The following is a 56,816-nucleotide window of genomic DNA, read 5'->3' as shown; positions in this document are numbered from 1 at the left end:
CGCAGCTGGCTGGACCGCTCCAGAACTTCGGCAACTCCTGGGCGGGCACGCTCATGGGCTGGGTGGCGAGCGGCCTCATGATCGGCCTGACGGCGATCGTCATCGTCCATGCCGTCAGGAAGATGAGCATCAAGTCGGCGATCGGCGGGGCCATCGGCCTGGTGATCGTCTGGAGTCTGTTCGCCAACCGGCTCTCCTTCTCCGACCTGTTCCGGACCGAGGTCAGCGAGAACAAGACGCCGGCCACCGCTCCCTACCAGGGTGCGGGCGAGCTCTCCCGTGAACTCCCCTCGGGGGCCTTCACCGGACAGCTGGGCAAGACGGCGTGAGCAGCGCCGCGCGTTCCCGGATCGGCCGCTCGTACACCAAGGCCAGAAGGCATCCCTGGGTTCTGGGCAAGATCGGCGACTGGCGCATTCCCATGGGGCCGTACACGCCGCCGCAGCTCGTGGTGGCCGCCCTCGGAGCGTACGTCCTGGTCAAGACGGCGACCTGGTGGGCGCCGCTGCTCGGCCCACTGCCGGTGCTGGCGTGGGCGGTGGCGATCTGGGCCGCGCGGCACTCACGGATCGCCGGCCGGTCCCCGTTCCTGGTGGTCGCCGACGCCCTGTCGCTGGCCGTCTCCCCGCGCGCGGGCCAGATCGGCGGCCAGGCGGTGCGCCCGGTGAGGCCTGTCCTCCTCACCGGCGCCACCTTCACCTTCGAGAACGCCGTCGAGGACCAGGCCCCGGCCGCCGAAGCTGCCGCCGTCCAAGCCGAAGTCCACGGGTACGTGGAGCCGGTTCGCACCCTCAGCTTCTTCGAGCCCCGCGAGCCCGCCCCTGCACCGCAGCCGATCGCTCCGGCCGCCACGGCGCCGGCGCTCACCCCGCTCCAGCAGATGCTCGCCGCCGCCGCGGCCATCAACTCCGCCCAGAAGGGAGACCCACGATGAGGGTCGCAGCTTTCCGTCACATCTCCGGCCACCTGCTGTGGTCGACCGCCGGGCCGGTCTGGGCGGTCTGGCGCGTGACCCCCGTCGGTTCCCGCTACGCCTCCGAGCTGGAACGCCAGGAGGTCCTGCGCCGGGTCACCAGCCTGGTGCGCTCCCTGTCCGGCAACGCCCGCCTGTACAGCCTGTGCGCCCGGGTCGAGCCCAGCGAGGTCTTCGACCAGGTCGCCGCCGACATCGACCTGGATGCCAACCCCGGCACGCGCGAGAGCGCAATCGCCGCCGCCGAGATGGTGCAGGACTACGCGATGCACCGGCGCACCCTGTGGCTGGCCCTGCCGCTCCAGGCGCCCGGCCGGGCCGCCCAGCTCACCCAGGCCGGCGGCTCCCTGTGGGCGACCCTCGGCGAGCAGGTCGGTCTGCCCGTCGCCCCCGTCCCGATCAGCGAGGTTCAGCTATATAGGGGAGTGGCCCGGCAGATCGAGGCCGGCTTCGGCGGTGGACTGCAGCTGCGCCAGGCCCGTCCGGCCGAGATCGTCTGGATCCACCAGCACGCCGTCCACCGCGGCCAGGCCGAGCCGCTGCTGACCGAGGCCGAGCACAGCCGCCGCTTCGCGGGGAAGGTCGTCGGCGCCCAGCTGCGCAGCCCCGGCTACGCGAGTCTGAGTCAGGCGCGGCTGCTGGAGGGCGGGCAGGGGCCGGGCACCCGCACGGAGTCTGAGGGGGGAATGCGCAACTGGTTCTCCTCGCGGTTCGACGGCGGGGCGCTCTCGAAGCTCTGGTTGCAGGTGGAGACCCCCGAGGGCGTCGGCTACCAGGCGCACCTGGCTCTGGAGGAGATTCCGGAGGCCGTCGCGGAGGGGTCCGCCGACATCCTGGCGCAGCTGGAGCTGCTGCCCTACCCGGTGGACGCGGTGGTCGACCTGACGCTGGTGGACTCGGCGCGGGCGAAGCGGGCGATCGCGAAGAAGAAGGCAGAACTCTCGGACCAGGCGGACCAGTGGGCTGCCCACCCGACCGGTACGCCGGACTCGCTGCACGGCGCCGCCGAGATTTTGGGCGAGCAGGAGGCCCGGCTCGGGCGCACGAGTGTGGAGCTGGAGGTCCAGTCCCGCACGGTGCTGACGGTGTGGGGGTCCAGCGCGCAGGAGTGCGACGACTGGGCGCGGGATCTGAAGGCCCGGCTCGGTGGCGCGGACTACCGGGCAATCCGGCCGCGCGGTGGCCAGGTTCGGATGTTCCAGTTCGGGCTGCCGGGTGCGGGGCCGGCGCTGCGGGCGCGGGAGTGCACGCAGTTCCAGTTGTCGGAGGACTGGGCGATGACCGGGCCGCTGACGGTCGGCGAGGTCGGCGATGACACCGGGCCGATGCTTGGCCGCTCGCTGGACTGCGGCACGTTTCGGCCGGTGTTCCTGGACCTGGCGTCCGCGCCGGCGAGCAACATCGCCGCGAGCCTGGCGGTCCTCGGCGACCTGGGCAGCGGAAAGTCGGTTCTATTGAAGATGATCATGGCTGCCCTGGTCGATCGGGGGCACCGGGCGATCGTCATCGACCGGACCAACAACCGTGAGTACGCCTCCTTCGCCCGCTCGGCCGCGCCGGGGCGTCACCAGGTCATCGACGCAGCCGACGCGACGATCAGCATCGACCCGCTGCGGGTGCTCCCAGCCGCGCAGGGCGAGGCCGCCGCGCTCAGCTACCTGCTGCTGCAGACCCAGATGGAGGCCATGTCGCCGGGCGGAGCGGTGCTGAGCCGGGCGGTCAAGGCGGCCGCCGCCGCGCGGAACCCGCACATGGGCCTGGTCCTTCAGGAGCTGCAGGCGATCGCCACCGAAGGCGGCAACCGCGGCGAGGCGGCGGCCGACGCCCTCGACCTGCTCGGCACGGTGGCCGACGCCCGCCTGGCCCGCATGGTGTTCGACCCCTCGCTGCCCGCCCTGAGCATGTCGGCCCTGACCGCCGACTTGGTCGTCTTCACCACCAACGGCCTCACCCTTCCTCCGAAGGAGGCGCTGGGCCGGCCGGAGGTGCTGCGCACCCAGCCGCTGGAGGCGCTGATCGGCCGGGCGGTGCTCTACCTGATCGCCGCGATCAGCCGCCACATCGCGTTCTCGGACCTGCACCGGTTCGCTGCCGTGATCTTCGACGAGGTGTACTGGCTGACTTCCAGCGCCGAGGGCAGCGCGTTGATCAGCGAGTTGGCGCACGACGGTAGGAAGCACAACGCGGGCTGGTGCGCCGGCGGTCACGACGCGCTCGACCTGGGCGACGAGACGATCCGGGGCCTGATCGTGCAGCGGGTGCTGGCCCGTACCGGCGACGAGGCGATGGCCCGGCGTGGCCTGGCGTTCCTGGGTCTGCCTGACGACGACGAGTCACTGATCCAGCTGGTCAAGGCCGAGCTGTCGCCGCGCGGCAACGCGAACCGGGCGGGCGAGATGCTCCTGCGCGACACCCGCGGCCGGATCGGTCTGGTCAAGGTCTTGGTCCCGGAGCACCTGCCCAAGTACAGCGCCATCTTCACCACTCCCGTCAGCAAGCGCCCGGCCGCCGGCCGCGGCGCGCAGCAGCCCATGAAGGTGGCCGTGCGATGACGATCCGTCCATTTCCCAAGGCTGTGGCCCGGGTGGCCGAGGTGGTCGTGCCGCGTGCCCGGCGGGCGGGCGCGGTCTGGCGGAGCCTTCGTGCGGTCGCGGCCCTGTACTGGCCGGGCCGGCGCACGGTGCTGATGACGCTGGGGATGACCTACCTGTTCATGGTCGCCGGCACCGAGTCAGCGTTCGCCGCGGACGGCGAGCGGGGCGGCGTGCTGGCACCCCTGAACGTCTTGTCGTCCGAGGGGGTCCCGCTGGACAACTATGACCTCAAGTCGGAGAACGGCGGCACCACCGACATCCGCAGCCACGTGTGCAACCTGCTGCTGGGGGCGGGGTTCGCACTCGTGCGGCTGCTGGTGGGCTTCATGTGCTGGGTCGTGCAGTGGATCTGGAACTTCCCGATCGTCAGCACGCTGATCGGCACCGCCAACCACCTCCACTACGAGTTCTTCCAGATCATGGCCAACGACCTGAGCCTCTACGGCCTGTTCCTCGCCGCCGGGGTCGCGTTCGGCGGGCTGCTGATGATGCGCGGCAAGGTGGGGCGCGGCGCCGGCGAGATGCTGATCACCCTGATGCTGTCGGCGCTGGTGCTGATGCCCGCGCTGACTCCCCGCTCGGTGCTCGGCGAGCAGGGCCCGGTCGTGCAGGCGCAGCAGGCGGCACACCAGGCCGGGCAGCTTGCGGCCGGTGTCAACGGTCCCGATCCGGGCTGCACCTCCGACAAGGACAAGAGCGACCCGTCGTGCCCGATGCGGATGATGCTGACGCGCACCCTCGTGGTGCAGCCGTATCAGCTTCTGCAGTACGGGATCATCCCGAGTCCCGACTCCACCAACCAGCGTGAGAAGGAGCTCGCGGACGTCCACTACCGGTGGATTCACGGCGAGATCAAGGGCAAGGACGATTCCGACTGCGGGATCAGCTGGATGCCGGGCAGCGATGTGGCCTGCCCGAAGACGTCGTCGTGGGACGAGCTGAAGAACGAGTTGAAGCGTCATGGCAACGAGGGGAAGGCGGCCTACAACTTCGCGGTGGACAGCAACTGGGACCGGGTGGGCGGCGTCGCGTTGGTGCTGCTGGCGGTCCTGCTGATCGCGATAGTGGTGGTCGGCATGGCGCTGGTGCACATCGGCTGCCAGTTCGCGGACGTGATCGCCGCTTCGCTGACGGCCCCGGCCGGGATCTGGGCGATGCTGCCCGGCGGCAACCGGGCTGCCTTGTGGAAGTGGCTGGGTATCTTCCTTACCTCGGTGGTCACCGAGCTCGCGGTGTCGGTGATGCTGCCGATGTTCGCCCTCGGGGCGAACGGCATCCTGACCAGTCCTCAGAACACCGTCATGATCCAGCGGTTGCTGATCCTGGACGGGTTCGCGGTGGTGCTCCTGGTCTTCCACCGCCGGGTGTTCGCCGCGGCCGGGCAGCTGGGCGACCGGTTCGCCAACCGCATGAGGTTCGCGCGTATCGGCGGCACGTTGTTCATGGGCGAGAACACCGGCCTGGGCCTGGCCATGTCGCAGGCGCTGGGGAACATGGGGCAGGGCGGGTCCGGCGGCGGCTACGGCGGGCTGCGCGGCGGGCTCGGTCTCGGAGGCGGGCTGGGCGGCGGCATCGGCGGGCACTCCGCGCTGCTGCGCAAGGCACGGATCGCCGAGGGCCTGTCCGCGCTCGCGGACCCGGGGCTCGGCAAGATGAACGCCGCCGGGATGGCGGCCGGGGCGTACGGGGAGTTCCGGCGCGGCATGGCCATGCTGTCCCTGCCGGTGCGGGCGGCCCACCAGCTCGCGGCCGGCAACCCGTTGCCGCCGCACAAGCTGGCCCGCCGGCTCAAGCCGGTCGGGACGGTCGGTCCCTTCGGCGGCCCCCTGCCCCCGCATGGCGGGCTTGGCGGCCCGCACGGTCCGGGCGGTCCGGGTGGTGTGGGTGGTCCCGGCCGTGGAGGCCGTCCCGGAGGGCCCGGTGGTCAGCCGAATCCGCCCGGTCCGACCACCACCACCGCCGGGCGCCGGGTGCTGATGCCGCGCAGCGGCGTGACGCCGCTCGGGCACACCGTGCACAACCGCTTGCTGAACACACGGGCCGGGCGCCTGGCACTGCTAGCGGGCAAGGCCGGCAAGCTCGGCTGGAACGTGACCGGCGGGGCTCCGGCCACGCTGACGCGGCTCAACCGGGCCGGGGGCGTCCTGCGGGACCACGCCGGGATGCAGTGGCAGCACTACTCGAACGTCCGAAAGTCGTGGTGGGCGGACGAGAAGGCCGGGGCCCGCAAGGTGGGCCAGACAGCGAAGGGCGCCGTCAACACTGTCGCGGGCGCTGCCCGGCACCAGTACCTGCAGGCCGCGGTCATGGCCAACACCCACGTGGCGCCACTGATCGACGGCATGCGCAACGCCTACGAGTCCGCCCGGGACGGGGCCGCCGTCGGCTACGACCTGACCGTCGGCGACCCGTTCCAGGAGCCCAGCGGCCGGGCTGGCCATCACGACCCGGCCGACCACGGCCAGGTCTGGGAGCACGCGCAGGGCCGCAGCGCCGAGTACCCGTTCTTCGAGACGGAGCCGAGCGGGGCCGTCCTGCAGGGCGAGCAGGCCGGACCGGACCAGGTCGTCGTGCGCGCCGGGCGGGCGGACAGCGGTCCGGCTGACATCTGGGCCGCGCTGGGTCCGGACGTCGTGCCCGCTCCGGAACCGATCGCCGTGGTCGAGGACGAGCCGGAGATGGTCGTCGACCGCACCACGGGGGAAATCTTCCCGGCCCACCAGGTGCCGTCCGGGCCCGCCCCGGCGCCGCCCGCGCCTGCCGTCGAGGCCGGGGCCGTGGCCTCGGTGGATCCGGCGATGGACCCCTCCGTGCTGCGGCGGGTCAGCCCACGGCTGCTCGGGCCGACGGACCCGGCGCGCAGCTCTCTGGAGGCGTGGCGGATGCGCGCTCACCTCGGCCACCGGGACGCGGCAGGCGAGGCAGCCGGTGGTGAGCCGGGCGAGGGCACGGTCGGCGGGCCGGACGGAGGGCTGGACCTGTGAAGGTGATGAAGCACGTCCGCCGGATGGGCTGCCTGGGTGTGCTGCTGGTGCTGGGGATCGTCTCCTTGCCCGTCATCAGCATGATCGACAGTGCAGACCCTGGCAGCACCGCGCCGGTGGGGATGATCGGCGACATCCCCGGCCGGATGGTGCAGGCCTACGTGCGGGCGGCATCGGCAATGCCGCAGATGGCCCCGGCCTGCAAGGGCATGACGTGGCAGCTGCTCGCAGGCATCGGGAAGGTCGAATCGAACCACGCCGCCGGCCACCAGATCGACCCTGCCGGACTCATCACCCCGCCGATCATCGGCCCGGTCCTCAACGGCTCCGGCGCCGGAGGGAACACGACCGCGATCCGGGACACCGACGGGGGGAAGTGGGACGGCAACAGCGAGTACGACGCCGCCGTCGGCCCGATGCAGTTCCTCCCGTCGACGTTCGCGGGCTACTCGGGCCGGGTCCGCCCGGACGGCACCGGGAATCCGAACAACGCCGACGACGAGACGCTGGCCGCGGCGCTGTACCTGTGCGGCAACGGCCGGGACCTGACCGACATCGGCCAGCTGCGCCGAGCAGTACTGAGTTACAACACCTCCAACGCCTACGTGGACGACGTGCTGCGCTGGAGGGACCAGTACGCCGCGCTCGGCTCGCAGGAGCCGATCGGTGAGGTCTCGGACCAGGTTCGGAAGGTGATCGAGGCGGCCCGCAGCCAGATCGGCGTGCCGTACTCGTGGGGCGGCGGGGATGCCTCGGGTCCGACCACCGGTATCTGCTGCTCGCAAGGCGGGCAGGACGGCCGGAAGGTTCTGGGCTTCGACTGCTCCGGCCTGATGGTCTTCGCGTTCGCCAAGGTCGGCGTGAGCCTGCCGCGGGTCGCGGCCGACCAGGCCGGTGTCGGCCAGCGCATCCCTGCATCGGCTGGCGTCAGCGCCTTGAAGCCCGGCGACATGGTCTTTTTCGGCAACAGCACCGGGATTTATCACGTCGGACTCTACATAGGCGGCGGCCAAATGCTAAATGCTCCGAAACCGGGCGATTCCGTCAAACAGGCCGCGGTCTGGAATTACGACTACGCGGGCGGCGCCCGCCCCTTGAAATAGAGGAAATCATCCCAAATGACTACAAAGCGTGCATTCCTTCTTCCTCTCGCCGGTGCTGCTCTTCTGCTGGCGGCTGGCCTGGCGATGGTCGCCCCCGGCAGCAGCCACCCCGGCGCCGCCGCCTCCCCGGCTCCGGCCCCCAGCGTCGCGGCGGCTCCTCCCGCAGCAACCGTCCAGCCGCCGGTCACCACCGCCGCCCCGTCCCCTTCCGCCACCGGAACCCCGTCACCGAGCGCCGGGACGACCTCCTTCCCCGCGGCCGCGATGCCCTCTGGCGTCGCAGCCGCCGGGGACGGACCCCAGGGTGACGCCGCCATCCAGGCCGCCCTGACCGCGCAGTACCCCAGCGACCTCCCGGCCGGGACCGCCGACCAGCTGGCCGCGCTCGCGCGCGCCGTCTGGTCGGCCGAAACCACCGGCACGGGCCGCGAGCGGTGGCCGGGGTACTTCCCGCCCGTCCAGGGTGCGGGCGGCCGGCCCTACCTCTACACCGGGGTCCGCGTGCAGGCGGCGATCGCCCACACCGTCAAGGGCAGCGCGGACCGGGCGGCGGTCGACCTGCTGTGGGTGGGGACCTCCCCCACCGGCGAGTACGGCGACCACCGGCCCGCCACCGTCGTCTTCACCCGCGTCAACAACACCTGGGAGCCCCAGCGATGAGCACCACCGCCGACTCGTCGATGCCGCAGACGCTGGTGGACATCGCCGTCACGGCCTGGTCCTGGTCGACCGCGGCCGGCGGCTGGCTGGCCGACAACGGCGACCTGGTGCTGATGGCCGTCGTGCCGCCGGCCATCGCCGCGTTCGTGGTCCGCTACCGGATCCTGATGAAGACCCTGGCCGACCGGCAGCGTTTCATCCTCACTCCGACCCGCCGGTTCGACCCGACCCCCGAGGACATCTGGCGCCAGACGGCGGTGGTGCTGCGGGCGGCCGGCAAGGGCCCGTGGTGGGCTCCCCGGGCGGCGAAGCGGGTACGGGTGCGGCTTCGGGCCGACGGCAGCACCCCGCTGGAGTACAGCCTGGAAGCGCACGTCGATGCCGCCACCCTGTTGCGCGACAGCCGCTACCGCGAGGTCAGCGTGGCGAAGGCAGCGGCTGCCGACGACGCCTACGCCGCGCAGGTCCTTCGCGAGCGTGCCGAGAAGAAGGCGGAGAAGAAGGAGAGCCGCAAGGCCGCGAAGAAGACGAAGCAGACCGAGGGCGCGACCGGGAAGGAGAAGAAGCCCGAGCGCCTGCACGTGGTGCGCGCCGAGTTCGTGCTCCGGGGCCGCCCCTCGGCGGGGCTGCGCGAGGTCCCGTTGGAGCCGGACCCGCTCCAGCCGTTCATCGACGCCGTGACCGACATCCGCACGGAGCTGGGCGAGGTGGCGGAGGTCGTCCTCGACCTCCAGTCGGTGCCCGGCTGGCAGGTGAAGCTCCGTCAGTGGCAACTCCTGCACGAGGACCGCGAGCGGGAACGTACCCGGGCCCGCAAGGCCGCCGGACACGCCGCCACCGACGCAGCGGACGTCCAGGAGTCCTGGCGGTTCCAGCTGGCAACCCTGTTCGAGCCGTCGTCGCCCCGCAGGGCCCCGATGGTGCCCACTCCGCGCACCCAGCCGCTCAGCCCGGACAAGGCGCTGGGGCGCCTCGCCAACTCCCGTGGCCTGGTGCGGATCCAGGTCCTGGTGCGCTGCACCTCCACGATGGAAGGCCGCGCCCGCCAGCTGCTCGGCCAGCTGACCGCCGCCATGGACGTGTTCGGCGAAGGCAGCCGCCTCTCCCCGGACGCCGGCCGGTTCCTGTGGATGACCTGGTCCGCCGACAGCCGCCACCGGCGCGAGGCCTTCGACCGGCGGTGGACGACCGGTCAGGTCGCCCCCCGCAAACAGAACTGGGTGAACGTCTCCGAGCTGCAGGGGCTGCTCAAGCCCCCGACCGCGCACAGCGTCCTGCCTGTGCTCGCCTCCGAGCTGGCGGACTACGTGCCCGGCGAGGCCCTGGTCCCGCAGGGGTACCTGACGTACTCCGACGGCCGGCGACGCCTGATCGCCACGCAGGCCTCCGAGTTCCTGTTCGCGGTCAAGGTCGGCAAGTCCTTCTACGGCAAGACCGAGTTCGCGCTCGTCCAGGCGATCGCCCTGGCGCTCGCGGGCGAAGGCGTGCTGTTCGTCGACCCGCACGGCGACACCTGGAAGTCGGTGGCGCCCTACCTGGCCCACCCGGCCCTGGCCTCCCTGGTGTGCCGGATCGACCTGGCCCGGGCGGAAGACCCGGGGGCGGTCATCCCGGGCTGGAACATGATCGGAATGGACCGCGGCCAGAACCCGGCCCGGACCGTGACGGCCGCCGTCGACGCCCTGGCCACCGCACTGGGCTGGAGCGACTCCACCCACCCCCGGGCGGCCACCATCCTCACCAAGGCCATCGAGGCCCTGGTCACCTACAACCTCATGGCCGTCAATGCCAGCCGCGCGGACGCGCAGGCCACCCTGCTCCAGGTGCGCGCCCTGCTGACCGACAAGGCCGTCCAGCGCCCGATCCTCGACCTGCTGTCGGCCGACCAGCGGCGCTGGTGGGAGACGACGTTCGCCACCTACCCGCCGGACGTCCTCGCGCCGGTCACCAACCCCCTCGACCGGCTGTCCGCGAACCCGGTGACCCGGGCCTTCCTGGGCAACCCGACCGGCGCGTACGACATCCGCAAGGCCATGGACGAGGGCAAGATCGTATGGCTGTGCCTGGAGGGCACCGGTCCCAGCGACCGCCTGCTGATCTCAATGATCATGCAGGACCTGCTGCGGGACGGCCTCTCGCGCCGCGACACCCCCGAGGACGCCCGCCGGCCCTTCCACGTCTTCGCCGACGAACTCATCTCCCTCGACCCGGCCGGCGGTCCGACCTTCGCGAGCATCACCGAGCAGCTCCGGAAGTTCAAGGTCAGGCTCCACGTCATGGTGCAGCACCTGAACCGGGTGCAGCCCACCACCCGGGAGTCGCTCCTGCAGAACGCCTCCGTGGTGAGCACGACCGCCGGCGCCATGGCCGCGATCCGGGTGGTCACCGACGAGTGGCACGGCGCGGTCGACCCGGCCGCAGTCGCCGAGCTGAGCCGCTTCCAGCACTACGTGCAGGTCACAGCCAACGGCGCTCCGGTCGGGCCGCTGCGCGTCGAGGGTCCTCAGGTGAAGGAGGTCTTCAAGGCGTACTACAGCCCCAATCTCGTCGGCCGGATGACGGCCTCGGCGAACCGGGCGGTGCGGGCCGAGCCGACGGAGGAGCGGCTGCGCCGCGCGCGGGAGCAGGACGCGGTGGTGCTCGCGTTCCTCAGCCCGGAGGACGGTGGCGAGGCCTCGCCGCTGGGTGGTCAGGGCGTCCCCCAGCAGCCGGGCGGCGGTCCGGCCGTGGACCTGGTGAAAGCGGAGCCCGCCCGGCAGCGGCCGGGGCGGGGGCGGCCCGCTGCTGCGGCCAAACCGGTGAATCGGACGGAGTAGTGACGGCCCGGGCTGACGTCCAATCAGCCCGGGTCATCACCTGATACGGCATTAGCTACTTCTATGACTTTTGTTCGTTTTTGTGTCGCGACTATGCCAGCAGCACGAACGGAGTGGCCAAAATTATGCAGACAGCGACTCAAAAGTTTCGTATTGTGACGGGGCTGAAGCTCTGGGGCGAATGAGTACCGGGCGGTTCGGCCATATGTGCACGTCGCAATGGCCCCGATCGCCCGCCATCGCTACCGCGAGGCTGAGTAACGGGGGGCGGTTCTTACGTGTTAGGCACGTGGCACGGACATCGGAGCATACGCGGGTGACCGCAGGTCAGGGACCTGTAGCGGTCTCCTAGGCACGGCCCGGGCCGACACGTCGGCCCTTTGCTTTGTCATATCTGGGTCAAATTCGAATTCACGCCGGCTCACGCCGGATCGACGCGAGTTGGGCAGAGAACGTTGAGTCAAGGAACAGCTAGGCAATCCGTGCAGAACCCGGGCGCGCCCGCGCAGCGGAGCGCGCCCAGTCAGCCCGGCGGGGCGGGCGACCGACTCCCGGCCACGGTGCGCGAGCGCCGGCCCGCGATGGCGGTCCTCGCGGCGCTGCTGATCCTGGCCGGCGGCCTCGGAGGCACCGCGCTGGTCCAGCAGGCCGCGGAGAAGGTCGACGCCGTCAAGGTCACGCAGCGAATCGCTCCCGGCCAGGCCATTCCCGCCTCAGCGATCCAGCAGGTCCAGGTCGCCAAGGACACCGACGTCCCCTTCGTACGGTGGGACCAGCGCGGCGCGCTCACCAGCAAGTACTTCGCGGCCTCCGAGATCCCCGTCGGCACCCTGCTCACCGGCCCCATGCTCACCACCAAGGTCAGCGTCAGCAGCGACCAGGCCGTCGTGGGTCTCAGCCTGAAGCAAGGTCAGTTCCCGCCCGGGCTGCGCGAGGGCGACAAGATCCGGGTGCTGTGGGTCGGCAAGGACCTCGCCAAGGCCCCGGTCCCCGGTGCCACCGGCACGGGCCAGGGCGCCGCCTCCGCCAACGGGCTCTCCCTGTCCGAGGCCGCCGTGGTGCGCCAGGTTTTCAAGGCGGACACCGCCGCGCCGAGCGCGAACCTCTCCCTGTCCATCACCGTCGCCGCGGACAAGTCCGGCCCGATCGCGCAGGCCGCGTCCGCCGGCGAGGTCGCCCTGGTCCTGCTCCCCGCGGACCCCAAGTAGAAGGGACAGGGCCCCATGGCACTTATCGCCGTCGCGCACGCCAAGGGCACGCCGGGCGTCAGCACCGCCGCCCTCGCCCTCGCCGCCGTGTGGCCGCGCCGTTCCCTGTTCGCCGAGTGCGACGCTCAGGGCGGTGACCTGGTCTACCGGCACAAGTCCGCCACCGGCCAAGACCTCGACCCGCGGGTGGGCATGCTCTCCCTGGCCGTGGCCGGCCGCAACGGCATCAGCCCACAGACGGTCTGGGAGCACACCCAGCAGATCAACGGCGGCCAGGAAGTACTGCTCGGCCTGGCCAGCGCCGAGCAGGCCGGCGCCTGGCAGGGCCTTTGGCCGCTGCTCGGGCGCGCCTTCGTGGCCAACACCGAAGCCGACGTGATCGCTGACCTCGGCCGGATCGGCCCCTCCTCCCCCAATCTCGACCTGCTGCCCATGGCATCCCTGGTCGTCCTGGTCACTCGCACTTCCCCGGAGGAGATCGCCTTCACCCGCGACCGCGCCGCGGCGCTGGCCCAGCGGCTGGGGCGCACCGGCGGCGGGCCCCCGATCGGCGTCCTGCTGGTCGACCACAAGCGCCAGCACGCCAAGGTCAGCTCCGAACTCGCCCAGCTGTTCGTCCAGCAGGGCCTGCCCGTGGAAGTCCTCGGCTGCCTGCCGCTGGACCCGTCGGGTGCAGCCCAGCTGGCCGGCCGCAAGACCGGCCGGGTCGAGAAGTCCGAGCTGGTCCGCGCCTCCAAGCACATCGTGACCAACCTGCGCGGACGCTACGGCGTAGGTGTCGAACAGACCACCGCCGCGGCCGCCGCCCCGGCCCGCGCCGAAGCCCTGGGGGTGCGCTGATGGCTGTCCAGCACGAGATCGTCGCCCTGCTGCACGGCCGTGTCGGCGAGCAGCTGACCCAGGCTCAGCGGGACGACGCCCGCCAGGGCAGGGCCCAGCTGGCCCCCGAGGTGGAGCGCGAGTTCGCACGGTCCCTGATCAACAACGTCCTGCAGAGCTACAACGAGGAGCAGGCCGCCCTCGGCATCCCCGCGATGTCGCCGGAGGAGGAGCGCGAGCTCGCCGAGGCGGTGCACGCGCGGATCTACGGCGCCGGCGCGCTGCAGCCGCTGCTGGACGACGACCGGATCGAGAACATCGACATCCAGGGCGACCAGACGTTCGTGACCTACGCGGGCGGTATTCGCGAGCAGCTGCCGGCTGTGGCAGCCAGCGACGATGCCCTGATTGCGCTCGTCCAGGGGTTGGCCACGACGTCGGGCCTCAGCTCCAGGTCGTGGGACAGGGCGAATCCACAGCTGGACCTGACCCTGCCCGACGGCTCCCGGCTGTCGGCCGTCATGGAGGTGTCGAAGCGTCCGGCGCTGTCCATCCGCCGCGCCCGGCTCGGGAAGGTCTTCCTGGAGGACCTGGTGAAGTTCGGGTCGCTCACCGAGGAGGCCGCCTCGATGCTGCGGGCGGCCGTCCTGGCTCGCAAGAACATCATGATCGGCGGGGCCACGGACGCCGGGAAGACCACCATGCTCCGGGCGCTGGCCAACGTGATCCCGAAGGAGGAGCGGCTCATCACGGTGGAGCGGGCGCTGGAGCTCGGGTTGGACGAGTTCCCCGAGCTGCACCCGAACATCCTCGTGCTGGAAGAGCGGCTGCCCAACTCCGAGGGCCTGGGCACCGTGACGATGGCCGAACTGGTCCAGCGCTCGCTGCGGCAGAATCCGGACCGGGTGATCGTCGGTGAGGTGCTCGGCCCCGAGGTCGTCACCATGCTCAACGCCATGTCGCAAGGCAACGACGGCTCCCTCTCGACCATTCACGCCCGCTCCAGCGAGGCGGTGTTCCGCCGGCTGGCCACCTACGCCCGGCAGGCGGCCGAGCAGTTCGATACCGAGACCACGGCCATGCTCATCGAGGACGCTCTCGACTTCGTGATCTTCCTGGGCAAGGTGAAGAATCCCGTCACCGGCGTGAAGGAACGCCGCCTCGTCAGCGTCCGCGAGGTCAACGGCCGCGACGGCCACGTGCTGTCCAGCGAGGTGTTCAAGATCGACTCGTTCGGGGAGCTGCGGCCGGCCGCCGTCATCACCTGCCTGGACGAGCTCGCCGAGTTCGGCTACTACCCGAGCGGGGACTTCCAGTGAGTCCCGACATCCTCAACCCCACCACCCTTCTCGCGATCCTGGCCGGGCTCGGCGTCGGCGGCGGCATCGCCCTGCTCGTGGCCTCCCTGGTCGGCTGGCCCCGCAAGGAGCACAGCGGCCCCACCACCTCGGCCCGGTTCATCGCCTTCGCCCGCAGGCGCGGCGCGGCTGCGGTCATCGCCGCCCTGGTCGTCCTCGCCGTCACCCGCTGGCCCGTCGCCGCCCTGGCCGCAGCGGCTTTGGCCCTGTTCTGGAACAAGCTGTTCGGCGGGGCCAAGGAGGAGAAGGCCGCGATGGAGCGCGTCGAGGCCCTGGCCGGCTGGACGGAGAGCCTGCGCGACACCATGGCGGGCGCTGTCGGCCTGGAAAGCGCCATCCAGTCCTCCATCGACGCCGCCTCCCCCGCACTGCGTCCGCATGTCGCCGCCCTGGTCAACCGGCTGCGCGCCCGGACCCCGTTCCCGATCGCGCTCGATCTGCTGGCCGAGGACCTTGACGACGGGTCAGCCGACATCGTGATCATCGCGCTGAAGGAGAACTCCCGCCAGCGCGGCCCCGGCCTGGCCAAGGCACTGACCGGACTGGCCGAACTCGCCCGCAAGGAAGCGGACATGCGGCGCGACATCATGGCGCAGCGCTCCGGTACCCGCCGCAGCGTGAAGATCGTCGTCACGGTCTGCGTCGTCTTCCCGCTCGGTATGGCCCTGTTCAACCCGGCCTACGTCGTGGCTTACCAGTCTCTTCAGGGGCAGGGGGTGCTGACGGTGGTCCTCGCGTTCTTCGCTGCCGGCCTGGCCTGGCTGCGGCACCTGTCCATCGTCCCGGCAGGTGCCCGCCTGCTGGCCCCTGCTGGAGGTGCCCGGTGATCGGTCCTCTTCTCGCTGGCGCCGTATGCGGCCTGGGGGTGTACCTGCTGATCCGCGCGCTCGTGCCGAGCCGTCCGGGGTCGGTGGCCACCGTCGCCCGGATCGACGCGCTGCGCATCACCTCCAGCGGGCCTGCTCCTGCGCCGACCGTCCTGAACGGAGCCCAGGACAGGGCGCTGGCCGCGCTCGGGCCGAAGGTGGCGGCGTTCTACGCCAAGCAGGGCTGGCGGCTGGCACGGCTTCGCCCTGACCTGGCGCTGGTGGAGAAGCCGATGGAGACCTTCTTGGCTCAGAAGGTGTTGTATTCGGCGGCCGGGCTGCTGCTGGGCCCGCTGCTCGCGGTGGTGTTGTGGCTGGTCGGGGTGACCAGCAGCATGCTCGCCCCGATGTGGCTGACCCTGCTGCTCGTCGCCGGGTGCTTCTTCGCTCCTGACCTGGAGGTGCGCAGCCAGGCGAAGGAGAAGCGGCGTGAGTTCACGCGGATGGTGTCGGTGTACTTGACGCTGGTCCACCTGAGTCTGTCGGCTGGCGCCGGCCTTCCGGAGGCCATGAAGGCGACGGCGGAGTCCTCCGATGCCTGGCCGATGCGGCGCATCCGCTGGGCGCTGGAGGAGGCCCGGGTGAAGAACCTGCCGTACTGGACGGCGCCCGGCCGCTTGGGCGAGGAGATCGGCGTTCCCGAGCTGGTCGAGTTCACCTCTACCGTCCGCCTCGTCGCCCAGGACGGTGCGAAGGTCCGCACGTCGCTGGAGAGCCGCGCGCAGACCCTGCGCAACCGGGAGCTGGCCGAGATGCAGGGCGCGGCCGCCGCGAAGTCGCAGTCGATGCTCGTCGCCCAGCTGTTGCTCTGCTTCGGGTTCTTGATCTTCCTGATCTATCCGGCGCTGACGCTCATCAACCTCTGATCTTTCCGAATCAGCTATCCCACAGATTTCCAACCGAACGAGGGGAACCGAACATGTCCACCACCGTCATCAACCCGGCTGGCAGCTTCGGCGTGCGCGAGCGTGCGCTGCTGTTCGCCGTCACCGCCGTTGCCGCTGTCGCCGGTGTACGCGACGCGGCGTTCAGCCGGATCGACAAGGCCCGTAACCGTGAGGAGGGCGGCTACACCGCCGTCGAGCTGATCCTGATCACCGCTGCGGTGATCGTCGTGGTCGGTATCGCGGTCGTGGCCATCAAGGCGGCGGTGACCACCAAGTCCACCAGCGTCGGGACCTGCATCACCGGCGCCGACACCACCCAGAACGGCGGCTGCAACTGATCTGCCGCTGAGTACGTGAGCCGAGCTGGACGACGGAGAAGGGGAATCGAGCGGTGGAACGAGTCAGGGCCCGGGTCGCGGCGCGGCTGCGTGGCGACCGGGGGACCAGCACGGTCGAATTCATGATCATCACGCCGCTGCTGTTCCTGCTGCTGCTCTCCGTCGTCCAGTTCGGCCTGTACTACTTCGCCAGCACCGTGAGCGAGGCGGCCGCCCAGGCCGGTGCTCGCAAGGCCCGGGCCACCGCGGACGACAACCCCGGTTCCTGGCAAAACATGGCGAGCACCACCGCCCAGAACCGGATCAGTACGCTCGGGCCGGCGCTGGTCAACGGCGCGAGCGTCTTCCCGTTCCAGGACGGCGACCAGGTCGGCGTCACCGTGACCGGCCGGGTGGTCAAGGTGGTGCCGTTCCTGAACCTGACGGTCACGGCGAAGTCCGTCGGCCCCATCGAGAGGTTCGTGCCCGATGCCGGCTGACACGATCCGCAGGCGTCTGGGCAGCGACGCGGGGATCTCCACCGTCGAATTGGTGCTGATCGCTCCCGTTCTGATGCTCTTCGTCCTGCTGCTGATCGGCTTGGGCCAGATCGTCAACTCCCGGGCTTCCCTTGAGGGAACGGCCCGGGACGCGGCGCGGGCCGGCGCCCTGCAGCGCGACTACTGGTCTGCGCTGTCCGCTGCGACCAGCACCGCGAACAAGGACGCTGCCCGCGTGTGCGCGGGCGGCACCGTCCAGGTGTCGGCGGGCGGCGACTTCCGGCCGGGCGGGCTGTTCACCGTCACCCTGTCCTGCCGGGTCAAGGGCGTGGCCCTCTCGAAGCTCCCGGTGGCCGGCGACATCCGGGCCACCTCCACCGCCCCCTTGGACGTCTATCGGAGGGTGGTCCAGTGACCGAGTTGGTGATCCGGCGGCTGCGCCGTGCGCGCGAGCGGGGTGCGGAGCGCGGCTCCGGCGCCCTGGCGCTGATCCTCGCGGCGATGCTGTTCCTGGTAATGGCGGGATTCGTCATCGACACCGGCCGGGCCATCCACGAGCGGGAGAAGGCCGCCGACGTCGCCGAGCAGGCCGCCCGGTTCGCCGCGAACCAGATCAGCGCCGCTGACTTGCGCAACGGGCAGGTGGTCATCGACGTTGCCGGGTGCACCGGCCACGTCCAGGACTTCGTGCGCGCCAGCGGCATCTCCGGTGGTGATGTCGGAGCCGCCCGGTGCAGTGCGGCCGGCGGCAACCAGGTCACCGTCGAGGTCCGTCTCACCTACACCCCCCTGCTGCTGCCCGCCTTCAACGGGGGGCTGACGGTGTGGGGGCGAGCAACTGCCCAGGCCGTACAGGAACAATGACCCTCTGATGGCCATTCAGGGGTTGGGAGAACACCGCATGCTGAGCACGAAGAAGACCACCAAGCTGATCGCGTCCGCCGTGGCGGCCGCCGCCGTGATCGCGGGCGCCGCCGGCTGTAGCTCGGACGGCAAGAAGGCTGGCGGGGACATCACCGGGGCGCAGAGCACCTCGCCGACCGCTTCCGCGAGCGCCTCGGCCTCGCCGACGCCGACGTCGGCCCCGGGCGCGCCGGCCATCACCCTGCCCGCAGACGTCGCTGTCGACATCCAGTTCAAGGCCGGTGACGACCCGGTCAAGAAGCAGGCTGCCGACGGACTGACCTACGCGCTGCGGGCCTTCACCGAGGCCGCCGCCACCGGCGACATCAACCGGCCGGGCATGGTCTACGCCTTCACGGGCACTGCCGGCGCGTACATGAACCAGGCTCTCACCCAGCTCAACTCGCGTGGCCAGACGATTACCGGGACGGACCGGTACTACGCGCTGACCGTGGACTTGAAGGACCCGAAGACCGCGGTGACCGCGTACTGCGAGGACCAGAGCAAGTCCTTCGCGAAGGACAAGGCCAGCGGCAAGGTCCTTACCACCACGCCGAGCATCAACGACTACACGGACTGGACGACCGCCCTGACGCTGTCCGACAAGGGCGTCTGGCAGGTGTCGTCCACGCAGGCGGAGAAGGGATCGACGCGGTGCCAGAGCGCAAGCACAAGCTGACCAGGGTCCTCACGGTGGCCGCCGCGGCATTCGCCGTGGCGGCCACCGCCATGCCCCCGGCCCAGGCGGACTGGGGTACCGGCTGGGGTGGCGGCACCCCCACGATCGGCTCGATCGAATCGCACGTCGAGATCCGGGTGAGCGAGTCCGGCAAGGACGGCAAGCACCTCACGTCGGTTGGCGTGAACTACGACCCGCCCGCCTGCTGGTACGAGCCGGCTTACACCCCCGAGAGTTTCGACGCCGCCTTCCAGCAGGTGCTGGCCGGTCTGTCCGGGGCGATGGGCGCCGAGGCAAAACGCCAGTACGACGCGCTGAAGGCCGACGGCGACTTCCACCGCGGCCAGAGCGGCCAGTGGTGGGGCATGGTCAAGACCAAGAAGGCCTGGGACCTCCCGACCACCGCGCCGTGCACCCAGCAGCCGGGCATCGTCTGGGTTCCCACCGGCAACCCGCCGCCGGGGATGCTCGCGGTCACGCCGCTGATGCTGAGCAAGCTGGCGTACGGCGCCACCAAGCTGCCGCCGCCGAGCGTGAAGCTCTCCCCCAACCCGGACAAGCAGACGGTGAACCTGCCGACGTACGTCTCGTTCGAGCAGCCGATCCAGCCGGTGTCCGTGACCGCGTCCCTGAACTACCTGGGGGTGAGCGTGGCGGCGTCCACTCTCGCGGTGCCGGTGTCCCTGAGCATCGACGCGGGCACCAGCGACGCCTCCCCGGCCATGTGCACCTACCCGTTCACCAAGACCGGGAACGGCTACCAGGTCGACTCCTCCAGTGCCGGCTGCAACATCACCTACCAGCGTTCCAGCCGAGGGTCGACCTACCCGCTCACGGCGAAGGTGACGTGGAAGGTGACGTGGACGCCGTCGACGAACCCGAACGCACAACCCGCCAACCCGTTGCCCGACGGAGTGACCGGCGGCGTTCCCCAGGACGTGATCGTCCGGGAGATCCAGACGATCGTCACCCAGTAGCCGGACCTCACCGGCCCGACAGGAAGACTCCAGATGGCAAAGACACGGATTAAGGCGCCCGGCGGCGCCCGGTCCCGCACGGCTGGTGACGTGCTCGGGGCCCTGGTGGCCGGCTTGCTCCTCGCCGCGCTGCTGGCCGGAATCCCCTACGGTCTGGTCGAGTTCGTCGGCTGGCCGCTGCCCGGCGAGGTGCCGTCGCTGGACGCGCTGGGCGAGATGCTGCAGAACAGCGTCTCCGTCAACGTCTTCATGGACGTCCTGGCCGTGCTGGTGTGGCTGCTCTGGGCGCAGTTCCTGGTGTGCGTGGCGGTAGAGGTCCGCGCGGTCGTCTCAGGCGTGGACATCCACCTTCCGGCGGCCGGGGCCTCCCAGGCGCTCGCCCGCAAGCTAGTCACCATGCTGCTGCTGGTGGGCGCCGGAACGCTGACTGCGACCCAGGTGGCGTCAGCGGCCTCCCTCCCCCAGCACACCCCCGTCCCGCTGCCCGCGCAGGTCACCGCGAGCGCGCAGGCTGTCCCCGGCGCGGCCGTGCAGGCAGCTGTCAGCGAGGCCGCGCCAGCGGCGGCGGGGCCGCTCTACACGGTCCAGGCCGACGGCAGCGGCCACCACGAGACGCTGTGGGACATCGCGCAGCGGCACCTGGGCGACGGCCGGCGCTTCGGCGAGATCTTCGACCTCAACAAGGGCCGTCTGCAGCCCGATGGCACCACGATGACGGAGCCGGGCCTGCTGCGCGCCGGGTGGCAGCTGGTTCTGCCGGCCGACGCCAAGGACGTCCCCGGTGCTGCGGCATCCACGGCTCCGGCCGCCCCTGCCGCCGCCGCTACAGCGGGCGGGGAGCGCACCGTCACCGTGGCGGAGGGCGACACCCTCTCCGCGATCGCCGAGCACGAGCTCGGATCCGCCGACGCCTTCCCCCAGCTGCTGGAGGCCACCCGGAACGTCGAGCAGCCCGGCGGCCGCCACCTGACCGACCCTGACAAGCTGTTCCCGGGCGACAAGATCGTGATCCCGGCCCGTGCGCAGGCCCCCGCACAGCCCTCCCCCGCGCCGGACACCGCCGTGCCGTCCCAGCCGAACCAGCCCGCCGAAACCGCCACCCCGGCGGCTCCCGAGGCCGCTGCGCCGGTGCCCCCGGCACCGGTCAGCCCCGCGCCCGCATCCCCGCAGGCAACGACCCCAGCCCCCACCACACCGGCACCGACCGAGGCGCCCGCATCCCCCGCTCCGGCACCGGCACCGGCACAGCAGAGCCAGGCCCCGGCCACCGCTCCCGCGACGGACGCCCCGGCTCAGGAATCGGACTCCTCCCTGGTCTCCATCCAGCAGGTCGCAGGGGCCGGCGCACTGCTGGGTGCGGGATGGCTCGGCGTCCTCGCCTGGCGCCGCCGCGAGCAGCAGAACGCCCGCCGCCCCGGCGAGACGATCGCACTGCCGGAGACCACCAGCCAGGCCGAGCAGGTCCTCGACCGGACCTCGTCCCCGGCCAGCGTCGAGCTCCTCGACCTCTCGCTGCGCACCCTCTCCGCGCGCAACCCCGACGCCCTGCCGGTCGTCCACGGTGCGAAGGTCGCTGCCGACCGCGTCGAGATCCTGGTCGACGACCCGGACGCCGAGGCCCTGTCGCCGTTCACCGACCGTCCCGGCGGCTGGTGGGGCGTTCGGGCCGACCGCGCCGACCTGATGACCGCCGAGGAGGCGCAGGACGTCCCGGCGCCGTACCCGGGCCTGTCCACCATCGGGGCGGCCGCCGACGGCACCCACATCCTGGCGAACCTCCCGCAGGCCGGAGTGCTCCTGCTGGACGGCACCGAGGAGCAGGTCCGCGAGGTCGCGCGGGGGATCGCCATGGAGGCGGGCACCGCCGCGTGGGGCGGCCACGTCGAGGTCCGGACCTGTGGGTTCGGTCTGGAGCTGCAGCAGCTGCTGCCAGCCTGCCGGGTGATGTACACCCCGAGCCTGAAGGCGGCGACCGCCGACCTGGCCCGGGTCTGGATCGAGGGCCACCAGGCCGAGCACGAGGGCGGAGAGCAGCCGCTGCCGTGGATGGTGATCTCCTCCGCCAAGGCGAGCGCCGAGGACTTGTACGAGTTCGCCGACCTGGTCGGCAAGGCACGCGGGCACCGGGTCGCCGCGGTGCTCCCGGCGGCCGGCGCGATCGACTTCTTCCCGGACGCGCAGGTGCTGGACGCCTCGCTGACGGAGCCTCAGCTGCTGGAGCCGCTGGGCGTCGAGGTCATCCTGCAGCGGGTCACTGACGAGGCGTACCGCCAGCTGACCTCCGCCGTCGCCCTGACCACCGAGGCGGCCAACGCGGCCGGCGGGGTGTGGGCGCAGCTGCCGGACCCCGACCGGGTGAGCGTACTCACCGCGCCAGTGCCGGTGGCGGCACCCAGTCACCTGTCCGTCGTCAAGGACCACCAGGAGGAGCCTGTGTCCAACGGGGAGGGCCGTGAGGCGCAGGCCGAGGCGTCCGGCACCGGTGCCGACGGGCCCGCCGATGTGGCCACCGTGCCTGCGGACGTGCCGGCCGTGTCGCCGGAGCAGGCACCGGCTCCCGCGAAGGCCCGGATCGACGTCGTCCGGGAGCCCGGGCCCGAGGGCGGGCAGGCGGAGGCCACCGCGCCCGAACTGCAGGTCCTGGGCCCGCTGCGGATCGCCGGGATCGGCAACGCCAGCGTCCAGCCGAAGCTGGTGCTGCTGGCTGCGTACCTGATGTTCCGCAACGAGCGGGACCTGGGCAGCATCGGCGACGCGATGAACCCGGTGACGCCGTGGGGGCCGAAGCTGGTGGCGGAGGAGATGTCCCGGCTGCGGTCCCGGCTCGGCCTGGACGCCAACGGCGAGCCGCACGTGCGGCCCAAGCCGCGCGGCGTGGCGATGTACTCCCTCAGCGACGAGATCACCTCGGACTGGGCGAACTTCGTCTACCTCGCCGAGCGCGGCATCCCGAAGGGCCCGGCCGGCGTCCGGGACCTGGAGGCCGCGCTGTCCCTGGTCCGAGGCAGGCCGTTCGCGGGGATCGCTGACCATTCCTGGGCGGCGCCGCTGGGCCAGACGATGATCAGCCGGATCGTCGACACGGCGGCGCGGGTCGCGGAGCTGCGCACCAGCGACGAGGTCCTGGACATCGACGCTGCCCGCGCGGCGATCGGCAAGGGCTTGAACGTCGAGCCGAGCGCCGAGCAGCTCTACCGTGCGTGGATGCGGATCGAGCACCGTGCCGGGAACCCGGCGGCGGTGCGCGAGGTGATCGCCCGGGTCCGCAAGATGGCGTCGGACTGGCAGTTCTCCACTTTGCAGCCTGAGACGTTGGCCTTGATCCAGCGCTTGACCGCTGCCCGGGAGACCGCCAGCGGCGTGTAGTCCACCGTTCCCGAGGCAGGGCCCGGCCGTCCCCGGCCGGGCCCTGCCTCGTCTTCAGCTCACTTCACCCACTCACTCGAAGGACCTGGTCATGCCCCACTCCCCCGCCGTGGTCGTCGTCGCCCTGCTGCTGGCCGCAGCCGTCGGTGCCCTCGTTCTGCGTCCGGCGGCGTTCGCCTTCACCCGCCCTGAGGGCACGCCCGTGCCCGAGGTCGGCTGCCCCGACTGCGGCAGCCGCCTGCTGGGCCGCGGTGCCGTTCCCGGGGCATACCGGGTCCTGGTGCTGCGCAGGTGCTGTGTCGCCTGCCGGTCGAGCGGCCCGGGGGGCATGCGGCGGCTTGGTCCGCCGCCGCTGGTGCCCGAGGTCCTGGCGGCTGCCGGTACCGCCGCGATGCTGGCCGGCGGGGCCAGCGGCGTGGTCCTGGTGGTCCAGCTATGGCTGGTCGCCGTCGGGGTGGTGCTGTTGATCACGGACTTCGCGGAGCACCGGCTGCCCAACCGGCTGACCGCGCTGGCGGCCGGTGGAGTCGGGGTGCTGCTTCTGGGGGCGGCGCTCACGGGGAGCGGCTGGGGGGCGTTGGTTCGCGCGGTGGTGGCGGCCGTCGCGGTCGGCGGCTGGTTCTTCGTGCTGGCGTTGTTCGGCCAAGGCCTCGGAGACGCGAAACTGGCTCCCTCCTACGCCGCCCTCCTGGGGTGGCAGAGCTGGATCGGCCCGTTCTACGGCCTGCTCCTGGCCTGCGCGCTGGGGGTGGCCCAGTGGGTCGTGATGAAGGTGGCGTTCGGCGCGACGAGGAAGACCGAGCTCGCGCTCGGCCCTGCCCTTGTCGTTGGGACGCTGTCCGTGTCAGCCCTGCTCGGCTGAGCACCCAGGCGTGCACCGCGTGGTGCGGCCGCCTCATGTCGGACGCCGGGTCCCGGTCGGTGCACCCTTCTCGGGCGCTCTTCGTCCACCTGCCCCGGATCTTCACCGCCGCGCTGGTGGTCGCCAGCCGCTCGCGCGCCATCGCCGTGCTCCAGGGGCTTCGCCCAGAACGATTCCCCCGACGGCCGGCCGGTGCCCCGTGCAGGTCGATCGGCGCAGCATCGGCCACAGCGAAGGGTTCATCAAGGCCCCAACCCGGCCCCGAGCATCTTGGCCGTCGTGCCCGTTGGCTTCCAAGTACTGCTCGATCGGCCCCAGGTCGATCCGGATCCCCCCGATCGGATCATTGGCGCAATGTGCCGAGGGTGTCCCCGTCCATCCAGGGTGGTTTCGTCGACGAAAGTCGGCGAAGGCCTGACGGGTGGCGCTGCCCGGCGGGAGGATCGGTCCATGGCAGACACCGTGGAACAGCAGCACGCCGACGCTGGGCTGCTGCCGGCCGACCCGGCCGGACTGCGCCTGTCCCTCAGCGTGGAGTACTGGCCGGCGGGCCCTGGCGGCCGCGGGTTCGAGGAATGGTCACTGCTGGTGCGCAACGAGCGGCTCCAGCCGGGGCAGCGGCCGAGCCGGACCGCTTTCGGCGTCGAGTTGGAGTACGTGGCGCGAGTAGGGCTCGTTCGGGTTCCCCTGCTCCGAGGCACGATCACCCAGGACGATTACGACGCCCTGGTCGGCCGGGCCGGCGAACCAGCGCTCGACCAGGACGTCCGCACGGCCGTGGCTGAGCAGGTCTTCACCCGCCGGGACGGACAGCGGCGCCTGGCGCCGGAGGTCCGGGCCAGCCTGGCGAAGGGGCCGCGCACCGACCTCGGCGACCTGCTGCTCCTGGACCACTTCTCGGTCTCCGCCGACTGGGCGGTCCAGGACCTCGACCTTCTGCTGCTGGGCGAAGCGGTCACCCGGGCCGCCGAGGCTGGGCCGTGCTTCGTGGCCACCGCTCCGTCGCTGCTGCGCAGCTCCCCCGGCTCTCAGCACACGACCGCTCTGCTGCACCGTGCCGGGTTCCGACCGATGGCCGGGCTCACGATGGTGGCCTTGGGCTCAGGGATGCCGCGGCTCGCCTGCCCGGGTGAGCCCACCCGGGCCTGGCGGTTGCGCAGCATCTAGCCCCGCCGACTTCACACGAGCGAATCCTCCAGGCCGACCAGGCTCGGCTGGCTCGACTCGGCCGGCACCGGGTACCGCTCGACCAGGTGAGGGTAGTAGCGACGGACGGATTCCGGGCTGACCGGACCTGTCTTTGCCTTGTTGCTCTTGAATCCCTTGAGGTGGAGCCACTCAGGCAGTTCCGTCCACTGCTCGGGATGCCTACCGAACGTCTTGACGAACGCCTCAAAGCCCGGCTCCCATCCCTTCGGGATTCGCAGCGGGGTGCTCTGCTGGCCGGTGACTGAACTCGTCACCATGTCCCTCGGCTCGGGATCCTCGCTGTCGAAGTCGTCATCGTCGTCATCGTCGGCCGCCGACTGCAGGTTCTCGCTCTGCGTGGCGGCCCAAGCACCTTCGTCCCGCGCAGAGTCCATGCGCAGAAGACCTGCATCAGCGGCGCGGGGGTCAGGGAAGTGCGCAATGTCGGTCAGCAGGCCAGCTGGTGTCGCCTCGCTCTGCGCAATCCCCTGGTCATCGCCATTGACCTGCGGATACGTCACTTCCGATTGCGCGGCGGCGGGCTGCGCAATCTCCAGTTCGGCCGACTGCGCAGCGCCACTCTGCGCAAGATCGTCCTGCGCAAGCGTGTCGTCGGTGTTCTGCGCAAGGGCCTTGCGCTGCGCAATCCCGGCGGGCTGGGGCTGCGCAGAGACCGGGGCTTCGGGGCTGGCTGCGGTGCCGGCGCGGGCGGCCCGCTCGTTGTGGGCGAGGAGGCGGCTGAGCAGCTCGGTGTCGACGCCGGCGGCGGCCAGGCCGGACTCGTAGGTGACTTCCATGGGCACGCCGAGGTCTGCGAGCTGCAGCGGCAGGTAGGCCGCGGCCGGCAGACCCTTGGCCTTGCGGCGCTTACGCGGCTTCGAGTCCTCGATGAGGACCTTGTAGGTCAGGCGGGCCTGCTCGCCGCGGATCGCCTCGCCGACGCTGCGGATCTCCCAGAGGTGCATGCGCCGCCACAGCCGCCAGGTCTGCCCGGGTGCCAGCACCCACCGCATCAGGCGGATCTTCTCGATCGACCGGTCGGAGCTGAGCTGCGCCAGCCGCGCGACAGCGTGGCGGGCGGCTTCCGAGATGATGATGAAGAGGACCGGGATCACCGCGTGCATGCCCACGCCGAGCGGGTCCGGCCAGGACGCGGCCGCGTTGAAGGCGATGGTGGCGACCGTGAGTAGCCACGCGGTGGGGCGGACGAGCGGGAAGGGGATGCGCAGCCAGGTGAGAACGAGGTCGAGGGTCAGGAGGACGAGGATCCCGGCGTCGACTCCGATGGGGAAGATCTGCGCGAAGGCGCCCATGCCCTTGCGGAAGGCCACGTCCCGTACGGCGAGGTAGGACCCGCCGAGGCCGATCGCGGCGATGAAGACCGCGCCGACGGCGACGAAGCCGATCAGCCACCAGTGGACCGGTCGCAGGACGGGTCGGGTCACGGAATCCCCCTTGCTCACGTACTCATCTCAAGGGGTCACTGTTTCATGTGGGTCGGCCGTAGTCACAAGCCATATCGGGTGGACAGCTTCACGGCCCATCGCGTGGAGCATTTGGATACTCAACGCCACACTTCTGCCACCTACGGTGATCGGCAGGTCTCGGGGCCTGCCTGGTGGCGCGCGGTGCCGGCCCCTGCGTGGTCACCCAAATTTGGGTGACTGCCCGAATCGAGGTCTTTGAATGTTGAAGGCCCGGCGGTTGCCGGGCCTTCAAGTCACCCAAATTTGGGTGGTCGGATCAGAGGAGGGCCTCAGCCCTCTCGGCGATGTGCCGGGCAGCTTCGGCGATCGCCTTCAGAGTGGCGGGTGTCGCTGTGTGGAGGTCCTCGTTGATCGTGGTGGAGGCCGCCTGCAACGACGCCAAGAGAGCTGCGGCGCGTTCGTCGTCGACGATTTCGCCCTCGATCGTCTCCTGATCGGGTGCGGCGGTTGGTAGATCCGGCCGGTCCCCTGCGGGGGCGGCGCCGCCAGCCAGGTTCTCACCCGAGCCGGCGGCCGCTGTGTTGGCGGGTTCCGGAGAGCCGACAGCCGGGGCAGGCGTCGGCATGTCACCCAAATTTGGGTGATCCGGCGTTGCCGAAGCAGCAGCCGGCGTTGCCGCTTGCGTCGGTCGCGTCGGCTCGATCGCTCGGATCGCTGCACCGAACTGGGCTACCGGCAGTGGATCCGCTGCCTTCGAGAATCGCTCCACCATGGATGTGAGAGCCGCGGCGGTGACCCGCTGTTGGTTCGTGTCGGCGAAGGCGCGGAGCTTGGCGTAGGCGTCCGCGATGGCGTTCTCGTCAGCCGTCTTGGTCAGCGGTAGGAGCGCCCGCACATGGGAGGCCGGGACCGCCCGCTTCGTGGTGTAGGCGGCGCTGATCGCGGCGGCCAGTGGCCATTCCAGGATCTGCCGGTTGACGTCCGTCTCCGACTCGCCAATCTCGGTCACGCAGTACTCGGCCCAGGTTCGGCCACCGGCACGGTACAGCCGCCCTTCCCTGATGGCGTGGGCGGCCTTGCCCTTCATCCACTGGGCCTCGGAGGCGTGATCGAAGGCTCGCTCACACAACGCCAGGTCGTGCAGCTCCAGCGGGCTCAGATCGCCCGTTGCTTCGACCCGCCGGGGTTCGGGGATCAGATCGGGGGTGAGCGGCTGAGGCCGGCTTGGGCGCTCCACCCGGTGATCGGCGTCGGCCTGTGCGGGGACGACCAGGTCGCCTGTTCCGCCTTGGCCCGTCGGCGCGTCGGGGGTGCTGGTCGCGGCGGCCTGCTCCTTGGCGCGCTCTGCGTCCGCTGCCTGCTGGCGTCGACGCTGCTCGCGCTCCCGGGCACGCTTTTCCATGTTCTGCGTGTGGCTCACGACAGGATTCCCCTCTGCTCCAGCTCCAGCACGACCGCCTCGAACCCCGCGAAGGGCCCAGTCATACGCTCCGGCAGGGGGAATCCGATGGCCTGCGCCAGCTTCTCGTTCCTCGGGATGGTGGCCGTGAGGACGTCCCAGCCCTCGGCCGTCATCTCCTTGCGGTAGTTCTTGACCGAGGAGGCGTTGGCGACGGTCCGGTTCATGAGGACGACTGCCGGCGGGGGTGTTCCGTCTTCCCGAAGCGGAGCGCACCGCTTGATCATGTCCGCGATGGTGGTCTTGTCGACCGGCTCGACGATCCGCTCGAAGTCGCCTGACGTGGGCGCCATGTGCAGGATGACAAGATCTGCCACGCGGAGCACCGAGTCGGTGATGTCGGGGTGGTTCTCGGTGTGGCCGCAGTCAACGACCCCGATCACATCGCTGGCCAGCTCGTACTCACGGTGGAACCGCGCGGAGGCCAGGGCGTCAACAGGGAAGTCGAACTCGGCGGTCTGCGCCCACTGCCAGAACTGCTTGGAGTGATCGGCGTCGAAGCCTTTGACCAACCGCCCATTGGGGGCCGTCTTCGACTTTGTCGTCCTGAGAGCGCGCGCGAGGAGTCCCGAATCGGTTGTCTTGCCGCCGGTTCTGGGGGAGACGTTGGCGATGAGCATGGGATGACAGTAGCGGCGAGGCCTGCCGAGCCTTGTGGCCGGGCCGAAGATTCTTTGGCTTTTCGACCTTTCCGTCCAGATTTGAGGCCACCCGAGTCACCCAAATTTGGGTGACTCGGGTCCGACCCCCGCTGCCAGGTGGTACCTGCCCCGCGCTCACCGGTACGGAATAGCTCCGCGGCGGGTCGAACCCCGCCCCGCCGGGTGGCCCTCGTAGGACTTCCTGTCGGCTGGCTGACGATGGTTGGAACGGCCGCCGAGCATGGAGGGCTTGGGCAGCGCAATCGCCTCGGCGCACGACGCCCGCTTGCGCAATGACAATGGGCGCCGATCATTGCGCAGGCAGGGGCCTGATCGACAAGTCCTCCCGTCTGACGGGCGGTCCGGTTCGACCGGTCGAAGGCGGTCGCGGAACAGCTCCGTCACTGCCTCCGTGGCGAACAGCGCGGCATTGCACCGGGCTGTCGCTCCCGTTCGGGAGAATGCCCGTGCCCCTGTCCCAAACGCTGGAGTCTGATGTGCCGGTGACCTCTCGCCCGCCCCTGGCCGCACCTGCCCTTCCCGCCAGTCGCGCCCAGGAGCGGGCCCTGCTGGAACGCCTCAGTGCGAAGGAGTTCACCAGAGCGTTGGCCGCTGCGGCTGCAGTCGGCCACGGTGTCGAGGGGCTGTGCGCGGAGGCGGTGCGCCGCATCGAGTCGGGTGAGCTGCCGGTGCGCGACTTGCGGACGGTGCTGCTGGAGATCAACGGATCAGGTTGGCAGCCGGCTCGGGCAGCTGTGCTGCGGCGCCTTCAGGCTCAGCCCGAACTGGCGCCTTCGCTGCTCTCGGTCCACACCCAGATCGCTGGTCTTCCATCAGCGCAGCCGGTCGAGGCCCCGCTTGGCCTGGCCACGGAACCTGGGCACCGGTGCGCGATGACCCTCGCCCTTCCGTCGGGCCCGGTATCCGGCCCGGAGCGAACGGCAGAGACAAAGAAGACGGCACGGCAGCTTGCCTCCACCGCGCTGCTCGCCCATCTGGCGGGTCTGCGCGTTGACGAGTACCAGGACGACACGCCGGTCTCGGAGCCTCCCGTAGCCGGTACTCCCGGACCGTTCATCCCCTCCCCCTCTCGGATCTCGGACAGCGCCGATGGGCACGACTGGGACGGCCTCTCCGCGGACCGCTTCTCCGACGCCCTGCGCGGTGCACTCCACTCGGCCACTCCCCCGACCGGGCTGGCGCAGGCACTCGTCCAGCGGGCCGACGCGGGGCACATCGGCCCCCGCGACTGGTTGGCCCTGCTGCAGCGCCCCGCCACCCCCGCGTGGGCACCACTCCAGGACGTCGCCCTGGACGCAGCTGGCCGGGTGCCGGGACTGGCGGCCGGCATCGTGAACCTGCTGCGTCAGGCCGAGCAGGCCCCGCCGGTCGAGTTCGATGCTCAGCGGCGGGGTCCTGATCACCACCCCGAGCACACCGTCACCGCGTCGCTGCAGCTGCGGCGAGGCAGGGTGACCGGCCGGCCGGGTGTCGGCCGGTCCAAGCGCCTGGCGGTGGACGCCGCGCTCGTGTCGCTGCTCGCCGCAGTGGCGGGCCTTTCGGGGCCGGAGGTCCACATCCTCGCCACCGCCGACGGCGGGGAGGTGGCACCGGAGCCCGTGGCGACGGTGGTGCCGCTGCCGCGCGGCCCGCTACCTGCTGGGTCCGAGCCCGCCGGGTGGCAGGGCCCGCGAGCGGCGGTGGCGTGGGCGGTGGCGCAGGGATGCGCGTTGACGACGGCGCCGGGTCGGCCCGGCCGACTGGTGCTCTACCGGCCCGACGGGCACGCGGTCAGTGCGGCCCCACCGCCGTTTCCGGCGGAAACGGCAACCGTGGAGCTGGTCCTCGCTTGCGAGCGCGGGGCTGTGCGGGCGGCCCAGGTGTCCGGCTGGTCGGTGCCCTTGGACATCCTGCTGCCTGTCCTGCTGGCTCCCGAGCTGACCGCGCACCGATCGGTGGTCGGGTGGGCGGCCGTGGTCGACTTCGCGGTGCGGGTCGTCGCGGACGGGGCGGTCCACCCCGCGATCGACCCGGGGGGCCGGGACGTGTGGCGGCCGGTGCCGAGCGAGGCCTTCGAAGCCGCGCTGACAGCGGTCGCGGCTGCGTTGCCACCCGAGGCCCATGCCGCTCTGACCGTTGGCGAGCCGCTGTGCGTGCGGGACGCGGCCGGCGCAGCCGCAGATGTCGCCGCCCAGGTCGTGGAGTTGCTGGTGCGCGGCCCCGGTGTGGCACTCCTGCACGGCGAGGGGGCGTTCGCCTCGCCGCCTGCGGTGCAGGCCCCGGGGGTGCGGGCGTGGGCGGACGGGATCGAGCGGGACCTGGACCACCGGCCGGAGCCGGTCGTGGTGCTGACGGTCGGCGTCCCGGAGAGCACGGCAGTGGGGGAGATGCTGCTGCCCGTCCGGATCGGCACCGGCCAGCAAGGCACGGTGCTGGGGGAGTGGCAGCAGCGGCCGCTGCGCCGGGTCCTTCGGCGTGCGGCCGCGGTGTGGAAGCCGCTGGAGCGCGCGGCCTTCGCGGATGCGGTGGACGGGTTCTCGTTGAGCGTGCAGGAGGCGGGGGAGCTGGTCGGTGCGGATCTCGCCGGGCGCCTCGGCGAGGCAGGGGTGCGGATCGGCTGGCCGGGGGCACTGGTCGGAGGGCTGGCCAGCCACACCGTGATCGGAACGGGCTCGGCGGGTCCCGATGGCCGGGGTCTGAGCATGGAGGCCCTGCTGGACTGGCGGTGGCAGGTCACCTTGGACGGTGTGGACCTCCGCGAGGACGAGATGGATCTGCTGGCCGAGGCACACCGCCCGTTGGTCCGTCTTCGGGACCGGTGGCTGCTGGTCGACCCGGTGACCCTGGCTCGGGTCCGGCACCGGGTGCTGGAGCAGCTGCCGACCCGCCAGGCGCTGACCTCCGCGCTGGCGGGGGTCCTCACCGTCGGGGGCGAGCTGGTGCCGTGCCGGCCCGCGGGCGGGCTGGCCCTGGTGGTCGAGGCTCTGCGCGCCGGCGAACGCGGCCGCCAGCCGGTCGCCGTCCCGACCGGGTTGAAGGCGAACCTGCGGCCCTACCAGCAGCGCGGCTTGGAGTGGCTGGCGGGCATGACGGCGCTGCGGCTGTGCCCGGTGCTCGCCGACGACATGGGCCTGGGCAAGACAGTGCAGACCCTGGCATTCATCCTGCACCGCCGCCTGGCCACAGCCGGGGCTGTGCTGGTCGTCTCCACCACGTCGATGCTCGATCAGTGGCAGCGCGAGACCGCGAAGTTCGCCCCCTCCCTCACGGTGGTGCGCCACCACGGCGCCGGACGCCGACTCCCCGAGGTGCTGGCCCCCGGCACGGTGGTCCTCACCTCCTACGGCACGCTCGCCCGGGACGCCGCCGTGTTCGCCGCCCGGCCCTGGGACCTGGTCGTCGCGGACGAAGCGCACCTGATCGCGGGCAGCGACGGCCTGGCCGCCAGGGCGATCCGCTCGCTCACGTCCGAGGACCGGCTGGCGTTGACCGGTACTCCGGTCAACAACCGCTCCGTCGAACTTTGGCGACTCCTGGACTGGCTCAACCCCGGCCTGTTCGGCACCTTGAGCACCTTCCAGCGGCTCATCGGCCGCCACACCGACCGCGATGCCGACAGCGAGCAGGCCCGGCTGCTGCGCCGCCTGACCGGACCGTTCGTCCTGCGCCGGCTGAAGACGGACCCGGAGATCGCAGCAGATCTCCCCGAGAAGATCCGCACGCTGCACCGGGTGGAGCTGTCGACCGAGCAGGCCGCGCTCTACGAGGCACTGGTCCGCGAAACGCTGGACGACCTCAGCACGCGGCCTCGCCGCGCCCGCCCGGGCCGCGTCCTGGCCCTTCTGCACTCGCTGCGCACCATCGTCAACGACCCCGCGCTCTACCTGGGGGAGGAGCCCGAGAAGGCGGCGGCCGACATTCCGCGCGCACGGGAGCGCTCGGCCAAGCTGGACGAGTTGCTGCGGATCGCCGATGCGGCGCGACGCGGCGGCGAGCAGATGCTGGTGTGCGTCAACTACGTGCAGATCGGGCACGTGTTGGCCGCCTGCCTGACAGCCGCCGGGCACGGGGCGGCGTTCTTTCACGGTGGCCTGGCCGCGAAGGAGCGAGCACACCTGGTGCAGGAGTTCCAGGCGGGTCGGCTGCCCGTGCTGGTGCTGTCGGTCAAGGCCGGAGGGACCGGGCTGACGCTGACCGCCGCGACGCAGGTCGTCCACTACGACTCACCGTGGACCAATAGCGCGCTGGAGCAGGCATCGGACCGGGCCTACCGGATCGGGCAGACCAGGACCGTCCACGTCCGCCGACTCTTGGCCACCGGCACGGTGGAGGAGCGCATCGACCGGTTGGTCACCCACAAGGGCGACCTGGCCAACGCCGTCGTCCCGTCAGGGGAGATGGACCTCGCACACCTCGACGACCAGGCCCTGTCCGCCCTCGTCTCACTCGGGAGCCGCTGATGACCGCCACCCCGCCCTTGGCCGATGCCCCCTCTCAGGCCGGGGTAGGCCCGTTGTGGGCGGAGGCGTTCCTCGGCGCCGTCGCCGCCGCGGTGGGCAGCCACCGCACGCGGCTGGAGGCCACCCGGAAGATGCCCCACACCGCCTACACCGGCCAGCTCGACACCTCCCGACCGGGGCAGCTGCTGTGCTCGGTGACCCTGCCCGGTGCGCCCAAGGCCCGCACCACCATCGTCGTCGGCGCGCTGACCGAGACCCAGTGGGACGAGGTCGCCGCCGCCCTTCCCGCCCACCCCGGCATCCTGGGCGCCGTCCAGACCGGCCGAGTCCACCTCGGCCTGCTGGAGCCCAAGCACACGGCCGGTCACCCGCTCCTGCCCACCGAGTTCTCCTTCGACTGCACCGCCCACCCGGCGGCGGCCGCCGGCCCGGGCGGCTTCTTCTGCCAGCACGCCGCCGTCCTCGCCCACGCCCTCGCCTCCCGCATCCGCCAGCAGCCCGCCGCGCTGCTCACGCTGCGCGGCTGCTCCCAGGGGCGCCTGCAGGCGAAGGTCCGCACCGCCCGCCTGTCCGCTGGTGCGCCCCGCCCCCGTCCCGCCGTGGCGGCGCCGGCCCCCACGGCCGCCGACAAACTGGTGCCGCATCCGTCTTCGGGGACGACACGGGAGCCCGAGATGGTGCCGCCGCCGGGCAGCGTCCCGGCCGCCCTGCTGTTCCAGCAATGGCAGCCGGCCCCGACAGGCGGGTACGAAGCCGCCCTCCCGACCGCGCCCGTCCTTCCGCCGCCAGTGCCGGGGGTGAGCCCCGCACTGGACACCATCGTGGCGGACGCCGCCGCCCGCGCCCGCGCCGCACTGAGCAGCCGAACGATCGAGGTGGGACTCACTCCGCTGACCGACGCGATCCGCCACCTGGCCACCCCGCAGGGGGCCAGGCTGGCGGACGACGTCGCCGAACGCCTGGGGCGGACGCCCGCAGAGGTCCGGCGCCTGGTGGTCGCCCACCGGCACGGCGGTCCGGCCGGCGTCCAGGCAGCGGACTCCCTTGCCGAGGCCGACCCGGAATCGGTCGCGGCGGCCGCGGCAGCCATCACGGCCGCGCAGCCCACCGCACGGGGGTCGCTGACCGCCGAGGGGAATGCCCTGACAGCGGGCGGCGCGCAGGTGCGCCTGGGCCACGACGGCAGGTGGCACCCGTTCGTGGCCATCCACGGGGGCAGCTGGCAGCCGGTCGCCGGAGCCAGCGCCGAGCCGGCGACCGCGTTCCGGGCAGCGAGGACGGCGCGGCTGGCCGCCCCCAGGTAGTCCGGCCGAGGACTTTCGTCGTCGACATCCGCTGGGCGGTAGGGCGAGCAGACCGCGCCTTCAATCGCGACGGGCGGTGTCCTCACCGGGAAGCCGGGGCCTGGCATGCTGTCTCGCAGAGATCCGCCGTCGAGGCGGTGCTGATTGGGGGACCGTGGCTACGAGGCGGCAGCTCAATATGGCCGGACCGGCCCAGAGTGACCATCTGATCCATTTCACTGGCCGCCCAATGGGACGGCAACCCACACCATCGGTGCCTGAGGAAATCCGCGCTATGAAGCCTCCACAGCGCCTGGACAACATCCTCGGAAGTGCACGGCTCAAAGCGTTCGCGCCGTTCGGCAATGAGCGGCCTGCCGTCTGCTTCTCCGAGAGCCCGCCGAATCACATGGCCCACCTCATCGCCGATCTTGGATTCCCGCCGTGGGGCATAGTGATCTCGCGCTCAGAGTTCGTGGCCGCCGGCGGCGGAGCAGTCGCCTATCTGCCTGACCACGTCCGGAACGAGTTCCCACCGGACCTGCATCACTGGGTCGTCCCGTTCGGGACCAACGGCCGGTTCGAGGACTGGTCACACGAACGTGAGTGGCGACTCCCCATGCCGAGAAACCCGAAGACGAACGAGTACTATCCGGCGATCAGCTTCCAGAAGACGACCACCCTGCAGGCGATCCTGGTCGGAGATCCGGCTTGGCGACCAACCCCTGTCGGCAGCGGCGTGTGGATCGACTACACCACCGGCCAGCAGCATCCCGGGCCCGCCACTACCTTCTGCGAAGAACAGACCGAGTTGCCCAGACTCTGGCGGGAGGCACAGGAGATCTGGGTCTGGAACCCCCACTCACGGAAGATCGACACCTGCCTCCCGAGCGAGCTCGGTTGACCCAGTTGTCCACTGTCCTCTTCCCTGACCGCCTGCCCCTTTGATGCCCGCGTGAGCGGCTGGCGATCGTCTCGCGGGGCAGCCCTGAGTTTCGTCGACGAAACCCACCGGGCAGTGAAGACGAGCAAGACACGCCAGCCGCCAAGGTCAGGGATTCACGCGCGCGGCATCCAGCCGGCGGTGAACCATCGACAGGGTGGTCAGCAACTCCAGCAATTCGTCGTCGCTGACGGGCCGGTGAAGGCGCGGATCGTGAGCCGTCGGGTTGCGGTACATGCTGCCCAGCCCCTTGATCAACGCCGCGAACCCCTTCTGCTCGCCTTCCTCCGTCTTCGTCGTTCCGGTGTTGATCGCGACACGAGGCGTGCCGGCCAGACCCGGCATGAGCACGGCGTCGACCAAAGGAGAGCCGTCCCGCTGCTCGCCGGTCATCCGCCGGAGACGGTCGAAGACCGACTTGGTGGCTTCCAAGCTGGCGTGAAAGGCGTTCTTGGTCAGGATCTCCCTGGTGCAGTACGCCAGCACTTCCGGGTGGGTTCCACGGCGACGAAGTTCCGCCCGCAGTGAGTTGGCGTGCTGAGCAGCCTGATCGAGCGTGCTCGCAGCCGGCCCCCTCGCCACCTTGCCTTCGTCGTTGACGCGCAAGCCGACATGGACCAGTACCTCGTTCAGGTCGTCGCGACGCCGGGAGAACACGTCCGGGCGCTGCCGGTAGCGGACCGGAGCCATGGCCTCGGTGATGAACTTGATCACGCAGTTGGACGCCTGGTCGCGGCCCTGCCGGACAAGCAGCGCCTGAGCCAACCGCTTGCGCTTACTCGAAGCCTCGACGTCCGCGATGCCGATCTGGGTCAGCAACTGCCCGATCTCACTGCCGGTCAGCCCGTCGCTCGTATCGGCGAGAACGTCCGCGACCGCGATGACCGTGGCGGTGGGCCAGGTTTCGTGCTTGATGGAGGTCGTCATTCCATGCCCTTCCTGGGCCTGCTTCTTCTAGAGGCGAACCGATCAGGATGGCATGGGTGCGCGCCGCACCGCTCAGAAATGCACGGGTTCAGGTGCGGACTTTCGTCGACGAAAGCACCGAAAGCCCGTCAGTCCCCCCCTCCCGCCTTCTGCGCGAGGCCGCACGGCCGGCCAGAGTCAGGAGGGCCGTTCCCGTGTCTGGTCTGGGCAGCGGGTTCGCCGAGTCGCCGCCGTCCTAGCGTCCGGCGACACTGAGGCCATGCAGTACGACCGAGTCGGGGCGTTGCGGTACGCGGTGGCGTGGAGCGATCAGCACCCCCTGTCCTGGTTGGAGGGGGCCTTCCCCGTCACCTACGAGGTGAGCGGGTGGAAGTTCGAGCTGGCGGAGTCGCGGTTGGTGGCGGTGCCTCCGACGCCGATGGACCTGGACGATGCCCGGGAGGCGGTGCTGCCGCTCCTGAACGCCTGGGCGGCGTCGCTGGAGATTGACGATCGTCTGCTGGTGACGTTCTCCTACCTCGGGGCGGATGTCGTGTCCGGCCGATCAGGGCAGGTGCAGGCGGCCGACGCCGTGGTGGCCGCGTTTGACGCCACGGTCGCGGTGCAACGCCCTTCCCCGCCAGCTCCGAGCTGGGATTGGCTGGAGACGTCAGTAACCGGTGCAGCACGCGCCCTGTGCCTGCGGCCGCTTCGCAGCGGGAACCGGCCCGTGGTTGATGCGGCGTACTGGCTGGCGACACACCTGGCCAAATGGGCGGGCAGCGAGACGGAGGCGGCGGCGCGACTCAACGTCTCCGCGGACTACATGAAGCGCGCTCGGACGGAAGGGGCGCGCAGTGACGAGCGGAAGGTCGGGCCGGGGTCGAAGACGCTGACCGCGGAGGAGAAGGTTGCGCTGGCGAGGGTCGTCGAGGAACTCGTCCGGCGTCTGCACCTGGTGGAGAGCACGCTGAGTCCGGGCGAGTACCTCACGATGGCGGACTGGCCGGCGTAGCGGTTTCGTCGACGAAAGTCTGAGGCAAGGGTGCCCCGTCCGGGCTCCGCTCGTCGTGCGCAGCCCGGGCGGCAGCAGGTTCCCGGTCTGCGCAGAGGGGGATCGCGCTGCGCAATCCCCCTCTGCGCAGATGGTCGACCGCGCATGATCATGCGCAGAGATGCGCCTGCGCAGACAGCTCGTAGGGATTGCGCAAGAGGTCCCACTGCGGCTGATCCTGCCCATCGTCGCTGGTCACAGGTGCGCAATGTCTGCGCAGAGAGTTGGCCGTGCGCAGGGTTCGGCGGCCTGTCCTCGGGAGATTGCGCAGTGTGCCCGACGCCGAACCTGCCGGCTTGGTGGACGGCGCAAGGGGCGGTCCGCCGCTACCGGGTGCCGTTCAGGGCCGAGGGGTGGCGTCCCGGCCGGCTCGGGGCAGCAGGTTCAGGAGCCTCCGGAGCCCGCGCGCTGGGGGTGCGGCCTGGGCGGCGGGGGTCAGCAGCCACGCCTCCCAGGCGGTCGCGTCGGTCAGGGCGTGGGGCGGGACGCCGAGGCGGCCGAGGGCTCCGGGGTAGGCGCGTTCGTAGGCGGTGTTGTACGCCGCGGCGATCTGCGGTCCGGCGAGCATCCACGGGGCGGGGCAGTGGCTGATGTGCAGGGTGGCGACGTAGGTGCGGCGGTTGACGGTGCCGTGGAGGAGGCCGTGGTCGATCAGGCCTTGCCAGTGGTCGGCTTCCTTGATGTTCCGGGTCATCTCCCAGGGGGTGATCAGGGCGGTCTGGGTGGCGAACAGCCAGGGGAGGCCGAGGATGCGGAACAGATGCGTTCGGTGCGCGCCGCCGCTGTTGATGTTGTAGACGGGGCCTTCGGGGCCGGCGATCGCGATCAGGTCGACGGGGCCTTCGTTGTTGAGCAGGTGGTGGCGCAGGAACGCGGGCAGGTCGCTGGGCGGTTCGGCGAGGAGTTCGGTGGCGGCGCGCGGGATCCAGGAGGAGGAACGCTCGTAGCCGGATCGGTTGATGATCCCCCACACGGGATCAGCGGCTTCCACGATCGCGTCGGTGCGGACCCAGCCGCAGCTGACGGCGTTGCACCACATCTGCTCTTGCTCTCTGAGGGCCAGGGTCGGGACCTGGGGAGCGTCGGCCCGCAGTTGGACGGCGGCTTGTTCGACGCGGTCGGGAACGCTGGCCGCCTCCGATTGCCGGCGCAGGTCCGCGATGGCGGCGGTGAGGTCTGCGAGGTGCCGCGGGTCGTGGTCGAAGGCTGCTTCGAGGTCGTCGTCGTCCGGGAAGGGGAAGGTCGGCTTGGTCCGGGCGTCGACCGTCATCTCGTTGCCGGCGCCGGAGACGAGGGGGCGGTGAAGGGTTCCGGTCTCGAAGGGGGCGAGGACTTCGGGAACGGCTTGGTGGACGGCCGCCCATCCCATGACGACGGTGCCGTCGGCGGCGGTGGCGTTGACGGTGCCGTCGTCGGCCACGCGCACCGTCCAGGCCTGGCCGTCCCTGTCCCGGGCGGCGGCACGCCCGGACAGGGCAGCGGCCAGGTGAAGGGCCTGCGCGCGGGGGGAGCGCTCGGGGGTCATGGAGGCGAAGGCGTCCTGCAGCCTCGCGGCGAGTTCGGCTTCGTCCATGTCGAACAGGTCCACTCGGAACGTCCTTTCGGCAGCGGCCGGGTCAGGGTTCAGCGTCGGATTGGCTGGGCGGTGCTGGGCCCGTAGGCGCGCAGCTGGGCGGGGAGGTGCTCGGGCTTGCGCCACCACGCTTCGAGACCGCAGGCGCCGAGGGCGGTGGCGAGCGTGGGGCGCATGGCGTCTTCGACGGCTTCGCGCAGGTTCCAGGCGGCCCGGCCGGGGGTGGCGGTGAGGCGCCTGGAGGGGTTCCAGCCGAGATCGGGGATGCCCGTGGTGTCGTCTTCGACGTCGAGGGGCGGGCAGGGGCGCAGGAGGATACCGGGGTCGCCGGGGCGGTCGGCGACGGGCAGGCCGGCGAGGGCGGCGCTGCGCCGGACGGCGGCGGTGATTTCGGGTCGGATGCCAGGGGCGACGGGCGCTGGGCCCGTGGGGCGGGGGAGGGGCGGGGAGGCGAGTTCGACTGCGGGAGGGGTGGCGTGGCCGACCCGGATCTCCCACAGGGTGAAGGACTGCGCGGCGGCCGCACCGAGGGCGGGGAGGATCGAGGTCAGGGCGTGCTGGACGGCGTTGACGACGAGCTGTTGTGCGCGGTGGGCGGGTTGCTGGTGCTGCTCGGTGGCGGCCGCGGCGGTCAGGCGCGGAGAGGGGATCCAGTGGAGGGCGATCAGGCCGTCGCACCGGTCGTCGTCGTCAAGTGGTTGGGCCGGGCGGAGGTGGACGCCCGGCCCGTGGCCGCCGTGGGCTATGGGCAGACCGGCCAGGTGCAGGGCGTGCATCGTCCGGTCGGCCAGGTCCCGGTCGACCGGCCTGCCGCTGGTGAGCGGGAGGGGCTCGGGCGGGGAGGTGGGGGTCACCGGCGTAGGCCCTGCCCGGCGTCCTTGTGGTCGGCGCGCTGCCGGGCGGTGGCCTGGGCGGGGATGCGGCCGAGGGCGAGCACTTCGTCGCGTACGCCGTACAGCATCCGGTAGACCAGGGCGTCGGTGGCGGCGTCGAGCCATTCCTCGGTGTCGGTGCGCGGTGGCATCGGGCCCAGCGCGGTGGTGAACCAGACGGGCAGGAGGCCGGTTCCGGCGACGGCTGTGCTGATGCGGGCGCGGGCGATCCGGACGAGCTGGTCGTGGGCGTCCTGGCCCGCTTCGGCGGCTTCGGTCAGGGTCTGGTCGAGGCCTTGGTCGCGGTCGAGGGCGGTGCGGGCGGTGGCGGCGGCGCCCCTCAGCCGGTCGGTCTGTGCCGTGGTGGTCCTGAGCTTGGTGGTGGCCGCGCGGTAGGCGGTGGCGGCTTCGGTGAAGGCGTCGCTGCCGAGCGCGGCGCCGGCGAGGGTGCCGCTTGCGGCCAGGACCGCGGTGCGGGCCTGCTCCAGGGCTGTGGTCGCCTCGTTGTAGGCGAGCAGGCTGTGGTGATGGCGGGCGCGATCGGCCGCCGGGAGCAGCCGGGCTTCGGCGGCCCGCCCGGCGGCGGCCTTGGTGACCAGCTGGTCGATCTCGGTGTCGGTGGCGTCCAGGTCGACGGCTTCCCCGCCGGCGGCGGTGCGAACGCGCCGCTCCAGCCAGGCGACTCGTTGGCCGAGGTCCTCGACCAGGGTGCGCACCTCCTTGTTCTCGTCGTCGATCTCGTCGGCCCGCTGCTCCAGACTGTCGATCTCGTCGGCCTGCTCGCGGAGCTTGTACTCGGCGGAGTCCAGGCGCCTGCTGGTCTCACCGGTTTCTTGCTCGTGCTCCTCGCGCAGGCCCCGGAGGTCGGATTCGACGTCGTCCACCGAGCGGCTGAGCCGGCGGACCTGGTGCTCCGCGTCGCCGTAGGGGGTGCTCACTTGGTGCTCCCGTTGGGGTCGTCGGGCAGGCCGGTGATGAAGCTGGCGGCGGCGCAGAGCAGGGCGGCGACGACGAACCAGGCGCTGAGCGTGCCGGTGGCAACCGCGGCGAGCAGCAGGGCGCAGGCGGCGAGCAGTGCGGCGCTGGCACGGTGTCGCCGGTGGGGCTGGGTCTTCGGCAGCGGCTGGGCCTTCCAGCCGGCGCTCAGGGCGGCCAGGAGGAGGGGGAGGAGGAGCAGCAGCCAACCCCAGGCGATCCAGCCGGGGATCACGGCGGCTGCGGTGAGGGCGGCGATGGCGGCGGCGCCGCGGCGGGTCCACATCACGAACTGCTCGGTGGCGTGCCGCGCGGGCTCCGCGCGGAGGCCGGGCACCTGCGTGGCGTAGGCGAGGAGGCTGTCGGTGGCTGCCACCAGGTCGGTGAACGCCTGGGAGCGGCCGTCAGCGCCGGGGGGCAGCGCGGCCGCGGTGGCGTGCCGTTGTCGTACGTCATTCTGCAGCTGCGCGAACCGCGCGGAGACCGTGTCCACCCGTGCCCCTCCATCAGGTCGAAAGCGGCTCCGGCCGCTCGCCTTGGAGGGTATCTATGGGTACTGACAGTTTGGGGCCAGTTTCGGAAAGTAGCCGCTGCGTCCTGCATACCGCGGGGGCGGGCGGCGCAAGGCTGGGGAGGAGCGGGTCGATGGTGTACAGCGCAGAGCATGTCGGGCGCGATGGGTCGGCTGGGGCAGGCCGGGGAGACGGCGGCGACGGCCCCGGCCAGGCCCCCCGGTTGGGGAGCAGGGAGGCGGCCGTGCTCCTCGCCGAGACGGTCCGCGCAATCATGCTGGGGGAGCCGCTGCGCCTGCCGGGCGGGGTGGAACCCACCGCGTCCGCCATGGAGGAGGTCCTGGCGGTGTTCCTGACCGCTGTGCGCGGGGTGTCGCCCGAGGACGAGGGGCGGCTTCGCCGACAGCTGCACCAGGCGGGGATCTACGCGCCGCCCTGCGTGGAACTGCCGCCCGCCGCCGGCGATCCGGGGGCGGGGGAGCCGGTGGTGGAGGAGGGCGGCTTCCACTCGATCCACCCGGAGCAGGCCGGTTGGAACTTGGAGCGGTGGCTGCTGGCGGTCCCGGGAGACGGCGACCAGGACTTGGGCCAGTTCGCCGCTGCGGGCCTGCAGGAGCACCTGGACACCTCGCCCGGTGCCGGTGCCGAGCTGCTGGAGCAGCTGCGCGCCGGCACCGTCACGGTGCACTTCTTCCAGCAGACCGGCTTCGACGAGGACACGGGGACGGAGTCCTTCCAGGGGGTGCTCTACAGCCCGGCCGTTGGGTGGGTCGCCACCGAGCGGCCCGAGCCGCAGGACGACGGCGAGGAACCGGACAGCCTGGTGTGGACCGCTCCGACCCTCGCCGCCCTGGTCGACGCCGCGGGGGAGCACCTGAGCGGGCTGCGTCCGGACGCGGTGGACGGGTTCGGGTGCCGGTGGGTCAGCGGGTATGTGCGTGAGGGGGTTGGGGTCAGCCGGGTGGCTGAGGTCTGAGGCGTCGGGGTCGCTGGCCTACGCCCGGGTGAGCAGGGCCGGGCCGACGCCGAGCCAGGGGCCGACTCCGTGTGTCGGCGTCCGGCGCGGCCGGCCGCACTGCGACCAGGCGGTGTCGATGACGCGTCGGAGGCCGTCCCGTTCGCTCTCCGGTGCGTGCACGCCGTTGCGGACATCGGCCTCGATGGGGCGCAGCGGGTAGGCGTCGGTGGTGACGCGGCCGCGGGTGTGCTTGGTCAGGTGGCGGCTGCCGATGTGGAACCAGTCGGAGCAGTCGTACCCGGCGGCGAGGGCGGCTTGGTCGATCCGGTCACCGAGGGGGTGGCCGCCGGCGGTCCAGGCGTACCAGACGCGGGCGGATCCGTCGGGGCGGTGGAAGACGATCCACAGGAACGTCTCGGGGGCGTGGTCGCCGACGATGCCGTCGACCACGGCCTTCTCCACCGGCGTGGGGTCTGAGGTGGGGGCCAGGACGACGGTGGCGCCAAGGGGTGTCATTGCGGGCACGGGTGCTCCTCAGCGGCGGTCTGGCGGGTGGTCATGGCGGCCTTTCCAGGCGGGAGTGGGGGCCGTGCGGGAGGTGCGGCGGTGCGGTCGGCTGTCACTCGTCGAAGTAGCCGACGGAGTTGCGGGAGCGGTGCGGGTGCGCGGTGGGGCGGCCGACCCTGGGGTCGCCGCGCTGCAGGTCACCTTCGAGGGCGTACCGGTCCTCCTTCTTGGTGACGCCGGTGATGGTGGCGACGGCCAGGACGGTGCCGGCGGTGTTGACGATCTGCACTTCGTGCTGGGCGAGGGCGCGATCGGCGTTGAACTTCCAGATGCCCCGGCCGGCCAGCCATGCCTCGTCCTCGCTCATCCCCTCTCGCCAACCGATGGTCGTGCGGCCGAGCAGGTCGTCGGAGCGGGCCGGGCGCTCGGGCCCGATCTGGATCTGAAGCATGAGCCCCTCCAAGCAAGGAAACTTTGTAACTTGTTGCGAAGTTAGCGCAGCAGGCTCTAACTTCGCAACAAGTTACAAAGTCACGCCACCCTCGGATCCACCGCCGGACGACGGGGAAGGGGCCGACATCCACGCCCTCCCATCCAGGGAGGGCAGGCCTCGAAGTAGACGTGATTAGAAATCCATGGTAAACATTATCCTGTCACGTCGGGTGGCTGGCGGTTCTGAGGGAGGGCATCGTGATCAGCTTCGGACGCAAGGTCGTCGACCGCGAGGACGTGGCAGTCCTGGCCGGCAAGGCCGTCGGGACACTCCGCAACCTCGGAGCCTTCAAGGCCCTCACCCCGGTCGCCGGCGGCGGCCGCGGCACCAAGGAGCTCTACGACCTGGAGCAGGCCCGCTTCCTGGCCAGCCACCTGCCGCGTACCAAGACCGACAACCTGCCGCAGGTCCCGGCGGCGACGGACGTCTGCGCCCTCAGCGCGGAGCAGCTGCGCGCCGAGGTCCGCCGTGTCCTCCTGGAGGAGGAGCAGGAAGGCGTCGTGGGGGACCTGACGATCGCCCAGGCCGACGCACTCGGCGAGCAGGACCTGCGGGCGTGGGTCCGCGGCCGTGAGCTTCTCACCCTGGAGGAGGCCCGGATGGCGGTCCCCCACGAGCGCCGGCCGACGAAGTCCACGATGGAGTCGTACTACCGCGGGAGCAAGGCGACCCGGCTCCCCGAGCCGGACGCCGTCTTCTACGGCGTCGCCTTCTGGACCCGGGCCACCATCGAGCGTTGGAACAGCCTGGAGCGCCGTCCCGCGCACGGCATCAAGGGCCACGGCCGCCCGGCCGGGACCAGCGGTGCGACCGCCGTGCCCGTGGAGTCGGCCGAGAAGACCGCCGCTTCGGTGATCGTGGACGAGCCGACCGTGGAGTGCTCCACTGGCGACGCGAACCTCGCGAGCGCCGTCACCGGCCCGGTGGGGGAGACCACCTCCCTCGGGGAGCAGCTCGTACCTGCCGGCACAACCCGACGTTTCCGCGGTGCCCCGGCATCCACCTTCAGCCGGGTGGTCCGGCCGAGGCGGCCGCCGGCCAACAGCGAGGAGACCCCGGGCGTTCCTCGCGGCAGCCACCCGGGGCCAGTGACCTTGCCCCGGAACGGGTACGGCGGGTGTGGGACTTCCCGTTCTCGCGGCCACATCGCCGAATCCAGCGGGCTCGTTGGAACAGCATGGCCAAACGACGTTCCCTCGACCTGGGGCGGGCCGCCCTGGACCTGACCGCCGCCACCCCGACCGTCCCCGCCGCCCGACGGCCGCAGTGGCTGCCCACTGCGGCCTTGGAGCAGTTGGTCGAGCGGTCCCGGGCCCTGGTCGAAGCCTGCGAGGAACAGGTCGCCGGGTGGGAGGAGAACGTGCTGTCCACCGACGCTGACGAGCTCCACGAGCATGCCGGGCAAGCCCGCTCGGCGGGCCTGAATCCGGTGAGTGTGGTCGACACCGTAGTGCGGGCCGCCCTGGGCGACCTGGTGTCGTGGGAGGCCGCCCTGTCGGGCTTGGCGTCCGCGCTGCGGAAGCTGAGCGACGAAGCCGGCTTGGTCGGGTTCCACCCGGACGCCGTGGCGGCGGGCCAAGGCCTCGACGAGCGGTTGGCGTGGGCGCGGTACCAGCTCCTTTCGGCCGTGGCCGAGTACCACCACGGATCAGCCGGCCCTCGGCAGCGGAGCCCCCGTCCCTGGTGAGTCCCGCCAGGCCCGGGTCAGCCGACCGTCGGACGCTGGTCGGCAGCTTCCGGTTCGCCACCGCTTCGAGCTGCGTCGACCGGGCGGAGCCACCGCACCGGGACGGTCATCGGGGTGGCGCTCATCAGCTCGACCCGGGTGCTGGCAAGGTCCTCCAGGCTGCCCCTGACGACGTACCCGACTCCCGGGGGCAGACCGAGGCCTTCGGCCTGGTCGTCCGTGAGCTGCACCCGCACTCCGGAGTGCGGCTCCACGATCAGCCCGGCCACCATGTGCTCGCCGTCCGCCTCCGGCGGTTCGGTGACGGTCAGCTCGAACTCCTCGCCGGATCTGATGAACCTGAGCCAGTGCATCCGGACGCTGCGCTCGGTGTCGCCCGGCGGGTAGCGGTCGTACGGCAGCCGCTGGGGCACGCGCACCAGGTAGCTCTCGCCGACGTGCACGTGGGCCGTCTTCATGGCGACCACCTTCTTCCTTCCCCGCCTCCCATCATCGCGCTCGTGGTTGCGCGAGGCCAGGGCCGTTGCTGCCTGGCACCGGGCTGCGCCCGGTGGCAGAGCAGGCCGAGGTCCGGGGTGTCTCACCTGGGTCCGGCCCGGCTACGGCTGGGGTCGGGGCGGGTCTTCGGGGACGATGGCGGCGATGCGCACGGTCGGCGGCCACGGTGGAGCGGGGGCGTAGGCGTGCACCGTGTTGATGGCCGGGCGGCCGGCCGCCGCGTCTCCCTCGATCCGGGTGGAGTAGAGCTCTACCTGCTGGGTGCCCTCGGCGACGGCGCGGATCAGCCGGCCGAGGCGGGGCTGGTGCTCCAGTTCGCGGCGCAGGCCTTCCACCACTTCCTCGGCGCCGAGCTCCTTGGCGCGTTGGGCGGCTCGCTCGGTCACGACGGCGACCACCGCGCGACCCTGCTGGTCCGGATCGCTCATTCGGCGCCCTGCCGGGCCAGCAGGTCGTAGACGGTCTCGTCGACCGCGTCTGCGACGTCCCGGTCGGCGGCCAGCAGTACCCGGCCCCGGTAGGCGGCGACGATCTCGGCGACGGCGGCCAGGTCGATCACCGTGCCGACCTCCGCGACGTCGGCGACCTGGTCGACCGGGACCCGGCGCAGCAGCTGGGCGGCGAGCTCGCCGTCCAGGTGCTCGGCGTCGCCGGCGAAGCCGTAGCCGGCCTGCAGGGCGGCACGCAGTTCCTGCACGGTGTCCATCGGCGGTAGCCCGAAGCGGCCTCCACCGTGTTCGGCGGGCTGGGCGCTCATCCCCACCCCCCTCTCCTGTCGGCTTGTGCCGGCCGGTGGCCGGTCCCTGTACTGACGACGGTAGCCGTCCGCAGCCGGACCGCGGGGCCCTACCCAGTAACCAGCCCCGGGAGGAGGGCCCGCGGCCGCGTCCGTGGCGGGGTCCCGAGCGGCCGCTCACCGGGGCCGGCTCGGTTGGGACGGTGGTGGGGCGTGGTTCGGGACTCCAGCTGGGGTTGACTTTCGCTCCCGGGGTGCACGCAAAGTCAACTCCAGCTGGAGTTCCGGGCGATGGGGCGTCCTCCCCGCTCTGCGATGGCCGGACGCGGCGTTCGTCCAGGTCAGGGGCCGGTCCGGCTGTCAGTGTGCCCGCCTACGGTTCGTGATCATGACCCGTCGTACGCGCTTCATCGTCAATGAGCATCCTGAGCTCGCCGCGCAGTGGCACCCCACGCTGAACGGCGGCCTGGACCGGGCGACGATCGGTCCGGGGTCGCATCGTCGGGTGTTCTGGCAGTGTCCGGCCGGGCACGTCTGGCAGGCCGCTGTTCACAACCGGGTGGCCGGCGGCGGCTGCCCCCGGTGCGCGGGCTACGTGGCGCCGGGGCAGGTCACCTTGGCCGAACACATGCCCGAGCTGGCGGCACAGTGGCATCCCCGCAACACCGTCGCCGCCGACAGCGTGGGCCCCGGCTCCAACCGGAAGGTGTGGTGGCGCTGCTCTCGCGGCCACGACTTCGAGGCGCGAATAGCCAACCGTGTTCGGGGCACCGGATGTCGGCGCTGCGGCCGGGACGGCACCGAGGCCCGGCCCTTGAGCGAACTGGCCGACCTGGTCGCGCAGATCGACGTGGACGCCCACCCGGACATCGACCCGGCGGAGGTCCTCACCAACTCCGCCCGAAAGATCACCTGGAAGTGCGCTCGCGGCCACCGTTGGACGACCAAGGTCCGGCACCGGGCCGTCTCCGCCACCGGCTGCCCGCACTGCGCAGGGCGGACGAAAGCGCCCCCGCTGGAGCAGGCACACCCCGCGCTGGCCGCGGAATGGCACCCCACCCACAACGACGGCCTACCCCTGTCGAAGATCACCGCAGGATCCCACCGGGTCGTCTGGTGGCGGTGCGGCGACTGCGCGGGGGAGTTCCGCGCCAGGGTGTTCAGCCGCGTGCGGGCCACCACTCACTGCCCGCACTGCTCGCGCCGGGTCCGCTACCGGGACCTGGCCACCGAGAACCCCCAGCTCGCCGCCAACTGGCACCCGACCCTGAACCAGGCGCTCACCCCGGCCGACGTGACGGCCGGCTCCAACCAGATCGTGTGGTGGACGTGCCCTCGCGCGCACGAACCCTGGCGGGCGATGGTGGCCGTGGTCTTCCTCGGCCACCAGGCCTGCCCCGGCTGCCGGCGCACCGGGATCTCACGGCAGGAGACCGACCTGTTCGCCGAGCTCCAGCACGTCCTGACCGGCGGGGCGCAGCAGCACCGGCTGCGGGCGGCCGCGGGGGTGTGGCGGCTGGACATGGTGTTCCCCACCGTGGGGGACAGCGGGGTGGTCGTCGAGTTCGACGGGTCCTACTGGCACCGGGACTCCCACGAGCGGGACCTGCGCAAGGCCCTGGAAATCGAGCAGCTTCGACCCGGCTGGACGGTGGTGCGGGTCCGCGAGGATCCGTTGCAGCTCACCCGCGCCAGCGACGTTGCCGTGCCCCTGCTCGCCGATCCGTTCACCACCGCGAGCCTGGTCGTGGACCACCTGATGACGCTTCTGCCGTGGCCGGAGGAGACCAGGCACCGCGCCCGGGCCTACACCAGGGGCGGGCGCCGGCGCGGGCAGCGTCTCGCTGACCGGCTGACGGCCGAACGACAGGCCGGGCCGCAGCCGGAACTTCCCGCACCCCGAGCGCGCCAGTTCGCGGTGCCTGCCGAAGTCCACCAGGGCACGCTCTGGTGATCCGGCCGCAGGCCCGCGGACCCGGTCGAGTGCGCCTCCGGCCCGGGTCTGGTGAGGTCAGTTCTGGTCGTCCGGCACGTCTGCTGCCGCCAGGGGACCGTGGCCCAGCGGGCGGCGAGAGGCGGGCACCTCGGGTGCTTCGGCCGGATCGGCGGAGGGCTCCAGGAAGGGTGCCCGCTCGACCGCGAGGAGCCGGGCACCGCTGGGCGGCGGGGCCGCGGTGTCGGTGGCCGGCTCGGAGAAGGGCTGCCACAGCGGGCGCCGGTCGGTACTCATGATCGCCAGTCTTTCAGGTCCACCGCCTCGCTGTGTCGGGGCCGCCGCGCGAGGGCCGGTGGTTGGCTCGATTTCGCGCCCTCGATCCACCCGGCCCGAGGTCGCGGTGGAATCGTGGCTGCCGTGACTGTCGAAGCGATCACCGAACTGCCCCAGCATCGCCGGGGTACACGCAACCTGACCATGGCTCAGCGCGTCATCTCGGACGTTCTCGCCGCCTTGGCCGATGCCCTCTACGAGGACTCTCCGCAGATGACCCGCGACGAGTCGATGGAGGCGGCGGCCCTGCTGCTGGGTGACCGGCCGGCGGTGCTGATGCAGCACGCCGAGGACCTCTTCGCCGCCCACGCGGACCTCAACTCGAACCAAGCGGTGAACGGCGCCGCGATGCAGCTCGGCTACCTCCCATTCCCGCCCTCCGGAAGCCCGCACGGCTTTCCCCGCGGCTTCCGGATCGAAGCGTTGGCGCCGGCCGGCGCGCGGGCGGCAGGCCCGGCCGACGAGGGGCCGGACCCGACCGGGTGAACACGGTGACCCGCCCCCGCGCGTGCGCGTTGTCCCGGCATGACCGGAACCGACCTGCCCGCGGACGAGGTGAGCCGCCGGGCTCAGGAACTGCTCACCGGCGGCACCGAAGACCCGCTCGGTGCCGCCCAGGCACTCTGGGCACGTTGGTGGGAGCGGCGCACCAACCGGGCCGCGCTGGTGGTCTGCGGCCCGGCCGCCCGGTAGCCGGGCGTCCGGGCATCAGGCAGCCGAGCTGTGCGGGACGCTGCTTGCCGGAGGTCTGGTCCGCAGGCTGCGGACGACGTCGCCCGGCGGCGATCCGGTCCTACCAGGTCGGCCCCAGCACGCCGTCGATAAGGAGCCGAACCGCGACGCCGGGTAGTCAACCTTGCGCTGCGGGGCCAACGGCCGAGCCCTACCTGGGCCAGCCGTCCTCCGCCGTCGCAGCGCCGCTCCCGGGCGGGTAGAGGCCGTCGGGGAGCAGGGGCGGGAGCTCGGCCCAGATCTCCAGCGACACCTGCGGGTCATTGTCGACAGCGACGGTCCAGGTCTTTCGCTCACCGGGCTGGCCCCCTGGGACGAACCGGATCGGCGGGCGGGTGTGCTCGGTCACGACTACTCCTGTCTGCGAGTTGCTGGTTGTCCGTTGCTGAGTATTCCGCGCCGTGGCAGGTGAGTTGCCCCGGTCGGGGTCTTCGTGAACCTGCGGCTTGTACGACTTCCGCACGCCTCAGCGGGTCGAGCACACCGGACCGCGGTTCGCGTGGCTTCCTACCGGTGTGGACACACTTCACTTCCGCACTGCCCTGGCCGGCTGCTTGGCCGAGCGCTTCGAGCTGCGCCGCAACTGGCCCGCCCGCTACCACCTCGCCGTCACCGCGGCCGGGGCCCTGGCCGACATCCTGCCCGAGCCCATGCTCGACACCTACGCCCAGGCCGCCCTCGACGGACTCGCCAGAGACCGGGAGACCCGCGGCGGCCCCCTGCCGGGCGCCGGCTTCGTCCGCTGCTTCGACAACGCCCTGCACGCCGCCATCGGCGACCTGGACGACCAGGCGGACGGCTTCCGCGAGGCCTGGCACACCACCCTCCTGCTGCACGACGTGCTGCCCAGCGGCGAGTTCCAGGCGTTCATCGAGTGCGTGCAGGACGCTCTGGAGCAGGGGCGTCCCGGCCCCGACGCCCCGAAGCCCCGCTACGCCGCCGCCCGGGAACGGCAAGCCGTCAGCTAGCCCGCGCGGTGCGCGCCTCTACGGCAGCAGGAGGTCCCAGTACCGCCCGGGCACCACGACCTGCTCGGCGCCCTGACCGCCGCCGAGGAGTGTGACCGCCTCCCCCTTCAGCAGGCCCAGCACCTGCGCGTCGCCGGAATCCGCGATCGCGGCACGCACCAGGTAGCCCTTGCCACCAACAACTCCCTCGGCGGCCCGGGCCAGGAGCAGCGGGCGGTCCTGGACGAAGTACGCGAAGGTCACCGGGTCCTCTCTGCGGCACAGCAGGGCCCAGTGTCCGGCTGGTCCGGGGCGGACTCCGAACTTGGCGTCGGCGTCCAGGCGCAGTTGGTGCCGGGGGCGGTCCTGGGAGAGGTAGGTGCCGGAGCCGGCCCGGCCGTCGAGCAGGCCTTCGCGGATCAGGGCCTCCTGGGCGCGCTGGACGACCGCGTCGCCGACGCCGTATTCGGCTGCCAAGGCGGCCCGTGAGGGCAGGCGCTCACCTGGTGGCCACTCGCCGGCGGCGATCCGGGTCCGCAGGGCCTTGGTGACGGCGGTGTGGGCGGGTTGCCTGCCCTGGGGCATCGGACCTCCTTGGTCGCCGTGTCCGGGTCACCGTAGCGCCCTGACCACCGCGGGCGTGTCCGGGCGGGAACGCGACCACCCGATGGCGGCCGGGCTGCACATCAGGAGCGCGTCGAACTCAGCTGGAGGAAGAAATGCCGCAGGTGTTCTACCGCTTGATCATGGTCTTCTTCCTGGCGACCGCCCTGATTGCAGGCGGCACGGCCATGGACCTCAGTCCTCTGGTGACGTTCGCCGCAGGTGGCTTGGGTCTCCTCGGCGTCATCGGCTTCTCGGCCCGGCAGTACCTGCGCGGCGAGAACCCCGCCGAATAGGCCTGGTCAGTGCCGCCGGAAGTAGCGCGCCTCCTTCGCGGCGGCGATCGCGGCGGCAGCTGGACTGTCCACGCCTTCGGGAACGTGTGGGTAGACGCAGTCGAGCAGGTCGTACTCTCCGGCGTCGTCGCCTCCGATCAAGCCGACCACGGCGCAGACCGGGTCGCTGTGCCTGCCAGCCTCGGCCCACGTGCCCGGCCAGTCGGGGTGCTGATCGCTCACCCGCACCCCGCAGTTCTGGCAGACGACCGTCGGCTCCTGACCCGTCAGCTCCTGGGCGGGCCGGGCGTCGGCCTCCTCGACCACGTGCCCGACCCGCTGCTCGGACTCGGGGCGGCCGAGCAGGGACCGGTCGCAGGTCGGTCCGAACTCGTGCTCCATGGCCGCCCAGACGCCGGGCCAGTGCGGGTGACGGTCGGATACCGCCATGCCGCATCCGGCGCAGGCCTGCGCCGCCAGGCCGTGCGAGCGGAACAGCGCGACGGTCCGCGCCGACACCGTCGAGGCGTACCCCAGGCCGTCAGGCTGGCCCTCGGCAACCGTCGCGAGGTCGTGCAGAGCGAGGTCCTTCTCCGCCAGGTGCACGTCCTCCCAGGTCTCCAGCCCGGCTGCGGGCAGGCACTGCGTCCAACCGATCCGTGGCACCGTCGTGGTCGACGGCCGGTGCACCACCTCAACCTCCGGACCGCGGAGTGCCTCCGGCACGTACTCCGCCAGGGCCCGCCGCAGCTGCTCCACCGCCTGGTCCCGGTCGTCCGCGTTGAGCCAGCACGCCTTCACCAGCTCCCGCAGCTGCGCCCGGGGGTACAGCGTCACCTCGTAGGACCAGCCGTCCGGTCCTCGGCGGAAGCCTCGCTCGTACTGGCCCCATTCCTCGAAGGTGAGACACGTCAAGGCACCGGCTTCCTCCGCCGCGGCAATCGCGTCAGCCACCGTCGGGTACGGGGCGAGGAAGTCGGCCCAGGGAGAGCCGAACTCCCAATAGGCCGCCGCCGATGCGGCAGCCGGCGCCCGCACCGGCACAGCCGCCGAGGCGGGCACGTCCGTCCGCTCCGCCGGGTGGTGCGGCGTCATCCGCTTGTGGTCTTTCGCCGACCGCTTCTGCCGCGCCTGCTTGCCCATACCAACCCCGTCTCGCGTTTGTGCTGATTCATCCCTCTCAACGCAATTCGGTCATGTTCGTCACGTCTGCCCGGTCTGCTCGCCCTTGAGCGGGTGGATCCGCTGCGTTGACCTGCAAAAACGCTTGCCCTGACAGCTCCGGCATTGCAAGGTGAGGCACCCCAACAGCCACGGAGGCCTCATGAGGCTCAACTCCGACCAGGAGCTCACCATCCAGCGGGCAGCGGAGCAGATCGCCGCCCTCACCAGCACCACGAACGGCTACGGCGTCCGTTCCTCCGTCCAGGCCCGCGCCATCCTCACCGAGCTGGACCGGCAGGGCCTCCTCGACACGGACAGCTTCGGCCGGGCCTTCGCCTCCACCAGCGCGCCGGCCCCCTGCGTCGATCAGGTCCGGCAGTTCGTCACACAGGTCATCGCGAACAGGCAGTGGCTGCTCACCGGCTGACCACACGTCGGCCCGACCATGCGGCGCCAAGCAGGTCCGGTCCCGCGTGAAGCCCGGCGGGCCGGCCGGCAGCACAACTCCCCCCAGCCTGCCGGCCGGTTCCGCGCCGGCCTGTCGGGACGCGTCAGCCACGAGCCAGGGCACCTCCCTTGGCTGACGAACGTCCAGGATCTGCCGTGAAGGCGGCGGCGTGGCAGCGGCCGGGGCCCGGGAGCGACGGGGGACGCTCGGCGGGACCCGGCCGGTGGGAGGCCGGCCGTGCCGGGGGCGTGGCACGGCTGCTCTGCCCGGCAGCCCGGTGGTGATGTGGTGGGGCTGCCGTGGCGGAGACACTAGACCCTTCGATCGACCATGACCAGGGCTTTGACCTGCGACTTTCCGGGCGCGAACATGCCATCAACCGCCTGGGGTCTCGACCCGGCGCTGACGCTGACGCCAGCGGGTGCCGAGCACGGAACGGCCAGGCCGCGGACACGCGCGCCGGGGTCGTTGCATCCGGCCAGCCGGTGGAAGATGATCTGATGGGCCGTGTGGCGGCCACGCCGAGCGGGAACCGGTCCCTCCCGCATCCCCGGCCTGAAGGCTCCGTAGAGCCGCCCGTAGTCGCTGCTCAACACCATCCGATCGCACCCCGATCGACGATCCCGACGCGCCGGGCCGGCGGCACGGAAGGGACAAGCCGTGAACCCGGCCAAGCTCACCCGCCTCGCAGCCCAGCGTTCCCGGCTCACCCGCGAGCCGCACCAGACGGCCGTCCGGCACATCACCACCCTGGGCCCCGGCTCACCGACGGTGCCGCACCCCGCCGACCCGGCCCAGGAGAAGCTGGAGTGGTGGATCATGCAGTGCTGCGCGTGGCCGGTTGAGCCGGTAGTCGCCCCCTTCGGCTTCGAGCAGGTCAGCCCGACCCCGCACGGCCTGCAGCTCAAGCTGACCTCCACGCCGGCCTACCTGCGCTGGTTCGTCAGCACCGTCCTGCCCTCGATCGACATCGACAACCAGGTCAGCGGAGTCCCCGGCCTGCGCACCGACCGCGACCGGACCGGCGCCCCCGTCCTTCGGCTGGCCGGCACCAACGCCAGCGTGGTCCTGCGAGGCATCTCCGCCGGGCAATGGCGCATCCTGACCGCCGACTTCGAGGCCGAGCTCCGCGACGGAGGCCACCGCCCGCTCTGGAACACCGGACCGGCCACCGGGGAAGAGGCCCGGGACCTGAACTGGTTCGATCCAACCACCGCAGGTCCCCGCCCGCACTGGCTCGGCAGCGCCCTGCTGCGCCGGGTGGGGGTGTTCATCGCGGCCGGTGTGCCGGCGCTGGTCACCGGCTGGACCACCGCTGGGACGTTCGCCGACTCCTGGAAGTTCGATCTGGAGTTCCTCCCCGGCCACCGGCTCGACCACGACCGGCTGGCGGACCTGCTGACGGATCCCGCAGCCGGCCTGCCCCTGCAGGTGGGCGGGCACGCGTGCCGGGAGAGCGGCGACCCCAGGTGCCGGATGCGCCTGGCGCCGGCGGATGGCCGGCCCGGGGAGGTGGAGCTCCTGTTCCGGCACACCGGGGAGGCGGTGACCAGCGCGTGGGAGGCCCGCTGGCCGGAGGAGTTCGCCTTGATCCGGCAGGCCGGAGGCCAGGCCGAGCCGCTGCGGCGCTGACGTCCGACACCGGCCCGCCAGCCGGGCGGGCCCCGCACCGCCATGATGCGCGGGGCCCGCTCACCGGCAACGAACTGGGCATTTTCCGAGAGAGCACGGTCGGTGACTTTGACTGGCAGCTTGGCCTTCGCGGCTCTGCGCAGGTCATCGAGCCAGACGTGGCGGGTGCCCGGGATCGTCCAGTTCGGCCGGCCGTCGTTCATGAGGCTTGGCTCAGCCTCACAGCGGATGGGGAAGGGCAGCCGCGGACAGGCGCTTCGTCACGCGGCTGGGACGCTGATGCGGCGGGTGGGGACATCGAGGTTCGGGTCAGGCCGGTTCGTCGGCGGCCAGGACGCGGTCGAGGTACTCCTCCCGCAGGGCCTCGTCGAGCTTGCCGTCCATCGACAGGGACCGGCGCAAAGCCCGGCCGCTGAGCCCGGCGGAGATCCCCAGCCGGGAGGAAGCCTCGTACTGGATCTCCCGCAGGGTGATCATCGCCCAGGACGGGTCGTGCCGGATGTACCAGTCGAGCATCTTGGCGATCGGAACGCTCAGGCTGAGGTGGAAGGAGTTGAGCTCGAACGAGGGGTCGCGGCGCTGCAGTTCGAGGCTGTCGGACCACACGTCCAGAACGGCGTGCCGGACGGTGGCGCTCAGCGGCTCCGCCGGGATGAGCTCGTTCAGATTGGCCGCGACGCTCCACGCCAGCTCGTTCGCCACGTCCTGCACGTCTGTCTCGTTGCGGCTGCGCAGGACCCACCTCTTGCGCATGGCCGGCCGCCACAGCGCGTGGAAGAAGCGGGAGGCGAATCGGGCGCGAACCTCGGCGGCCCCGGGTGACAGGTCCTTCTCGTCTCCGGCCGCGAGCATCGTCTCCACGCCTTCGGCCGATCGCCGGCGCGCCTCGGCCCAGTCGGTGGCGACCGGCTTGGACCACAGGTTGCGGCCCCCGACCGTGGCCTGCGGCATCGGCACGGAGTTCTCGCCTCGGGTGATGTACGAGCGCAGGGTGGAGGCGGAGATCCCGGCGAGGGCCGCGACCTCGGGGGTTCCGATGAGCTGGTCTGCGGCGAGTTCGGGGCTGGCGAGGTTGACGACGGCCCGCTCCAGGGGGAGGGCGCCGGGGCGGGTGTTCTGGGTGCGGGCCCACAGGGCGAGGTGGTCGATCCAGGTGCGGGCCGTTCCGGCGCCGGGCTGGAAGTTCGCGACCTTCGCGACGTAGGCGCGGGTGGGGTCGGCGCTCGCGTCGAGAAGGTCGGCGGCGGTCACGGTGACAGGTGCGGTGACCCTGCGGTGCTCGTTCCGCTGGTGGACGGGGTGCCAGATCTGACCCGGCCGGTACCAGGCCGTGCCGTCCCACCAGTACCCGCCGGCGCGGAAAAGCAGCTCGGAACCGCCCCAGTGGCTGTGCATGGAGGCGATGTCGTTGTCGCTCATCAGCAGGACGGTGCGGCCGTGGAGGGGGTGGTAGCGCACGGACCAGCCGTAGTCGTGGCGGATCGGGTCGGTGGTGAAGGCGTGCCAGGCGCCGTCCGGGAGGTTGTCGTAGCGGCCCCACATGCCGTTGCCGGCACCCCTGCCGACGGCCTCGATCGCCTCGGGACCCTCGTCCAGGGGGATGTGAGTGTCGTCGACGAACGGCAGGTCGGGAACGGGATGGTCGGTGCTGATGCCGTTGGCCAGCGGCTGGTACTGGAACGTCATGGTGCTGCCCCCTCAGTCCGTCAAGTGCTGTGTATTTCTACAGCACTGAGATTGGCTTCTCTACAGCACTGAGAGCAAGGTGCTACAGCACTATCCGGCCAGTCCCACCGCCACCGGCGCCCCGCCCACGAGCAGGACGGACAGACCGGACCAGACCTATGCCCCACCCGCAGTGCAGGCCAGCCTCTTCCCTGGTGCGAACCCCGAACGTCCGAAACCGCCCCCGGCGGTCCCCCGCAGTGCCCTCCGGCAATGTCGCCTCGCACCCCGCCTCGACCGTGGCAACCCCAGCACTCCGGCGCGCGACGGCCTGCTCGCTTCCATGCCATCGGCAGGGCGCGGGCGAGCCGGCAGCCGGCCCCCAGCCGCGCCCCCGGGAGTGGCCCGTATCTGCGCCGGTGATCCGGCCTTGTGCCGGCCGGACCCTACCGCTCCGCGGTCTCAACAGCGCCCAAGGTGGGAGGCGAGGCGCTCAGCTCACCCTCCAGCGGGAGTCGTCGACCGCCTGCAGCAGCAGGTCCTCGGACACACCGAGATCCCGTGCGGGTGAGCGGGCACGCGTGCCGCGAGAGTGGCGCGTCCAGGTGCCGCCTGCGGCTGGTGGCGGCCGACGGCCGGCCCGGGGAGGTGGAGATGTTGTTCCGGCACACCGACGAGGCGGTGATCAACGCGTGGGAGAGGCGCCGGCCCAAGGAGTTCGCCATGATCCGGCAGGCCGGAAGCCAGAGCGAGCCGCCGAGCCGACGGTCGGCCGTGCGCGGGGCTACAGCACGGTGAGAGTGATCACCCACAGGTGCGGAACGGGCGGGTCGGGAAGGACCACGTAGTGGGCGATCAGGTCCGGAAGGACGATCTGCCGGATGCTGTCGTCAAGGTCGTCGCCGTCGCTGGCCGGCCAGGACCACGGATCGGCCATCGCCTGCTCCAGCCCGCCCTGCAACTGCTTGACCTGGTCGTCGGTCAGGACAGTGCGCACCAGGGCGGCAGCCTCGGCCGACAGCCGGGCCCGATAGGGC

The 56,816-nt window shown here is 71.6% G+C and carries 54 protein-coding genes (2 of these 54 only partly in view); 35 read left to right on the top strand and 19 right to left on the bottom strand.

Features of this window, described 5'->3' with window-relative positions:
- From OG871_RS40280 to OG871_RS40180, 21 genes are all read left to right on the top strand, one after another.
- On the top strand, positions 1-329 hold the 3' portion of the coding sequence (locus OG871_RS40280; RefSeq protein WP_331727387.1) for a hypothetical protein. 10 nt of this gene lie to the left of the window's left edge; 329 of the gene's 339 nt are visible here — the last part of the coding sequence; its start codon lies beyond the left edge, outside the window; its stop codon occupies positions 327-329.
- Positions 326-934: a hypothetical protein gene (locus OG871_RS40275; RefSeq protein ID WP_331727386.1), complete on the top strand. Its 609-nt coding sequence runs from the start codon at positions 326-328 to the stop codon at positions 932-934. The genes OG871_RS40280 and OG871_RS40275 overlap by 4 nt, the downstream gene beginning before the upstream one ends.
- Positions 931-3,525: an ATP-binding protein gene (locus OG871_RS40270; RefSeq protein ID WP_331727385.1), complete on the top strand. Its 2,595-nt coding sequence runs from the start codon at positions 931-933 to the stop codon at positions 3,523-3,525. The genes OG871_RS40275 and OG871_RS40270 overlap by 4 nt, the downstream gene beginning before the upstream one ends.
- Positions 3,522-6,551: a hypothetical protein gene (locus OG871_RS40265; RefSeq protein ID WP_331727384.1), complete on the top strand. Its 3,030-nt coding sequence runs from the start codon at positions 3,522-3,524 to the stop codon at positions 6,549-6,551. The genes OG871_RS40270 and OG871_RS40265 overlap by 4 nt, the downstream gene beginning before the upstream one ends.
- A 5-nt stretch (positions 6,552-6,556) precedes the next feature.
- Positions 6,557-7,654 carry a C40 family peptidase gene (locus OG871_RS40260; RefSeq protein ID WP_331727383.1) on the top strand — a complete coding sequence of 366 codons (1,098 nt, stop codon included), beginning with the start codon at positions 6,557-6,559 and terminating at the stop codon, positions 7,652-7,654.
- A gap of 15 nt (positions 7,655-7,669) precedes the next feature.
- Positions 7,670-8,314 (top strand): hypothetical protein, encoded by a 645-nt coding sequence (locus OG871_RS40255; RefSeq protein WP_371503561.1) that lies wholly within the window; start codon positions 7,670-7,672, stop codon positions 8,312-8,314.
- Positions 8,311-11,130, top strand: a complete 2,820-nt coding sequence (locus tag OG871_RS40250; RefSeq protein ID WP_331727381.1) for an ATP/GTP-binding protein — start codon at positions 8,311-8,313, stop codon at positions 11,128-11,130. The genes OG871_RS40255 and OG871_RS40250 overlap by 4 nt, the downstream gene beginning before the upstream one ends.
- A 482-nt stretch (positions 11,131-11,612) precedes the next feature.
- Positions 11,613-12,338, top strand: a complete 726-nt coding sequence (locus OG871_RS40245) for a hypothetical protein (RefSeq protein WP_331727380.1) — start codon at positions 11,613-11,615, stop codon at positions 12,336-12,338.
- Between the two features lie 15 nt (positions 12,339-12,353).
- On the top strand, positions 12,354-13,178 hold the full coding sequence (locus OG871_RS40240; protein ID WP_331727379.1) for a hypothetical protein: 825 nt from the start codon (positions 12,354-12,356) through the stop codon (positions 13,176-13,178).
- A complete protein-coding gene (locus OG871_RS40235; RefSeq protein WP_331727378.1) occupies positions 13,178-14,476 on the top strand; it encodes an ATPase, T2SS/T4P/T4SS family in 1,299 nt (432 codons plus the stop codon). Before OG871_RS40240 ends, OG871_RS40235 begins: the two co-directional genes overlap by 1 nt.
- Positions 14,473-15,342, top strand: coding sequence for a type II secretion system F family protein (locus tag OG871_RS40230; RefSeq protein WP_331727377.1), 870 nt, complete (start codon positions 14,473-14,475; stop codon positions 15,340-15,342). The genes OG871_RS40235 and OG871_RS40230 overlap by 4 nt, the downstream gene beginning before the upstream one ends.
- Positions 15,343-15,380: 38 nt before the next feature.
- On the top strand, positions 15,381-16,247 hold the full coding sequence (locus OG871_RS40225; RefSeq protein ID WP_371503560.1) for a type II secretion system F family protein: 867 nt from the start codon (positions 15,381-15,383) through the stop codon (positions 16,245-16,247).
- Between the two features lie 53 nt (positions 16,248-16,300).
- On the top strand, positions 16,301-16,606 hold the full coding sequence (locus OG871_RS40220; RefSeq protein ID WP_331727373.1) for a hypothetical protein: 306 nt from the start codon (positions 16,301-16,303) through the stop codon (positions 16,604-16,606).
- Between the two features lie 53 nt (positions 16,607-16,659).
- Entirely contained in the window at positions 16,660-17,085 is a 426-nt protein-coding gene (locus OG871_RS40215) for a TadE/TadG family type IV pilus assembly protein (RefSeq protein ID WP_331727372.1), read from the top strand.
- Positions 17,075-17,500, top strand: a complete 426-nt coding sequence (locus OG871_RS40210; protein WP_331727371.1) for a TadE/TadG family type IV pilus assembly protein — start codon at positions 17,075-17,077, stop codon at positions 17,498-17,500. The genes OG871_RS40215 and OG871_RS40210 overlap by 11 nt, the downstream gene beginning before the upstream one ends.
- Positions 17,497-17,949: a pilus assembly protein TadG-related protein gene (locus OG871_RS40205; protein ID WP_331727370.1), complete on the top strand. Its 453-nt coding sequence runs from the start codon at positions 17,497-17,499 to the stop codon at positions 17,947-17,949. The genes OG871_RS40210 and OG871_RS40205 overlap by 4 nt, the downstream gene beginning before the upstream one ends.
- Before the next feature lie 37 nt (positions 17,950-17,986).
- Positions 17,987-18,667 (top strand): hypothetical protein, encoded by a 681-nt coding sequence (locus OG871_RS40200; RefSeq protein WP_331727369.1) that lies wholly within the window; start codon positions 17,987-17,989, stop codon positions 18,665-18,667.
- Positions 18,643-19,644, top strand: coding sequence for a hypothetical protein (locus OG871_RS40195; RefSeq protein WP_331727367.1), 1,002 nt, complete (start codon positions 18,643-18,645; stop codon positions 19,642-19,644). Before OG871_RS40200 ends, OG871_RS40195 begins: the two co-directional genes overlap by 25 nt.
- Before the next feature lie 33 nt (positions 19,645-19,677).
- Positions 19,678-23,010: a hypothetical protein gene (locus OG871_RS40190; protein ID WP_331727365.1), complete on the top strand. Its 3,333-nt coding sequence runs from the start codon at positions 19,678-19,680 to the stop codon at positions 23,008-23,010.
- Between the two features lie 91 nt (positions 23,011-23,101).
- Positions 23,102-23,872: an A24 family peptidase gene (locus OG871_RS40185; RefSeq protein ID WP_331727364.1), complete on the top strand. Its 771-nt coding sequence runs from the start codon at positions 23,102-23,104 to the stop codon at positions 23,870-23,872.
- A gap of 450 nt (positions 23,873-24,322) precedes the next feature.
- The gene (locus OG871_RS40180; RefSeq protein ID WP_331727363.1) at positions 24,323-25,039 is read left to right on the top strand and encodes a hypothetical protein; all 717 of its coding nucleotides are present in this window, start codon (positions 24,323-24,325) and stop codon (positions 25,037-25,039) included.
- Positions 25,040-25,050: 11 nt separating this feature from the next.
- Here OG871_RS40180 and OG871_RS40175 read toward each other — a convergent pair whose 3' ends face one another.
- The 3 genes from OG871_RS40175 to OG871_RS40165 form a co-directional block, all read right to left on the bottom strand.
- Complete coding sequence (locus OG871_RS40175) at positions 25,051-26,505, bottom strand: DUF2637 domain-containing protein (protein ID WP_331727362.1); 1,455 nt, start codon at positions 26,503-26,505, stop codon at positions 25,051-25,053.
- Between the two features lie 298 nt (positions 26,506-26,803).
- Positions 26,804-27,907, bottom strand: a complete 1,104-nt coding sequence (locus tag OG871_RS40170; protein WP_331727360.1) for a hypothetical protein — start codon at positions 27,905-27,907, stop codon at positions 26,804-26,806.
- On the bottom strand, positions 27,904-28,566 hold the full coding sequence (locus OG871_RS40165) for a plasmid partition protein (RefSeq protein WP_331727359.1): 663 nt from the start codon (positions 28,564-28,566) through the stop codon (positions 27,904-27,906). The genes OG871_RS40170 and OG871_RS40165 overlap by 4 nt, the downstream gene beginning before the upstream one ends.
- A 524-nt stretch (positions 28,567-29,090) precedes the next feature.
- On the opposite strand from OG871_RS40165, the gene OG871_RS40160 reads away from it, so the two are divergent.
- The 3 genes from OG871_RS40160 (at position 29,091) to OG871_RS40150 (ending at position 35,234) form a co-directional block, all read left to right on the top strand.
- Positions 29,091-33,047, top strand: coding sequence for an SNF2-related protein (locus tag OG871_RS40160; protein WP_371503559.1), 3,957 nt, complete (start codon positions 29,091-29,093; stop codon positions 33,045-33,047).
- Complete coding sequence (locus tag OG871_RS40155; RefSeq protein WP_331727355.1) at positions 33,047-34,351, top strand: hypothetical protein; 1,305 nt, start codon at positions 33,047-33,049, stop codon at positions 34,349-34,351. Before OG871_RS40160 ends, OG871_RS40155 begins: the two co-directional genes overlap by 1 nt.
- Before the next feature lie 274 nt (positions 34,352-34,625).
- Entirely contained in the window at positions 34,626-35,234 is a 609-nt protein-coding gene (locus OG871_RS40150; RefSeq protein WP_331727353.1) for a hypothetical protein, read from the top strand.
- Between the two features lie 147 nt (positions 35,235-35,381).
- Here OG871_RS40150 and OG871_RS40145 read toward each other — a convergent pair whose 3' ends face one another.
- Positions 35,382-36,200, bottom strand: coding sequence for a TIGR02391 family protein (locus OG871_RS40145; RefSeq protein ID WP_331727352.1), 819 nt, complete (start codon positions 36,198-36,200; stop codon positions 35,382-35,384).
- Between the two features lie 259 nt (positions 36,201-36,459).
- Between OG871_RS40145 and OG871_RS40140 the strand changes: the two genes are divergently transcribed.
- Positions 36,460-37,194 carry a hypothetical protein gene (locus OG871_RS40140; protein ID WP_331727351.1) on the top strand — a complete coding sequence of 245 codons (735 nt, stop codon included), beginning with the start codon at positions 36,460-36,462 and terminating at the stop codon, positions 37,192-37,194.
- A 379-nt stretch (positions 37,195-37,573) separates the two neighbouring features.
- Here OG871_RS40140 and OG871_RS40135 read toward each other — a convergent pair whose 3' ends face one another.
- The 4 genes from OG871_RS40135 to OG871_RS40120 are packed head-to-tail and all read right to left on the bottom strand — an operon-like array spanning position 37,574 to position 41,146.
- Positions 37,574-38,821 carry a hypothetical protein gene (locus OG871_RS40135; RefSeq protein ID WP_331727350.1) on the bottom strand — a complete coding sequence of 416 codons (1,248 nt, stop codon included), beginning with the start codon at positions 38,819-38,821 and terminating at the stop codon, positions 37,574-37,576.
- Positions 38,822-38,856: 35 nt separating this feature from the next.
- The gene (locus tag OG871_RS40130) at positions 38,857-39,660 is read right to left on the bottom strand and encodes a hypothetical protein (protein ID WP_331727347.1); all 804 of its coding nucleotides are present in this window, start codon (positions 39,658-39,660) and stop codon (positions 38,857-38,859) included.
- Entirely contained in the window at positions 39,657-40,616 is a 960-nt protein-coding gene (locus OG871_RS40125; RefSeq protein ID WP_331727345.1) for a hypothetical protein, read from the bottom strand. The genes OG871_RS40130 and OG871_RS40125 overlap by 4 nt, the downstream gene beginning before the upstream one ends.
- Complete coding sequence (locus OG871_RS40120) at positions 40,613-41,146, bottom strand: hypothetical protein (protein ID WP_331727344.1); 534 nt, start codon at positions 41,144-41,146, stop codon at positions 40,613-40,615. The genes OG871_RS40125 and OG871_RS40120 overlap by 4 nt, the downstream gene beginning before the upstream one ends.
- A gap of 263 nt (positions 41,147-41,409) precedes the next feature.
- Between OG871_RS40120 and OG871_RS40115 the strand changes: the two genes are divergently transcribed.
- The gene (locus OG871_RS40115) at positions 41,410-42,141 is read left to right on the top strand and encodes a hypothetical protein (RefSeq protein WP_331727343.1); all 732 of its coding nucleotides are present in this window, start codon (positions 41,410-41,412) and stop codon (positions 42,139-42,141) included.
- Between the two features lie 18 nt (positions 42,142-42,159).
- Here OG871_RS40115 and OG871_RS40110 read toward each other — a convergent pair whose 3' ends face one another.
- Both OG871_RS40110 and OG871_RS40105 read right to left on the bottom strand, forming a co-directional pair.
- Positions 42,160-42,639, bottom strand: a complete 480-nt coding sequence (locus tag OG871_RS40110) for a hypothetical protein (protein ID WP_331727342.1) — start codon at positions 42,637-42,639, stop codon at positions 42,160-42,162.
- Between the two features lie 103 nt (positions 42,640-42,742).
- Complete coding sequence (locus OG871_RS40105; protein ID WP_331727341.1) at positions 42,743-43,081, bottom strand: hypothetical protein; 339 nt, start codon at positions 43,079-43,081, stop codon at positions 42,743-42,745.
- Positions 43,082-43,320: 239 nt separating this feature from the next.
- Between OG871_RS40105 and OG871_RS40100 the strand changes: the two genes are divergently transcribed.
- Both OG871_RS40100 and OG871_RS40095 read left to right on the top strand, forming a co-directional pair.
- The gene (locus OG871_RS40100) at positions 43,321-44,349 is read left to right on the top strand and encodes a hypothetical protein (RefSeq protein WP_331727338.1); all 1,029 of its coding nucleotides are present in this window, start codon (positions 43,321-43,323) and stop codon (positions 44,347-44,349) included.
- Positions 44,301-44,810, top strand: a complete 510-nt coding sequence (locus OG871_RS40095) for a hypothetical protein (RefSeq protein ID WP_331727336.1) — start codon at positions 44,301-44,303, stop codon at positions 44,808-44,810. Before OG871_RS40100 ends, OG871_RS40095 begins: the two co-directional genes overlap by 49 nt.
- A gap of 17 nt (positions 44,811-44,827) precedes the next feature.
- Here OG871_RS40095 and OG871_RS40090 read toward each other — a convergent pair whose 3' ends face one another.
- From OG871_RS40090 to OG871_RS40080, 3 genes are all read right to left on the bottom strand, one after another.
- Positions 44,828-45,268 carry a hypothetical protein gene (locus OG871_RS40090; RefSeq protein WP_331727333.1) on the bottom strand — a complete coding sequence of 147 codons (441 nt, stop codon included), beginning with the start codon at positions 45,266-45,268 and terminating at the stop codon, positions 44,828-44,830.
- A gap of 141 nt (positions 45,269-45,409) precedes the next feature.
- Positions 45,410-45,736, bottom strand: a complete 327-nt coding sequence (locus OG871_RS40085; protein ID WP_331727331.1) for a hypothetical protein — start codon at positions 45,734-45,736, stop codon at positions 45,410-45,412.
- Entirely contained in the window at positions 45,733-46,065 is a 333-nt protein-coding gene (locus tag OG871_RS40080) for a hypothetical protein (protein WP_331727330.1), read from the bottom strand. The genes OG871_RS40085 and OG871_RS40080 overlap by 4 nt, the downstream gene beginning before the upstream one ends.
- A 367-nt stretch (positions 46,066-46,432) precedes the next feature.
- Between OG871_RS40080 and OG871_RS40075 the strand changes: the two genes are divergently transcribed.
- Positions 46,433-47,998, top strand: a complete 1,566-nt coding sequence (locus tag OG871_RS40075) for a zinc-ribbon domain-containing protein (RefSeq protein WP_331727329.1) — start codon at positions 46,433-46,435, stop codon at positions 47,996-47,998.
- 57 nt (positions 47,999-48,055) lie between these two features.
- On the opposite strand, the gene OG871_RS40070 is transcribed toward OG871_RS40075, so the two are convergent.
- Positions 48,056-48,274 carry a hypothetical protein gene (locus OG871_RS40070; RefSeq protein ID WP_331727326.1) on the bottom strand — a complete coding sequence of 73 codons (219 nt, stop codon included), beginning with the start codon at positions 48,272-48,274 and terminating at the stop codon, positions 48,056-48,058.
- A 123-nt stretch (positions 48,275-48,397) separates the two neighbouring features.
- On the opposite strand from OG871_RS40070, the gene OG871_RS40065 reads away from it, so the two are divergent.
- Entirely contained in the window at positions 48,398-48,799 is a 402-nt protein-coding gene (locus OG871_RS40065) for a hypothetical protein (RefSeq protein ID WP_371503556.1), read from the top strand.
- Positions 48,800-48,838: 39 nt separating this feature from the next.
- Positions 48,839-49,006 carry a hypothetical protein gene (locus OG871_RS40060; RefSeq protein WP_331727323.1) on the top strand — a complete coding sequence of 56 codons (168 nt, stop codon included), beginning with the start codon at positions 48,839-48,841 and terminating at the stop codon, positions 49,004-49,006.
- Positions 49,007-49,196: 190 nt separating this feature from the next.
- On the opposite strand, the gene OG871_RS40055 is transcribed toward OG871_RS40060, so the two are convergent.
- Positions 49,197-49,394, bottom strand: coding sequence for a hypothetical protein (locus tag OG871_RS40055; RefSeq protein WP_331727322.1), 198 nt, complete (start codon positions 49,392-49,394; stop codon positions 49,197-49,199).
- A 166-nt stretch (positions 49,395-49,560) separates the two neighbouring features.
- Here OG871_RS40055 and OG871_RS40050 point away from each other — a divergent pair, with 166 nt between their 5' ends.
- Positions 49,561-50,013 carry a hypothetical protein gene (locus tag OG871_RS40050; protein ID WP_371503555.1) on the top strand — a complete coding sequence of 151 codons (453 nt, stop codon included), beginning with the start codon at positions 49,561-49,563 and terminating at the stop codon, positions 50,011-50,013.
- A gap of 18 nt (positions 50,014-50,031) precedes the next feature.
- Here OG871_RS40050 and OG871_RS40045 read toward each other — a convergent pair whose 3' ends face one another.
- Positions 50,032-50,577 carry a winged helix-turn-helix domain-containing protein gene (locus OG871_RS40045; protein WP_331727319.1) on the bottom strand — a complete coding sequence of 182 codons (546 nt, stop codon included), beginning with the start codon at positions 50,575-50,577 and terminating at the stop codon, positions 50,032-50,034.
- A 134-nt stretch (positions 50,578-50,711) separates the two neighbouring features.
- On the opposite strand from OG871_RS40045, the gene OG871_RS40040 reads away from it, so the two are divergent.
- Positions 50,712-50,891: a hypothetical protein gene (locus tag OG871_RS40040; RefSeq protein ID WP_331727318.1), complete on the top strand. Its 180-nt coding sequence runs from the start codon at positions 50,712-50,714 to the stop codon at positions 50,889-50,891.
- A 6-nt stretch (positions 50,892-50,897) separates the two neighbouring features.
- On the opposite strand, the gene OG871_RS40035 is transcribed toward OG871_RS40040, so the two are convergent.
- A complete protein-coding gene (locus OG871_RS40035) occupies positions 50,898-51,785 on the bottom strand; it encodes a hypothetical protein (protein ID WP_371503554.1) in 888 nt (295 codons plus the stop codon).
- Between the two features lie 409 nt (positions 51,786-52,194).
- Between OG871_RS40035 and OG871_RS40030 the strand changes: the two genes are divergently transcribed.
- Positions 52,195-52,461, top strand: a complete 267-nt coding sequence (locus OG871_RS40030) for a hypothetical protein (protein ID WP_331727315.1) — start codon at positions 52,195-52,197, stop codon at positions 52,459-52,461.
- A 681-nt stretch (positions 52,462-53,142) separates the two neighbouring features.
- On the top strand, positions 53,143-54,114 hold the full coding sequence (locus OG871_RS40025; protein ID WP_331727314.1) for a hypothetical protein: 972 nt from the start codon (positions 53,143-53,145) through the stop codon (positions 54,112-54,114).
- Between the two features lie 309 nt (positions 54,115-54,423).
- On the opposite strand, the gene OG871_RS40020 is transcribed toward OG871_RS40025, so the two are convergent.
- Both OG871_RS40020 and OG871_RS40015 read right to left on the bottom strand, forming a co-directional pair.
- Positions 54,424-55,800 (bottom strand): hypothetical protein, encoded by a 1,377-nt coding sequence (locus OG871_RS40020; protein WP_331727312.1) that lies wholly within the window; start codon positions 55,798-55,800, stop codon positions 54,424-54,426.
- 763 nt (positions 55,801-56,563) lie between these two features.
- Positions 56,564-56,816: the 3' portion of a hypothetical protein gene (locus OG871_RS40015; protein ID WP_331727310.1), read on the bottom strand. It continues 11 nt past the right edge of the window; only the last 253 of its 264 coding nucleotides appear in the window; the start codon falls outside the window, past its right edge; the stop codon is at positions 56,564-56,566.

This window comes from Kitasatospora sp. NBC_00374, from assembly GCF_041434935.1.
Lineage (GTDB): Bacteria > Actinomycetota > Actinomycetes > Streptomycetales > Streptomycetaceae > Kitasatospora.
This window is presented reverse-complemented; position numbering and strand designations above follow the sequence as displayed.

Coding starts and splice junctions, on each gene's coding strand:
- OG871_RS40270 (WP_331727385.1), top strand. CDS start 931: ATGAGGGTCGCAGCTTTCCGTCACATCTCCGGCCACCTGCTGTGGTCG.
- OG871_RS40265 (WP_331727384.1), top strand. CDS start 3,522: ATGACGATCCGTCCATTTCCCAAGGCTGTGGCCCGGGTGGCCGAGGTG.
- OG871_RS40260 (WP_331727383.1), top strand. CDS start 6,557: ATGAAGCACGTCCGCCGGATGGGCTGCCTGGGTGTGCTGCTGGTGCTG.
- OG871_RS40255 (WP_371503561.1), top strand. CDS start 7,670: ATGACTACAAAGCGTGCATTCCTTCTTCCTCTCGCCGGTGCTGCTCTT.
- OG871_RS40250 (WP_331727381.1), top strand. CDS start 8,311: ATGAGCACCACCGCCGACTCGTCGATGCCGCAGACGCTGGTGGACATC.
- OG871_RS40240 (WP_331727379.1), top strand. CDS start 12,354: ATGGCACTTATCGCCGTCGCGCACGCCAAGGGCACGCCGGGCGTCAGC.
- OG871_RS40235 (WP_331727378.1), top strand. CDS start 13,178: ATGGCTGTCCAGCACGAGATCGTCGCCCTGCTGCACGGCCGTGTCGGC.
- OG871_RS40220 (WP_331727373.1), top strand. CDS start 16,301: ATGTCCACCACCGTCATCAACCCGGCTGGCAGCTTCGGCGTGCGCGAG.
- OG871_RS40210 (WP_331727371.1), top strand. CDS start 17,075: ATGCCGGCTGACACGATCCGCAGGCGTCTGGGCAGCGACGCGGGGATC.
- OG871_RS40200 (WP_331727369.1), top strand. CDS start 17,987: ATGCTGAGCACGAAGAAGACCACCAAGCTGATCGCGTCCGCCGTGGCG.
- OG871_RS40190 (WP_331727365.1), top strand. CDS start 19,678: ATGGCAAAGACACGGATTAAGGCGCCCGGCGGCGCCCGGTCCCGCACG.
- OG871_RS40185 (WP_331727364.1), top strand. CDS start 23,102: ATGCCCCACTCCCCCGCCGTGGTCGTCGTCGCCCTGCTGCTGGCCGCA.
- OG871_RS40180 (WP_331727363.1), top strand. CDS start 24,323: ATGGCAGACACCGTGGAACAGCAGCACGCCGACGCTGGGCTGCTGCCG.
- OG871_RS40165 (WP_331727359.1), bottom strand. CDS start 28,566: ATGCTCATCGCCAACGTCTCCCCCAGAACCGGCGGCAAGACAACCGAT.
- OG871_RS40155 (WP_331727355.1), top strand. CDS start 33,047: ATGACCGCCACCCCGCCCTTGGCCGATGCCCCCTCTCAGGCCGGGGTA.
- OG871_RS40150 (WP_331727353.1), top strand. CDS start 34,626: ATGAAGCCTCCACAGCGCCTGGACAACATCCTCGGAAGTGCACGGCTC.
- OG871_RS40145 (WP_331727352.1), bottom strand. CDS start 36,200: ATGACGACCTCCATCAAGCACGAAACCTGGCCCACCGCCACGGTCATC.
- OG871_RS40140 (WP_331727351.1), top strand. CDS start 36,460: ATGCAGTACGACCGAGTCGGGGCGTTGCGGTACGCGGTGGCGTGGAGC.
- OG871_RS40110 (WP_331727342.1), bottom strand. CDS start 42,639: ATGACACCCCTTGGCGCCACCGTCGTCCTGGCCCCCACCTCAGACCCC.
- OG871_RS40105 (WP_331727341.1), bottom strand. CDS start 43,081: ATGCTTCAGATCCAGATCGGGCCCGAGCGCCCGGCCCGCTCCGACGAC.
- OG871_RS40095 (WP_331727336.1), top strand. CDS start 44,301: ATGGCCAAACGACGTTCCCTCGACCTGGGGCGGGCCGCCCTGGACCTG.
- OG871_RS40090 (WP_331727333.1), bottom strand. CDS start 45,268: ATGAAGACGGCCCACGTGCACGTCGGCGAGAGCTACCTGGTGCGCGTG.
- OG871_RS40085 (WP_331727331.1), bottom strand. CDS start 45,736: ATGAGCGATCCGGACCAGCAGGGTCGCGCGGTGGTCGCCGTCGTGACC.
- OG871_RS40080 (WP_331727330.1), bottom strand. CDS start 46,065: ATGAGCGCCCAGCCCGCCGAACACGGTGGAGGCCGCTTCGGGCTACCG.
- OG871_RS40075 (WP_331727329.1), top strand. CDS start 46,433: ATGACCCGTCGTACGCGCTTCATCGTCAATGAGCATCCTGAGCTCGCC.
- OG871_RS40070 (WP_331727326.1), bottom strand. CDS start 48,274: ATGAGTACCGACCGGCGCCCGCTGTGGCAGCCCTTCTCCGAGCCGGCC.
- OG871_RS40060 (WP_331727323.1), top strand. CDS start 48,839: ATGACCGGAACCGACCTGCCCGCGGACGAGGTGAGCCGCCGGGCTCAG.
- OG871_RS40045 (WP_331727319.1), bottom strand. CDS start 50,577: ATGCCCCAGGGCAGGCAACCCGCCCACACCGCCGTCACCAAGGCCCTG.
- OG871_RS40040 (WP_331727318.1), top strand. CDS start 50,712: ATGCCGCAGGTGTTCTACCGCTTGATCATGGTCTTCTTCCTGGCGACC.
- OG871_RS40030 (WP_331727315.1), top strand. CDS start 52,195: ATGAGGCTCAACTCCGACCAGGAGCTCACCATCCAGCGGGCAGCGGAG.
- OG871_RS40020 (WP_331727312.1), bottom strand. CDS start 55,800: ATGACGTTCCAGTACCAGCCGCTGGCCAACGGCATCAGCACCGACCAT.